The following is a 55,578-nucleotide window of genomic DNA, read 5'->3' on the forward strand; positions in this document are numbered from 1 at the left end:
ACGCTGCAATCTGATCAGCCAGTGCAACTGCCTGCTGGCAGTCACGCCTGGTTGTCGGTGCAGGAGACCGAGCTGAGCGCTATTCGTCACCACTATCGTTTTGCCTGGAATACCCGACAGACAGGTACCTTGCCGGGGCAGTGGTCGCTGACGGTGATCTCCGAGGATGATCTGCCATCAATGGGTGGTCCGGTGCAGGTGGCGGTCTGGGACCAGCAGGTGGCCTTGCTGGAAACTCAATATCAGCCGCAGCAGTCGACGCGCTCTGAGTTGGCGCTGGGTGCATCCGATATGATGACGCTGGCCACCGAAACGCTCGGGTCCAGTGAATGGGAATTAGTGTTGACCAACCGCAACAGCCGCAGCGCAGAAGCGATTCTCGACCTGTCGCACTGGAATAATGACAGCAATGCCGAAGCGGGCTTCAGCATGTCGGTTCCGGCGCAGAGCACGCAACGCTTGCAAGTGCGCTTGAACAACGGCCAGTTGTCGGTACGGCCGTTGTAGTTAAATAACCAGAGATAAATAACAGAGTTAAATGATTGAATAGTTAAATGGGGCGGCGGGTGCCTCCAGGTCGAGCCTGGCGGCAGCCTGCCCAGCCGCCCACTATGGGGGTTTACCCCCAGCACAGGTGAAGTCGGGTGATAGGCCCCAACTTCGAATTCCACCTTAGACCAAGAGGCTGTTCTTGAAAGCGCTTCTTACAAAAAGGCACAGCCGGTTACCCATTGCAAATTGTGGCTACGAACTGCAATGAAGGTGGGAGCCAGGTGAGCAATTATCATCTTTGGGGCAGCATCAGTTCGGTGCTGTTTGCGCTGACGGTTTACGGCCTTTGGATCCAATTAAATAAGATTCGGCAGCGCCGTCGCGAGCGACATTTCCCCGCCACCGATCAATTATCGGTGAATCAATTCTTCTCCAGTTATGTGGCCTTTTACGGCAATTTTTTGTTTGGTCTGGCGGTGCCGGTGCTAAACCACTATCTGGTTTGGACGCGGCTGGCAGCGCTGTTGTTGATTCTGAATATTCTGTTTTGGATCTGGTGGGAGCGGCGCACGCGCTGGTCGTTTGCAGCCTTGATGGTTGGTGAGCTGTTACTGTTGGCCGGATTGTCGGTGTTTCTTATCCGGCCACTACCCGCTCTGCTTAGCTTGGCCAATACGGTGATAGTGGTCATGACGGTGGTGCTGGTACAGGGCACTGTTCAACAGATGGTGGTGGTGGTGCGGGCGCGTTCCGCCGGTGTTTTATCTCGCCGTATGTTGTTGTTCACGCTCACCAAAGATGCTTCCACTCTGGCTTTTGCGCTGACCATGCCACTGTCTCAGAGCTGGCCTTTGCTGATGCTTAATGGTGCCAGCATCGTCACGCGCGGAGCCTTATTTCTGCTGGTGCTGCGCGCCTATCGGATAAAAGGATAACGCCATGCAAGCGTTGCGTACCGAACGCTGCTTGATTACTCCCTACTCAGCGCGCGATCTGGAAGGCCATCGCGCCATCTATCATTCTGCGGCGGTGCGGCGGCATCTGTCCTGGACCGCCGCGCCTGAACTCGACCAATTGCGCGAGCTCTATATCGAGCGAGCCAAGCGCTGGCAGGCACATACCGCAGGATCGGGTGCCTTCAGCGTGCGCTTGCACGGCAGTGATGACTACGTCGGCTTGTTATTGCTCAAAGCCATGCCCTACGGCGACGGTGAGTTTTCCGAGCGCCTGGAGATCGGTTGGCACCTGGCGGAACCTTATTGGGGCAAAGGGCTGGCGACAGAAGCGGCGCAGGCATTGCTGAATTATGGCTTTGAGGTGCTTAAGTTGGAGACCATCTGGGCTGTGGCTGTTCCCGACAACAAGGCATCGCTGGCGGTGATGGAACGGCTCGGCATGCGTTACGTGGAAACCACAGATCGGTATTACGGTGAGCAAGGGATACTTTATTCAATCAGTCGGGCGGCCGACTAGCAGCGGGCCGCCTGACTCAATTTTGGCCGGTATTGCTGTAGTGGTGAGTTACATCGCCAACATGCAGCACCGGTGCTGCATCAATATCAGTGGCTTGCATCAATTCCGCCAGTTTCTGCAGCGATGACAGAATCATCGTCTGCTCCCACTCCGGCAGCGTATCAAAGCGTTCGACGAAGCTTTCCTGCAGCGGGCTCGGCGCATCTTCAACAATTTTCTGACCTTCATCGGTCAGCTTGGCATGCACCCGGCGGCGATCCACATCGCTGCGCACGCGCTGCACCAGACCGCGTTTTTCCAGTCGATCAAGAATGGTAGTGACCGTCGCCTGAGACAGATTCACGTCTTTGGCTACGGTGCCAATGGTGACATCACCGAGCTTGTCGATGGCCATCAGGATCAGCAGCTGCGGCGATGTCAGGCCGCTGTGCTTACTCAACTTCTTAGAATGAATATCGGTGGCGCGAATAATTCGACGCAGCGACACCAGAACCTCATCCACCCGTTTCATTGTCTGATCCTTTACCACTGGGGTGCTGTCCCCCATGAGGGCGAGATTGTATCTCATATGAAAAGGTTCGTCCTCTAATGAAACATTTTAGAAACCTAAATTAGGTTAGCCTCTAGTCTAGTCGGAATTCAAGAAATATTTTAGTGTGCTAAAGAAGTTGATGGCACAATTAGCGCCTGAGCTTGCATTGAGTCCCTAATATTGTGCTAAAATGCTTCGCATACTAAAGATTAGACAAAGAATTAAAGTAACGAGAGGGCCTAATCGGCTCTACAGCGAGGTCTGAAGCAAGGTCATGAACATCACGTTGCGACCAGCAGTATCGGAAGACGGCTCGGCCGTTCACCAATTGGTGGCCAGTAGTCCGCCCCTGGATACCAACTCTATGTACTGCAATCTGTTGCAGGCCAGTCACTTTGGTGAGACAGCGGTGGCGGCAGAGATGGATGGCGAACTGGTCGGCTTTGTTTCCGGCTATATCAAGCCGGGTACCACGGACACCTATTTTTTGTGGCAGGTCGTGGTTGGCAAGGCTGCGCGTGGTCAGGGTCTGGCCAAGCGCATGATCCAGTCGTTGATGGATCGTCCGGCGATGCAGGCGGTGACTTTCCTGGAAACCACCATCACCCCGGACAACGAACCGTCGCAGCGCTTGTTTAAAGCCTTGGCGCGCGATTGGGATGCGGGTCTGGAAGTCGGTGTGCTGTTCGATAAAGAGCGTCATTTTGGCGGCCAGCACGAAAGCGAAGAACTCTATCGGATAGGCCCTATTCGCCACTAAGGCATGGGTCATCTTTAACTGTTTATTACCCCAAGGGGAGAAACCACCATGGAAATTTTCGAACAACTCGAATCTCAGGTCCGTTCATACAGCCGCAGCTTTCCGACCGTGTTCACCACGGCCAAGAATGCGCGTCTGAAAAACCGCGAAGGCACCTCCTATATCGATTTTCTGGCCGGTGCCGGCACGCTGAACTATGGCCACAACAACGATCTGTTGAAGCAGCCGTTGATTGACTACATCCAAGCCGATGGTGTCACCCATGGTCTGGATATGTTCACCGATGCCAAAGAGCGCTTCCTGCAGGCCTTTAACGACATCATCCTGAAACCGCGCGATCTGGACTATAAAGTGCAGTTCACCGGCCCGACCGGTACCAATGCGGTTGAAGTCGCGTTGAAGATTGCCCGTAAGGCGAAGGGTCGCAGCGGTATTGTTTCGTTCACCAACGGTTATCACGGTTGCACCCTGGGTGCTCAGGCCGCGACTGGTAATAAAGGCCAACGTGGCGGTGCCGGTGTGGCACTGACTGACGTCACCCGTATTCCTTACGACGGCTATGGTGAAGACGGCGACGACTTTATGGGTCTGAAACTGCTCGACCAGTTGCTGACCGATCCGGGCAGCGGTGTGGAAACGCCGGCCGGTGTCATCGTCGAGACCGTTCAGGGCGAAGGCGGCTTGAACGCTGCCCGTATGGAATGGTTGAAAGAACTAGAAAGCATCTGCCGCAAACACGACATGCTGCTGATCGTCGATGACATTCAGGCGGGCTGTGGTCGTACCGGTACCTTCTTCAGCTTCGAGCCAGCTGGCATCAAGCCGGACGTGGTAACGCTGTCTAAATCGCTGAGTGGTTATGGTCTGCCGTTTGCCGTCACTTTGATGCGTCCGGAGCTGGACCAATGGAAGCCGGGCGAGCACAACGGTACTTTCCGCGGTAACAACCTGGCGTTCGTCACCGCTCGAGTGGCGTTGGAAGAATACTGGAAGGACAACACTTTCGAGCAGCAGATTGCTGAACGCGCCCAGCTGATTGAGCAACGCTTTAATGGTCTGGCCAAGCGTTTTGGTGAAGGCGTTATTACCGTCAAAGGCCGTGGCATGATGCGCGGCATGGCAGTACCGGATGGCGAAACCGCTGAGCGTATTTGCCGCGAAGCTTTTGCTAACGGCCTGATTGTGGAAACCAGTGGCGCCTATGACGAAGTCGTTAAATGCCTGTGCCCGCTGACCATTCCGCTTGAAGACCTCAAGCGGGGCCTCGATATCCTGGAAAACGCCTTTGCCAAGGTGCTGCCGGAACTGAAAGCCAAGGCCAGCTAAAGCGAATTCAGCACAGGGTGTGCATGTCCCGCTCGATTATGGGCGGGCTTTTTTACACCTCGAATTAGTCGACAAGTTGTTAACAGTTAAAAGAGGAAAGCAAATGATCGTTCGTACTTTGGATGAGTGCAGCAACTCCGAACGCAAGGTCAGTTCCGAAACTTGGAACAGCGTGCGTATGTCACTGAAAGACGATGGCATGGGCTTCTCGTTCCACATCACCACCATCTATGCCAATACCGAAACGCCGATTCATTATAAGAATCATCTGGAGACGGTTTATTGCATCTCGGGTGAAGGTTCGATCCTCGATAAGGCCACTGGCATTGAGCACGACATCAAGCCGGGAACCATCTATATTCTTGATCAAAATGACGACCATATTTTGAAAGCCAAGAGCGAGCTGAAATTGGCCTGTGCCTTTAATCCGCCGTTGAACGGCAAGGAAACGCATGGTCCGGACGGTGCTTATCCGTTGGAAGCTGAAGAAGTGACCGACTGAGCTGGTCAGACGAAGGCTCTGCGCGAGCCTTCGTCGTTCCCGAGAGCGGTTTCGAGCGGTGGGTGATGACAGCCAGCGCCCGAAGCCGGTTTCGGCAAAGCGTTCTTTGCAGTAACAGCAAATCACAATCAAAGCAGGCCCAAGGCCGCGCCGGCTCGCCGCCGGTTGTTGACTTGGAGCCGAAGGAGGTAACACCCCCATGGCGAACCATACGGTCGAAAAAATCGGCGGTACGTCGATGAGTGACTACAAGGCGGTCCGGGACAACATTGTCCAGGTGGACCGCGATCCGGCCGATTTGTATCAGCGCATCTTTGTGGTGTCGGCGTACGGCGGCATCACCAACCATCTGTTGGAACATAAAAAGTCCAAGGAACCGGGCGTTTATGCGCTCTTTGCCAACAACGATTCCGATTGGCAATGGAGCGAACGCCTCACCGACGCCGCCAAGGCGATGCGGGAAGTGAATGCCGAGATGTTTGATCTGCCGCATTCACGCAAGCAGGCCGACCAGTTTATTACCGAGCGCATGGAAGGCATTCGTTCGTGCCTGCTCGACTTGCAGCGGGTCTGTTCTTACGGCCATTTCCAAATTGAAGAACACCTGGCAACGGTGCGTGAAATGCTCGCGGGTGTTGGTGAAGCGCACTCTGCATTTAACACGGCTTTGTTGTTACAGGCGGAAGGCATTAACGCCCGCTTTGTCGATCTGACGGGCTGGCGTGAACCGGACAATCAGATGATGGATGAGAAGATTCATCGCATCTTCAGCAAGTTCGATCTGAGCCAGGAAATGCCGATCGTCACCGGTTACACCCAGTGCAAAGAAGGTTTGATGAAAACCTTCGATCGCGGCTACAGCGAAATCACCTTCTCGAAAATTGCTGAGCTGACGGACGCGCGCGAAGCGGTGATTCATAAGGAATATCACCTGTCCACAGCGGACCCGAAAGTGGTCGGTGCCGACAAGGTGATGCCAATTGGTCGCACCAACTACGATGTGGCCGACCAGCTGTCGTTGATTGGTATGGAAGCGATCCACCCCAAAGCCGCCAAAGGCTTGCGTCAGAAAGGCATCGCGCTGCGCGTGAAAAACACCTTCGAGCCGTACCACGATGGCACCCTGATCACCAACGATTACCGCAGTGAACAACCGGCGGTCGAAATCGTTGCCGGCAAGCCGCACATCTTTGCCATTGATGTGTTCGATCAGGACATCGTCGGCGAGCCGAACCACATTCTGGAAATCCAAAAACTGGTGCAGGATTTCGACGTGCCCTTGTTGGCCAAAGAACATAACGCCAACACCGTTACGCTTTACCTGGACACCGGTTTGAAAGTGGTTAAGCGCATCAAGTCACGACTGGAGCGTTACTACCCGGGTGCCGATATTTCCAGCCGCAAGGTGGCCATGGTGTCGGTGATTGGTAGCGATATGAATGTGCCTGGCATTCTAGCCAAACTGAGCAATGCCTTGGCCGATAATAAAATCAGCGTCCTGGCTATTCACCAGGGAATGCGTCAGGTTGACATCCGCGTGGTCGTGGAAGACGATCAATACGAAGCCGCACTGCGAATTCTGCACGGCTCTTTGATCGAACCCGCGAAACAGGATAATGCCGAATGCGTAGCCTGATTGGGCTGATGCTGGTAATGCTGCTCACCCCAGCCTGGGGTGAGCAGTCTAACAACGCTCCCACCGCCTCTGACCTTTATAGCGACAACGATGTCGCCCAGACCATCGAAAATCTTGATGAGCCGATGTATAACCCCTTTATCGAACGTTATCTGCTCGATGAAGTGCGGTCGTTGCGTCAGGAAATGATGAATTTCCGCGTTGAGTATTCCGACAAGCTCAATGCCAAACAGCTGGAACTGGCGACTCAATCGGTCACCTATTCCATCGACACCATTACCTATTTTTTCTATCTGATCGCCGGTGTGTCATCACTGCTGGTGGTGGTGGGTTACGCCAACATTCGTGATATCAAAGAAAAAGCCCACACCTATGCGGACCGAGAAGTCACCAAGCTGGTGTCGTCTTATGAAAAACGGCTGAAAGCGTTGGAGCAAAACCTCAAGGAAAAAACTCAGGTTATTGAGGAAAACCGCGAGGAAATTGAGAAGACCAACGAGATTCATTCGTTGTGGTTACGCGCCAGTCAGGAAACCAGCGCGCAGAGCAAAATTCAGATCTACGATCAGATTCTGACGCTGCGTCCTTTCGATACTGAAGCGCTGACTTATAAAGCCGATGCGGCTCTGGAACTGGATGAAACCAAATGGGCGATCAGTCTCAGTGAGCAGGCATTGGATATCGATCCGGAACACGCTCATGCTTACTACCAGATGGCGTGCGCTTACGCTCAGCAAAGTGACGTGAAAGTGGCGCTGGAGTATCTGGAGAAAGCCATCGGGCTGGCGCCGTCTTATCGCGACGAAGCGCGAACCGATGCGTCCTTTAAAGGTCTGCGCCGACTGAAAGATTTCAAAGCGCTGACCGAAGTCGACGACGATACTTCAACCAACAGCTAAAGCTCGCCGCACACCTGATTACGACCCGCGTACTTGGCCATCGCCAGACGCTGGTCGGTTTTGAAGATCAACTGTTCCAGCGATAAACCGGGTTCCCAACTCATTACGCCTGCGCTTAACGTTAGTGAGCGTTTGATGCCGTCGACCCGACTTTCGGTAAAGCGTTGGCGCAGACGGTTGATGGTAATGACCGCATCTTCAATATTGGTTTCCGGCAACAACACCATAAATTCTTCTTCGCCATAGCGGGCGGTGATATCGGCGTCACGAAGGTCACCTCGAATTAAATCCGCTAATGAGCACAGCACCCGATCGGCAGCTTGATGACCGTAGGTATCGTTGACGCTCTTGAAGTGATCCAGGTCGATCAACGCCAGTGAAAACGTATTGCCATAGCGCTTAGCCCGGGCGTTGAGGCGGTCGAGTTGTTCGAGTACAAAGCGACGGTTGTGCAAACCGGTCAGAGGGTCACGTACCCGGGCATCATTGAGCGCTGCCTGCTGCGCTTGAACGTCGGCTTCCAGACGTTTTTCGGCACTGATGTCTCTGACGATCACCAACACCTGTCGGCAATCGGCCAGCATCACCGGCAGCAGGGTCAGTCGTACCCAGTGTGCTTCGCCTTCACGCCGTAACCGCCAGACTTGCTGCTGGGTTTGCTGAGTATTGAGTACGCTACGGATGAGTTCGCTGGCATCGGTGGCGCCGTCTTCCAACTCAAATAAATCGCCCGGCTTGGGCATGGATTCGCCCTTGACGGGCTGATGGCCGAGCAGTTTTTCGGTGGTGTCATTCCAGGCGAGCACAGACTGATCGGCGTCGAGCAGCAGATAACCGCTGTCGGTCGCGTCAAATAATTCGGCGTAATGACGTACCAAACCTTCAAAGAAGGCATCGCGTTCGCCGTCAGTGGGCAGCGTTTGGTAGTGGCTGATCCAGGCGTCCATGAAGTGCGATTTTTGTTGGATGTGCCGGGAGTATAGCTGAAGCGTAAATCAGTCCCAATCTCTGTTCGGATTTATGCTTTTCGAAACACAGCTTCGACCGCAACGCGCCATTGCGGCGTCCAGTCGTCGGTAGGTTTGCGGCGGAATTCGCTGCGCACAAATTGATTGATACGTCCTTCCGCCAGCGCCAGCATAAAGTTAGCCGCTTGCGACGCCGTCAGCGTTGACTTCAAACCTTCGCGAATTTCTGCTTCGCGGATGATTTGTTTCAATTGCGTTTCCAGTCGATCAAATACCTGGGCCACGCGCGATCGCAATCGTTCAACTTCACCGGCCAATGCATCACCGATCAGAATACGGCACATGCCCGGATTGCGTTCAGCAAAGGCCAGCAACAGCGTCAGCAAAGCTTCGCACTGCGGAATGGCGTTGCGTTCTTCTTCGAGGATGCGGCTGACGCGGGAAAAAAGGGTGTCTTCAATAAACTCGATCAACCCTTCAAACATCTTCGCCTTGCTCGGGAAATGCCGGTACAACGCCGCTTCGGAAACGCCGACCACCTTGGCCAAGCGCGCTGTGGTGATCGGCTGGCCGGGACTGGTTTCCAACATGTGGGCCAGGGCTTGCAGGATCTGGTCGCGGCGCGACAGTGATTCGGTAGGCAAGGTAGCGGTCATTGGGCGTCCGTCTGGTTGCTGATCAAAGTACCCACGCCGCGATGCGAGAAAATTTCCAGCAAGGTGGCATGGGCGACACGGCCATCGATGATATGCGCACTGGTGACGCCGGCAGCAATGGCGTCGAGCGCGCAACGGATTTTGGGCAACATACCGCCGTGAATGGTGCCATCGGCGATCAGGGCATCGACTTGAGCGGTATCCAGCCCGGTCAGAACCTTGCCTTCTTTGTCCTGAAGACCGGCGATGTTGGTCAATAGAATGAGCTTTTCTGCACCCAGCACTTCGGCCAGTTTGCCCGCGACCAGGTCGGCATTGATGTTGTAAGAAGCACCATCGCTACCGACGCCAATGGGGGCAACGACCGGGATGTAACCGCCATCGGTCATCAGCTGGATCAGGCGAGTATCGACTTTTTCCACTTCACCGACATGACCGATGTCGATGATCTCGGATTTTTGCAGATCGGGCGTGCGGCGAGTGACTTTTAACTGCCGCGCCTGAATGGTATGGCCGTCTTTGCCGGTGATGCCGAACGCCTGGCCGCCCGCCTGGTTGATCAGGTTAACGATCTCTTTATTGACCAGACCGCCAAGCACCATTTCGACCACATCCATGGTTTCGCTGGTGGTGACCCTCATGCCCGACTCAAAGCGGCTTTCTATATTCAGTCGCTGCAGCAGGTCACCGATTTGCGGACCGCCGCCATGCACCACCACCGGGTTAATACCGACGGTTTTCAGCAGCACTATGTCACGCGCAAAGCTGGCTTTTAAGGTCTCGTCGACCATGGCGTTGCCGCCGTATTTGATCACCACCGTCGCTCCCTGGAAGCGCTGCAGATAGGGCAGCGCCTCGTGCAGGACGTTAACGAAATTCAAAGCGGTGGTGCGATCAACAGACATGAATGGGTCCTGGTTGCTAGGGTCAGGGCAGTTGGAGGCGGTGCCAGCAAGGCATAGATGATACGCAATTTAGACGCTGGGGTCGTGCTCTGTCAGCGGACTTTTGAGGTCGATTTTGCGTCGAACCAGAGCGCGCTTTTGACGCTGGCGCCCCCACCAGCCACGACCGACCCGGTAGCTCGCATAGACGGCCAGACCATAAGGCCCGATTGCCCAGCGAGCGGCCGATTTAACGCCCCAATCCAACGCCAGCTGACCGAGAATGGGCGACAAGCGTTGCCGAGCATCGGGTTGGAAATCGCGACCCAGGGTTTTGCGTGTCGCCTCAAGACCCGGGTGCAACAGCCCCAATCCCAGGTCGACCCAATCCATCTGCCGGCTGTGATGGTCGCCGTTGATGGCCCAGTAACAGAAGTGTTCGCAGTTATTGGCGTGGACGTTGTAGCGGTTTTCGCCCAGGCGGCTACGGGCCCGGGCTATTGCCTGTTCGCGCGTGAAATAGCGGTTGCCATGGTCGCGGCGGTGCAGGGTGCGACCGTCGCAGAACTCGGCCAGACTGGTTTCCGCCAAGGGTCCGGCCTGAAATCCATCGACCCAGCCAGCGTAGTGCACAACCAGCCCCTCACCGACATAGAGGCCGTGATGGCTGTAACCGGAGCGACGTACCCATAGGTGATCGCCGGGAAGCAACGTATCTGAATCCGGGTTGATGCGCTGATTGTTGCGTTGGAAGAGGCGTGCCTTGGCCATACTGCTGCCTGTGTTTGTCACTCAATGTCTATCTTGCACATTCACACCGGAAACGCACCTGCCATTTGGTTGTTTTCGGTATTTTGGTTGCGCCATATAGCCTCAGCTTGCTTGGATTTCATTTTTTAGGGGCGGAATCAACGTTTAGGGGTGAAATCAAAACCCCTGAGTGTCGCTGAGTTAGAATCTTCGTTCACAAAAAATGATTAGTGTTATAACTTATTGATTTGAGCACAAAAATATCAATGAGCCGTCTTTTGCTCCGGTCGCCTCAATCTGGGCAGGCGCACTGGAAGACCTTTAGGGACCTTACTAAATTGTCGCTATACAGCCGTATTTAGTGGTTATAACTGGATTAAATGCTAACTTTTGTAACGCTGCTGACAGTTAGCGGGCCTCTTGTTTGGGCTGTTTCTATGGCTGTTCGGAGCAGTCATCAAGCCGTCATCTTCATCTTGCCTTTACCAAATCCTTTTGCCATTCTCATACAGCTCTAAAGGATTTTGAGGCGCTGTGCTGGTTCAAGCATGTGTCGGCGTTACTCAAATCGGTGACCAACATCAACGGTCGTGCCTTGCTTTCAAGGTCGACAGCCCACGGAGGTTAACGAGATGAAAAACACCCCTGCTCTGATCAAGCTGACAGGCGTTGCCCTGGCGACAATGACGACCGCCAGCCTGGCGATGGCTGATACTTGGCGCTATGCCCATGAAGAAAACGAAGGCGATGTTCAGGATGTCTTTGCGTACGATTTCAAGGAGTACATCGAAGACAATTCTGACCACACCATTCAGATTTATCGCTTCGGTGAGTTGGGTGAATCCGACGACATCATGGAGCAGACGCAAAACGGCATTCTGCAATTCGTTAACCAGTCGCCCGGCTTTACCGGCGCGCTGATTCCCGAAGCGCAGATTTTCTTTATTCCCTATCTGTTGCCGACCGACTTCGACACCGTGGTGCAGTTCTTCCGCGACAGCGAAGCCATTAACGAAGACTTCCCCGAGCTCTATGCCGAACAAGGTCTGGAACTGCTGAAGATGTATCCGGAAGGCGAAATGGTGGTCACCGTCGACGAGCCGGTCACCAGTCCAGCTGAATTCGACGGCAAGAAAATCCGCACCATGACCAACCCGCTGTTGTCGGAAACCTATGAAGCCTTTGGTGCTACCCCGACGCCTTTGCCTTGGGGTGAAGTCTACGGTGCCTTACAGACCAATATGATTCAGGGTCAGGAAAACCCCATTTTCTGGATTGAATCCGGCGGCCTCTATGAAGTGTCTCCGAACCTGATTTTCACCAAACACGGCTGGTTCACCACCGCCATGATGGCCAATCAGGACTTCTACGATGATCTGTCCGACGCAGACAAACAACTGGTTCAGGATGCCTCCAACTACGCCTTCAATCAGATCATCGAACACATCGATGGCCTGGCTGAACAATCGTTGGAAAACATCCAGGCGGACAGCGACGAAGTGAACGTAGTTCGTTTGAGTGATGCTCAGATCGAGGCCTTCAAAGAACGTGCGCCTCAGGTTGAAGAAGCCTTTATTGAGATGACCGGTGCCAGCGGTCGCGATCTGCTGGAGCAATTCCAGGAAGATCTTGAAGAAGCTCAGATGTAACTCGGTTTAACCGGCACGCATCGGCGTGCCGGTTGCCTCCTTTCGGGGTGATCATAAGCAGGCATTGCACATTGAGGTGCTGAACAGCCGGATCAGTGTGGTGCCATTGATTGGAGCATTAGCGATGACAGAAAACGCCCCTGAGTCCTACCAGTCTGCCCTGCCGGGTTTGCTGGGTAAGATTGATCTTGCCATCAGTAAGATTGAAGCGGTGATCCTGGCGCTGGGTGTCATCCTGATGGCGGTTAATACCTGCGTGAATGTGATTGCCCGTTTTGTATTTTCCGAAGGGCTGTTTTTTACTGGCGAAATTAATCGCATCCTGATCATTATGATTACCTTTGCCGGCATCGGTTATGCGGCGCGTCACGGTCGTCATATCCGCATGTCAGCCATCTACGATTTGCTGCCACATAAAGGCCGCAAAGTTGTGATGATCATTATCTCCCTCTTTACCGCCGCTGTTATGTTTTTCCTGTGCTATTTCGCCATGATCTACATTCTCGATACCTTCGAGCGCGGCCGGGTGTTACCGGCGTTGCAATTCCCCATCTGGATTATTTATGTCTGGGTGCCGATCGGACTGGCCGTCACCGGCATTCAATATTTCCTCACCGCCATTACCAATATGCGCGCCAAGGACGTCTATTTGTCCACCGGCGTGCTGGACGGCTACGCCGATACCGAATCCGAAGTCTGAGCCAACGACCACTGCGAGAAGGATGACACCATGGCAACCACCCTGATGTTGATAATGGTCGTGCTGCTGTTGCTCGGCTTTCCGATGATGATTCCCTTGACGACTGCGGCGCTGGTCGGCTTCTTTATGATGTTCGATGGCTTCGGCCAGATGGATACCTTTATTCAGCAAATGATGGGCGGCATTCGCCCGGCATCTCTGATCGCGGTGCCGATGTTTATTCTCGCTGCTGACATCATGACGCGAGGCCAGTCGGCCGATCGACTGATCAATATGGTGATGGCCTTTATCGGTCATATTAAAGGGGGTCTTGCCGTCAGTACGGCAGCGTCCTGCACGCTCTTTGGTGCGGTGTCAGGTTCCACTCAGGCGACAGTTGTGGCCGTGGGTTCGCCACTGCGACCGAAGATGCTGAAAGCGGGTTACTCCGACCCCTTTACGCTGGCCCTGATCATCAATTCCAGTGACATCGCTTTTCTGATTCCACCCAGTATCGGCATGATCATTTACGGTGTGATCTCTGAGACTTCCATTGCCGAGCTTTTTATCGCCGGCATTGGTCCGGGGCTGCTGATTCTGCTGATGTTCTCGCTCTATTGTCTGGTCTACGCCTACGTCAACAAGGTGCCGACTGAACCGAAAGCGAGCTGGTCCGAACGCGGCGATGCAGTGGTAAAAGCCATCTGGCCGTTGTTCTTTCCGGTCATTATCGTTGGCGGGATTTACGGCGGAATATTCAGCCCGACCGAGGCGGCTGCGGTCTGTGTGCTCTATGCGTTTTTCCTGGAGTTCGGGGTCTTCCGATCGCTGAAAATGCCGGATATTTATCGCATCGCCAAGTCGACCGGTTTGATCACCGCTGTGGTTTTTATTCTGGTCGGTGTTGGTAATGGGTTTTCCTGGATCATCTCCTTTGCGCAGATTCCGCAGACCATTATGGAAGCGGTTGGCATCAGCGAAATGGGCCCGACTGGCGTGCTGATTTCTATCTGTGTCGCCTTCTTTATCGCCTGTATGTTCGTCGATCCGATCGTCGTTATTCTGGTGCTGACACCCATCTTCGCGCCGTCCATTGCAGCCACCGGATTGGACCCGGTGCACGTCGGTATTTTGATCACGCTGCAGGTTGCCATTGGCTCGGCAACGCCGCCCTTTGGTTGCGATATTTTTACTGCCATTGCCATTTTTAAACGGCCTTACTGGGAGGTCATCCGCGGCACGCCACCCTTTATTTTTATGCTCGTTGCGGCCGCAGGTTTGTTGATTGTCTTTCCAGAGATTGCGCTGTTTCTCAGAGACGTCGCCTTCGCTGATTGATCCTTGGTTCTCAGGCAAAGGAAGTCGCCATGTTTAAAAAAATATTGGTCGCCGTGGATGGTTCCCGAGCGGCCCTGAATGCGCTCGACACCGCCATTGAAATGCAGAGCCTGACCGAGGCCGAAATTTTGTTGTTGTGCGTCTTCAAACATCACAGTTTGTTTGAGGCGTCACTGTCGATGGTGCGGCCGCAGGAAATTCAGATCCCCGATCAGGCGTTGAACGAATACGCCCGTGAAGTGGTCGAGCAAGCCAAGCATCACGCCAAGGAGCGCGGTGCGACTCAGGTGCGTGGTTTTGTGAAAGGCGGGCGGCCGTCCAAGACCATCGTTAATTTTGCGCGCGATAAGGCGGTTGATCTGATCGTACTGGGAACCCACGGTACCCATAGTGATAAAGACGGCATGCTGCTCGGCAGTGTGTCGCACCGCGTGGCCAGTCTGGCGCACTGTCCGACTTTGGTTGTTTAGTGATTGTTATCTAGCGAGCGATAAGGTCGCCGCCGTTCCGTTCTATGGCGATTTTTATATAGGGTTTTCAGGTGGAGGCGCAGCTGATGCAGTCAGCCGCGCCTCTTTTGGTGTAAGACGCTAACGAGGATGCCAATCCATGACGCAGATACCAACGCAAATGAAAGCGGTGCAGTTGGTGGGCCATGGCGGCCTGGATCAATTGCACTATCGCGATGATGTCGCTACGCCGCAACCGGCGGCCGGTGAAGTGCTGATCGAAGTGACGGCCTGCGGCATGAATAACACCGATGTCTGGGTGCGCGAAGGCGCTTATGGCAGCGAGACCGATCCCAATTCGGTATCGACCTGGCGGCGCGGACGATCGACGCTCAGCTTCCCGCGCATTCAGGGAACTGACAGTGTGGGTCGCATTGTCGCTGTCGGTGAAGGCGTGCCGGAGGAGCGCATCGGGCAGCGGGTGATGGTCGATTTCAGCATCTATAACCGACCCGAAGGCGATGACAGCCTGGCCGATATCGACTACATCGGCCACGGTCGTGACGGCGGTTATGCCGAGTATCAAAGCGTGCCCTCGGCCAACGCTTATGAAATCAACGCGCCCTTGAGCGACGCTGAACTCGCCACCTTTTGCTGCGCTTATCTGACCGCTGAGCAGATGCTGGAGCGGGCGCAGTTGAGCCAGGGTGAACGGGTGCTGGTCACCGGTGCTTCTGGCGGCGTCGGATCTGCCATCATCCAATTGGCGCGGGTGCGCGGTGCCATTCCCTATGCCGTTTCCAGTGCTGGCAAAGAGGCAGCATTAAAAGAGATTGGCGCCGAAGCGGTGATTCTGCGCGATACAGCGGATCTGGTTGCCGAGGTCGAATCGGTGGTCGGTGCGCCCATCGATGTGGTCGCCGATCTGGTCGCCGGTCCGATGTTTAACGACCTGCTGCGCATTCTTCGGCCGGAGGGTCGTTACACCACCGCCGGTGCCATCGGCGGGCCAGTGGTTGAACTCGATCTGCGCACTATGTATCTCAAGCAATTGCAGTTGCACGGTTCGTCCCAGGGCACGCGCACGGATTTCCGGCGGCTGGTGCGCTATATCGAAAACGGTCAGATCAAACCGCTGCTCGATCGCACTTTTAAACTGTCGGATTTCCACGAGGCGCAGCGCACCTTTATCAGCAAAACCTACATCGGCAAGCTGGTGGTGGTGCCGGACCAGCATTGGGACACCGAGGGAGCGAAATATGGAAAGTCGTGAACGCACGCTGGAGCTGATTGATACCCAGGCCGGTGGCGATGTCAGTCGCATCGTGTTCTCCGGCGTTGACCCTTTGCCGGGTGCTTCGGTACTGGAAAAAGCGCGCTATCTGCAACGTGAAGGCGATGGCTTGCGCCGCTTATTACTGTCCGAACCCTATGGCGATCCGGCCATGTCGGTCGATCTTATTGTCGAGCCGAGCCATCCTGAGGCTCAGGCCGGTTACATCATTATGGAAGCCATGGGTTATCCGATGTATTCCGGCTCCAACACCCTGTGTACCGCCACTGCCTTGTTGCAAAGCGGCGCCATCGAGATGCGTGAAGGCGACCAGACGGTGGTGCTGGAATCGCCAGCCGGCTTGGCGCGGGTCCAGGCGCGGGTGGTGAACGGCCGGGTGGAATCGGTGACCACTCAGGGCGAGCCAGCTTATGTGGCGCAACAGGGGTTGAGCGTAGAGGTGCCGCATTACGGCACCATCGATTTCGATCTGGTGTGGAGCGGCGCCTACTTTGCGCTCATCAATGCGACCCGATACGGCTTTAACCTCAGTGGCGAAGAAGAGATTGCGCTGACCGCCTTTGGCGATGCTTTTGTGCGCGCTGCCCGGCCAGGTTTGCTGCAGGAACATCCGGATCTGGGCGATGTCGGGCCGCTGCCTTTTGCGCATTTTATGGGGCCAGTGCGGCCCTTGGGTGAAGGTCGCTGGGAATCGCCGTCGGCGACCTATGTGCATCCGGGAGTGATTTGTCGCAGCCCGACGGGTACCGGAACCTCGGCGCGTCTGGCATTGATGGCCAGTCGCGGCGAGATTGCCGAAGGCCAGTCATTGGAGACCATTTCCCCGCGCGGTAATCGCTTTATTGGCACGGTCATGGGCGCAGACAAAGTTGGTTCTTATGCTGCGCTGCATTCCAACATCAGCGGCCGGGCCTGGGTGTTAGCCCACTCGCGCATTGTGGTGGATCTGGATGATCCGCTGGTCGATAGCTCCGATCTGGAACACCTGCTGTCGCCTTAGTGCTCCACTATTAATAGGCGTTCAGCCAGTCGCGCGGCGGCAGGAAGTCGCTGAGCAGGCGTGCTTCCTCGCTGCCGGCTTCGGGTTCGTGGCCGTAGCGCCACTGCACTCGGGGCGGTAGTGACATCAAAATCGATTCGGTGCGGCCATTGGATTGCAGGCCAAAGTGAGTGCCGCGATCGATCACCAGATTGAATTCGGCGTAACGGCCACGACGGATTTCCTGCCAGTCGCGTTGTTGGTCGTTGTAAGGCGTGTCTTTGCGCCGCGCCAGTATGGGTAAGTAGGCATCCAGATAGGAATCGCCGACCGCACGCATCAACCCAAAGCACTGATCGAAACTGCCTTCGTTCAAATCATCGAAAAACAGTCCGCCGATGCCGCGCGCTTCCTGGCGATGTGGAATGTAGAAATAGTCATCGCACCAGCTTTTGTAGCGCCCATAGACGTCATCGCCAAAGGGCGCACAGGCCGCCTGGGCGACGCCATGCCAGTGGCGGCAATCATCGACGAAACCGTAGTAGGGCGTGAGGTCATAACCGCCGCCAAACCACCAGACCGGTTCCATGCCTTCTTTCTCAGCCACGAAAAAGCGCACATTGGCGTGTGAGGTGGGCGCGAACGGATTGCGCGGATGGATAACCAGCGAAACGCCCATCGCCTGCCAATGGCAACCAGCCAGTTCCGGGCGGTTGGCCGTGGCACTGGGTGGCATCTGATCGCCCATCACGTGGCTGAAACCGACGCCGGCTTTTTCCAGCACCGGGCCATCCTGCAACACTCTTGAACGACCGCCGCCACCGGCCGGCCGCTGCCAGTTTTCCTCAGCAAAGGCGGCGCTGCCATCCTCGGCTGCCAAGGCCTGACAAATGCGATCCTGCAGATCGAGTAAATAGTTGCGGACGGGTTCGATGTCGAAGGCTTGGGACATGGCGGGAAGGCCTCGTGAATGCAATTAAGGTCTGAGCGTAGAACCGCTGTTCAGATCGAGGATGCGGCTGCTTTGGCCGGGCGTCTGCACGCGACCGGGGAGGATGGCATCCAGCTCAGCGCCCAGTTGCCAACGCACTTGTCGTTGTTCGGTAATGGCCGCTTGGCCGGATCGGTTAGCGCTGGTCGAAACCAGAGGTTTGCCCAGTCGCTCGCACAAGCGCCGCGCCAATGGATGACCGGAAACCCTCACTGCCAGCGTATCGCGACCGCCGGTCAGCCATACTGGCAAATGACCGTTATGCGGTACCACCCAGGTAACCGGGCCAGGCCAACTGGCTTGAATTTGCTGTTCCTGGTCGGCACTCAGTGGTGCGAGCCATGGGCGCAATTGTTGCCAGTCGGCACCGATCAGAATGAGACCTTTATCCATCGGCCGGTCTTTGATGGCCAGAATGCGGTATACCGCCTGAGCGTTGTCCGGATCACAGCCCAGTCCCCAAACGCCTTCGGTTGGGTAGGCGATAACACCGCCGGCGCGGACGGCATGGCAGGCCTGGCGCAGATGAAAGGCGTGGTGATCGGGCACGGTATGAGTCTCAGGCTGGTCGAGGCCGCAAGGGTACTCAGATGTGCACGCAGTGACAATTGCTGCCGACCACCGCTGCCGCGCTCATTACAAGCGACAATAACCGCCAGGCTGCTGTTGAATCCAGCCCGCCAATTCCAACTCCAGTAAGGGTTCCAATAAAGATTGGGCGCTGCAATGCAGTTGTTGGCTCAGGGTTTCCAGTGCCTGAGGTTCGCTCGATAACAAAACCAGCAGATTTTTTTGCAACTCAGGTAGCTCGGGATCGGGCGGCATGTTCACTGGCGGCGGCTTTGATAGGTAGTTACCGGGCGCCAACACCGACAGCAAATCCTCAGCACTGGACAGCAAACCGGCGCCATCCCGAATCAACTGATGGCAACCGGCGGCATTGGGGTTGCTGATATCGCCGGGCAAGGCATAAACCTCGCGGCCTTGTTCCATGGCGTGCTCGGCGGTGATCAAAGAACCGCTGCGCTGCGCGGCCTCGACTACCACCAGGGCATCACCAAGTCCGCTGATAATGCGGTTGCGCCGTGGAAAATGCCCTGGTTTGGGCTGGGTTCCCAGTGGGTGCTCGGAGACTAAAGCGCCCTTGGCGGCAATTTGCTCAAACAGCGACCGGTGGTTCTTCGGGTAAACCACATCGACGCCGCAACCCAGCACCGCGATGGTCTGCCCGGTCCCGTCCAGCGCGCCTTGATGGGCACAGCCATCAATGCCGGCCGCGCCGCCGGAGGTGATCACCAAGCCACCCAGGCTCAGCTCCCGCCCCAACTGCTGCGCATGCCGCCGTGCCGCCAAAGTGGCATTGCGACTGCCGACAATGCCGACCTGTTGCTGCTGTAATAAGGTCGCATCGCCTTGCACCCAGAGCATCAGCGGCGGGTCGGGAATTTCCAGCAGCAAGGGCGGGTACAGCGGGTCCTGCAAACTGATCAATTGATGCTGTTCCTGCTCCGCCCAGCGCAGTTGTTGCAGCACCTGGCGGTGCACCGGGTGCTGCTCGCCCAGGCGTTTCATCTCCTGCAGCTTCGCGGTCAGCTCAGTGGGCAGCGACCAGCGCTCGGGCTGATCGAATAATTCTTGCGGATGGGTGAGGTGATTCAGCAGTTGGTGGCTGCGGCGTAGCCCCAGGCCGGGTGTCAGTACCCAGCGCAACCACAGCAGACGATCATCGTTCATTCCCTGAACTCCTTGTTGAGAATCCGGCGGGTCCATGCCGGAAGATAAAGCGCTGTAACAAGAGGCAGACATTAAAGCGGGCCGGTTGAATTTCCCCGAGCCCGCTTTCCCGTTACAATCCGCGCCGCGCGTTTGCTGGTGGCCGTCATGGCCAACACTCAGGGAGTCTAACAGTGAAAGAACATTCACCAAGCTGTTGGCAGTGACTTTGACGGGAACTGAGTGACAGATCACAGCGGCCGTATTAGGCAGAACCGACCATAGAGTGGAACTATCAGAAATAGGTAGCTCTACTATTTGAAACCACGAAATCTGTCTACATACTGTACAATATTCATTCTTATCCGGTTGTCAGGAAGCGATTAACACATGGCCTTATTAGAAATTCTCGAATACCCCGATCCGCGGCTGCGCACCAAAGCCAAGCCGGTGGCCGAGGTGGAAGAGCGGCATCGCACGCTGGCGGCGGACATGCTCGAAACCATGTACGACGCCCCGGGCATCGGCCTGGCCGCGAGCCAGGTGAATGTGCATGAGCGCATTATTGTGGTCGACGTCTCTGAAGATCAGTCCGATCCGCACATCCTGATCAACCCCGAATACGACAAGCTGGGTGAGCCGGTGGAAACCCAGGAAGGCTGTCTGTCGGTACCGGGTTACTACGAACGCGTTACCCGCTCCGACAAGATCCGTTGCCGCGCGCTGAATGAGATGGGCGAAGCCATCGAGTTTGAAGCCGAAGATCTGTTTGCCATCTGCATTCAGCACGAGATCGATCATCTGGACGGCAAGTTGTTCGTCGACTATCTGTCCAACCTCAAGCGCACCCGTATTCGCAAGAAGCTGGAGAAGCAGCATAAGCTGACGGCCTCCTGATTGATGAGCCTAAACATTGTCTTTGCCGGCACGCCGGAGTTCGCGGCCGAGCACCTCAAAGCCCTGCTGGGTTCCAATCATCGGGTTGTTGCGGTCTATACCCAGCCGGATCGTCCGGCTGGACGAGGCCGTAAATTGACGCCATCGCCGGTCAAGACGGTGGCGGTCGATGCCGAGATTCCCGTCTACCAGCCCACCTCATTGAAATCAGCTGACGCCCAAGCCGAACTCGCCGCCATTGGCGCCGATATTCTGGTGGTGGTCGCTTATGGCTTGTTGCTGCCACAGGCGGTATTGGATACGCCTCGTCTGGGTTGTATCAATGTTCATGCCTCTTTGTTACCGCGCTGGCGCGGTGCCGCGCCTATCCATCGCGCCTTGCTGGCGGGCGATGCACGCACCGGCGTGACCATTATGCAGATGGATATCGGTCTCGATACTGGCGCCATGCTGCTTAAAGCCGACTGCGCGATCGAGCCGACCGACACCAGTGCGGTGTTGCACGACCGGCTGATTGAACTGGGTCGCCCGGCGCTGATCGAAGCCTTGGATGGTCTGGAAGCCGGCACATTGAGCGGTGAACAGCAGGATGATGCGCTGGCAACCTACGCCACCAAGCTGAGCAAGGCCGAAGGCGAGCTCGACTGGCATCGTTCGGCGGCGGAACTGGATCGTCAGATTCGCGGCCTGACACCCTGGCCGGGCAGCTACACTCGCTGGAACGGCGACACCCTCAAAGTTCAGCAGGCCTGCCTGCTGGACGACACCTCTCAGTCTGAACCCGGTCAAATCCTCGCCATCAGCGATGCGGGTCTGGATGTCGCCTGTGGCGACGGCGTATTACGACTGGAGCGCATTCAATTGCCCGGTAAAAAAGCCATGACCGTTGCCGATGTGCTGCGCGCACGCCGCGCCGATTTTGAAGCGCAACCCAAACTGGGCGAGGCCAACGCATGACCAACAGTCGGGTTTTGGCAGCACAGACCTTGCTGCAACTGGTCGATCAAGGCCGCTCACTGAACGACTTATTACCCTCGCGGCGCGAACAATTGCCCGAAGAAGAGCGTGGCTTTTATCAGCAACTGGTCTACGGCTGCGCGCGTCATTATCTGAGCCTTGATGAGCTGACGCGCAAACTGCTCGATAAGCCGATCCAGCGCAAAGAGCGGGTGATTCATATGTTGCTGGTGGTCGGTGTCTACCAGCTGTGGCAACTCGACCTGCCCGAACACGCGGCGCTTTATGAAACCGTCGATGGCACCAAACCGCTGAAAAAACCCTGGGCCGCCAAGCTACTCAATGCTGCTTTGCGTCGCTTCCAGCGTGAGGGCGACGAACTGGTGGCCGGTTTGCAAAACGCCGCTGGCTATCCCGGCTGGCTGACTCGGCAGTTGCGTCAGGCCTATCCCGACCAGTGGCAGCAAGTACTCGACGCTGGCAACGTTCAGGGGCCAATGACCTTGCGCGTTAACCGTTCGCGCCTCGAACGCGATGCCTGGTTAGCGCAAGCCGATAACGAAGGTTTAGAAGTCAGCGCCTGCGAGCAAACCGCCAGCGCTGTCACTTTGGCGCAGCCGGTTCCGGTCTTGGCCATTCCGGGTTTTAGCGACGGCGAGGTCAGCGTTCAGGACGAAGCCGCTCAGCAATGTGCCTTGTTATTGGCACCGCAGGACGGCGAACGAGTGCTCGATGCCTGCGCCGCGCCCGGTGGCAAAACCGGTCATCTGCTGGAATCCGCCAAGATCGATCTGACGGCCTTGGATATTGATGACAGCCGCTTGCAGCGCGTCACCGAAAACCTCGACCGCCTGGGCTTGAGCGCCAAATTACAGGCCGCCGACGCCGCTGATATCAACGCCTGGTGGGATGGCGAGCCGTTCGATCGCATTCTGCTCGACGCACCTTGCAGCGGCACCGGAGTGATTCGCCGTCATCCTGATATCAAGTTGTTGCGTCGCCCCAAAGACATTGAGTTCCTGATGCAAGTGCAGGATCGTTTGCTGGCGCAGCTGTGGTGCACGCTCAAACCCGGCGGTCGTATGCTGTACGCGACCTGTTCCATCCTGCCGCGTGAAAACAGCGAGCGGATAGCGGCGTTTTTGCAACGTCAGTCCGATGCACAGCTGGTGTCGTTAACGCTGGCGGGTGACGCGCCAGCGGAGTTCGGGGTACAGTGGCTGCCACAGCCCGGTGGGCACGATGGCTTCTATTTCGCGTTGCTGGAAAAGGCCGAATCGACGGCGACGTAAGGAACACACGTGAAAATCATTTTACTCGGCGCCGGCCAGGTCGGCGCCACTCTGGCCGAGAATCTGGCCAGCGAAGACAACGACATCACCATAGTGGATCTCGACGGTGGCCGGCTGCGTGAATTGCAGGACCGACTCGATATCCGCACCGTCCAGGGCCTGGCCTCGTTGCCGAATATTCTGCGTCAGGCCGGTGCCGAAGACGCTGACCTGCTGATCGCTGTCACCCCCAGTGACGAAACCAATATGGTCGCCTGTCAGGTCGCCTACACCCTGTTCCGCACGCCCACCAAGATTGCCCGCATCCGCAGTCCGCAATACACCAAGCACAGTGAAAAACTGTTTGCGCCCGAGGCCATTCCGGTCGACGTCTTGATCAGCCCCGAACAGCTGGTGACCAACTATATTCAGCGCCTGATCGAAACACCGGGCGCGCTGCAGGTGCTCGATTTCGCCGATGGCAAGCTGCAATTAGTTGCGGTCAAGGCCTATCACGGCGGACCGCTGGTCGGCCAGGAACTGCGTTTTCTGAAGCAACATATGCCCTCGGTGCAGACGCGCGTCGCGGCAATTTTCCGCAAAGACCGGCCGATCATTCCCGAAGGCTCGACGGTGATTGAAGCCGAAGACGAAGTCTTTTTCATTGCTGGCAAATCGGACATTCGTGCGGTGATGAGCGAGCTGCGCCGTAAAGAACGCAACTACAAACGCATCATCATCGCCGGTGGCGGCAACATCGGTTTTCGTTTGGCGACGGTGCTTGAAGGTCGTTACTCGGTGAAAATTCTCGAACACAACGAAGAGCGCTGCCGCCTGCTCAGTGAACATCTGAACCAGACCGTGGTGTTGCGCGGCGATGCCTCCGACCAGGAATTGCTGCTCGACGAAAACATCGAAGACACCGATATCTTCCTGGCGCTGACCAACGACGACGAAGCCAACATCATGGCCTCGATGCTCGCCAAGCGACTGGGCGCGCGCAAGGTGATGACGCTGATTAACAACTCGGCCTACGTCGATCTGGTGCAGGGCGGCGAAATTGATGTGGCCATTTCGCCATCGCAGACCACCATCGGCAGTCTGCTGACGCACGTGCGCCGTGGCGATATCGTTAATGTGCATTCACTGCGGCGCGGTGCGGCCGAGGCGATTGAAGCCATTGCCCACGGCGATGCGCGTTCATCGAAAGTGGTCGGTCGTGCCATTGAGGATATCGACCTGCCCGAAGGCTGTACCATCGGTGCCATCGTGCGTAACGACGAGGTGCTGATTGCGCAAAGCGACGAAGTGATTCAGCCGGACGACCACGTCATTCTGTTTTTGATCGACAAGCGCCGCATCAGTGATGTCGAACGCTTGTTCCAGGTTGGGCTCACCTTCTTCTAATTCAGCACGCATCGGCGGACCCCATGCATTTTCGACTGACCCTAAAAGTTCTCGGCTTGTTGTTGATGGTGTTCAGTCTGTCGATGTTGCCGCCGGTGCTGGTGTCCTTTATCTACAGCGACGGCATCCACAACGCCTTCGTACTGGGTTTTCTGCTGACGCTGAGCGTTGGTTTTGTGTTCTGGTTACCGGTGCGCCGACACGAGGCCGAACTGCGTACCCGCGATGGTTTTATCATCACCGTTTTGTTCTGGATCGTGCTGGGCTTTGCCGGTTCCATTCCCATTACCCTGGCGCCCGCAGCGACCACCACCTTCACCGATTCCTTCTTTGAGAGTTTTTCCGGCCTGACGACGACCGGAGCGACGGTGATTACCGGCCTCGATGATCAGCCTAAAAGCCTGTTGTTCTATCGTCAGCAACTGCAGTGGATGGGCGGTTTGGGCATCATCGTTTTGGCGGTAGCGGTGCTGCCGATGCTCGGTATTGGCGGCATGCAGTTGTATCGTGCGGAAACGCCCGGGCCGATGAAGGACAACAAACTCACACCGCGCATTACCGAAACCGCCAAGGCGTTGTGGTATGTCTATCTGGCGCTGACAATTATCTGCGCGCTGGCTTATTGGGCGGCGGGGATGTCGTTGTTCGATGCCATCGGTCACGCCTTTGCCACCGTCGCCATCGGTGGATTTTCCACCCACGATGCCAGCATTGGTTACTTTGACAGCCCCTTGATTGAGTTGATTGCGGTCGCCTTTATGTTGTTGTCGGTCGCCAACTTCGGGCTGCATTTTGTGGCCTGGCGCATGCGCAGTTTACGGCAGTATTTTTTCGATCCGGAATATCGGTTTTTTCTGGTTATTGCCGTCGCTCTGATTGCCGTGACCGTTCTGGTGCTCTGGCTGGCCGGCACCTATGGCCCCGGTGAATCATTACGTTATGGCGTTTTCGAAGCGGTGTCGGTGCTCACCACCACCGGCTTTGGCGTCGCTGACTTCTCCACCTGGCCGCTGTTCTTGCCGTTCATGTTGCTGATGGCGTCTTTTATCGGTGGTTGCGCCGGTTCGACCGCTGGCGGCATCAAGGTGATTCGCGCCTTGTTGCTGATCAAACAGGGCTTGCGTGAAATCCGCCGCCTGGTGCATCCGGCCGGCGTCTTCCCGATCAAAATTGGCAACCGACGCATCGAAGACAGAGTGGTGGAATCGGTCTGGGGTTTCTTCAGTTTCTATGTGATTACCTACGCCGCCTTGCTGTTCGCGCTGCTCGGCACCGGCCTGGATTTTGATACCGCCTGGTCGGCCGTCGGCGCTTCGATCAATAACCTCGGCCCGGGTCTGGGCGACGTTGCGGCTCACTACGCCGACCTACCGGCGCTGGCCAAATGGCTGTTGTGTTTTGCCATGCTGCTCGGCCGGCTGGAAATCTTCACTCTGCTGGTGTTGTTCTCACCGCAATTCTGGCGCAGTTAGCCGTTTCGATGTAAGCGGAGCGGCTTGCCAGCAACCCGCTGTATTAAGCCCTTGGCTTCCAAATCCAACTGCACAGCTTTTAACCACCAACCGGCTTTGGCGCCCGCCGGGAACAAAGCGTCAGGCAGTAGTGGCAACAGTTCCGCCTTGGCTTCAGCGACGCTCAATCCGGGCGGCGTATCGGGCAGAACCGCCAACAGCGCCGCGCGCATGGCTTCGTATTTGGAGCGATCAACGCGCTGAATGTGGTGCGGCGAGGTAATGCTTTCGATGGCTATTTTGTCGTTATCAGCGCTCATCCAGGGCTCCGTTGATGGCGGGCATGGCCGGCGTGCGAAAACCCATGGCCGCCCAGGCAGTCAGCAGTTTGAAAAAGAAGCCCACGGACTGGTAACGATAATTAGGAATGTCCTTTGGCAGCGCAGCGCCTTTGTCCGGCAGATCGCTGACCATGGTGCGCAGTTTCGGGCTGGGTCGTTGCTGTTCTGGCCACAGTTGGCTGTACAGACTGAGCCAGTGACCTTGCGAAAACTCCAGAAACATCGGGGTGTTGCAGCAGGTGGCGATCACACGACGGGTCTTGCGGGTGGGCGTCAGGCGGTGTTCGCGCAGTGTTTCGACGCCGCTGAGGTAACGCACCCGGTCTTTGCGGTAGAGCACAAAAGAGGTGGCGTCGTAGTCATTCAGCACCACCGGCGCGTTGGCTAAAGATTGCAGAACCAGGCCCGCCTGCCGGCAACTGTTGCACAGACATTCAGCGCTGAGAATCGGCTCGCCCTGCACTGTAAGTTGGGTTTTCCCACAGCGGCAACGCAAAGGTGTTTCGGCAGACATGGCCAGATACCTGGGTGATTTTTGTTCTAACTAGACTAGACGGTCTAGTTTGGTTGGTCAATCGCAACTGGCTACACTGGGCTTGAAGAGCAGGGGGATGCTGGATGACAACGGGACCGCAAGTTCGCGCCAGACGCAGTCGTGAGAAAATTCTACAGGCCGCCAAAAGGGTATTTTTCCGGCACGGCTATGTTGGCACCAGCATGGATACGCTGGCGGAACTGGCGGGCGTCTCGAAACAGACCATCTACGCCCACTTCGACTCTAAAGAGGCGCTCTTTGTCGAGCTGGTGGCCAGTCTTACCGGTGGCGGTGCGGCGGCTCATCGGCAACGTGTAGAGGACCCTTATGACGACCAAGACGCCGAGGCTTTTCTGCTGAGCTTTGCGACCGAGCAACTGCGCATCGTGATAACGCCGGAACTATTGGAATTGCGTCGCCTGGTGATTGCCGAGTCGGATCGTTTTCCTGAATTGGGACGCGCTTTGCACGAGCAGGGCCCGGCCTATTCCATCGATCGGCTGACCCGCGCTATCGAGCATTATTGTCAGCAGGGTGAACTCCAGGTTGCCGATGCCAAAGCCGCCGCCAGCCACTTTAATTGGCTGTTGATGGGCGAGCCGACCAACAACGCCATGTTGCTCGGTACCAGTAACCTGCCCGGCGCTGACTGGTTGGATCAACACGCGCGCGAATGCGTGCGTATTTTCCTGTGTGCCTTTCGCGCCGATCAATAATTGTTTTTGCGGCCCTGGCCTGCGGTGACCCACCACGCCCGCCTATGTATAATGCGGCGCTCTGTTTTTGACCAACCATCCAAATTCGAACAAGCACCGGGGCTGACCGCTGTGACTGATACGACTGCCAATAATCGCCTGACCTTCCAAGGTTTGATCCTGACGCTGCAGCAATACTGGGCGGACCAGGGTTGCGTCATTCTGCAACCACTGGATATGGAAGTCGGCGCCGGCACCAGCCACCCGGCAACCTTCTTGCGCGCGCTCGGTCCGGAAACCTGGAACGTAGCTTATGTGCAGCCGTCACGCCGCCCGACCGATGGCCGCTACGGCGAAAATCCCAACCGCCTGCAGCACTATTACCAGTATCAGGTGATCCTCAAGCCGAACCCGAGCAACATTCAGGAACTCTACCTGGGTTCACTGAAAGCCATCGGCATCGATCCATTGGTGCATGACATCCGTTTTGTTGAAGACAACTGGGAAAACCCGACGCTGGGCGCCTGGGGTCTGGGTTGGGAAATCTGGTTGAATGGCATGGAGGTGACTCAGTTCACCTACTTCCAGCAAGTCGGTGGCATCGAATGTTATCCGGTATCGGGCGAGCTGACTTACGGTCTGGAACGACTGGCGATGTACATTCAGGACGTCGATAACGTCTACGACCTGATCTGGACCGTTGGCCCGGATGGCACTGAAGTAACTTACGGCGATGTCTACCTGCAGAACGAAGTCGAGCAATCGACCTATAACTTCGAATACGCCGACGTTGATAACCTCTTCCGCCAGTTCGAATACCACGAAGGCGAAGCCCAAAAGCTGATCGACGCCAACCTGCCGTTGCCCGCCTACGAGCAGATTCTTAAGGCCGGTCACACCTTCAACCTGCTCGACGCCCGTCACGCCATTTCGGTGACTGAACGCCAGCGCTACATTCTGCGCGTGCGGACGCTGTCGCGGGCGGTGGCGCAATCCTATTACGACGCCCGCAAAGCGCTGGGCTTCCCGATGGCGCCGCAGGCGCTGCGTGATGAAATTCTCGGTGCCGACGACGCCGACAGTAAGGATCAAAACGCATGACACAGGCCGATTTTCTGATCGAACTGGGCACCGAAGAGCTGCCCCCCAAAGCATTGAAATCGCTGCAGGACGCCTTTGCCGAAGGTCTGCTGCAACGCCTGGAAAGCGCTGGTCTCAGCCACGGCAACAGCCATCGTTACGGCGCCCCACGTCGCCTGGCGCTGTGGGTAGAAGGTCTGCAACTGGCGCAGCCGGATGAAGCCTTTGAGCGTCGTGGCCCGGCGGTGAAAGCCGCTTTCGATGCCGACGGCAATCCAACCAAGGCCGCCGAAGGCTTCGCCCGTTCCAATGGTGTCAGCGTCGATCAACTGGAACGCATGGACACCGATAAAGGCGAGTGGCTGGTGTATCGCGGCGTCGAACCGGGTAAGCCGGCGTTGCAACTGCTGCCTGAACTGGTGCAGCAAACGCTCGATACCTTGCCGATTCCCAAGCGCATGCGCTGGGGTAACAGTCGCGCTGAATTCGTGCGTCCGGTGCAGTGGCTGGTGATGTTGCTCGGTGACGAGGTGGTACCGGCTGAAGTCTACGGCGTTGAATCCGGTAATGAGAGCCGTGGCCATCGCTTCCATGCCCCCGAGGCGATCGCTTTGAGCAAGCCGGCGGATTACGCCGAGGCGTTGAGAAAAGCCTATGTATTGGCCGACTTTGACGAGCGTCGCGATACCATCAAGCGCGAAGCCGAGCGCGTCGCCCAAGAGGCGGGCGTCCAGGTGGTGATCGATGACGATCTGCTCAACGAAGTGACCGCTCTGAACGAATGGCCGGTGGCGTTGCTCGGTCGCTTTGAACAACGCTTCCTCGATGTTCCGGCCGAAGCGCTGATCTCCTCCATGCAGGAACACCAGAAGTATTTCCCAACCGTCAACGATAAGGGTGAACTGGCGCCGAGCTTTGTGTTTATCGCCAACCTGGAAAGCCGCGATCCGGCTCAGGTGATTGCCGGTAACGAGAAAGTGATTCGTCCACGCCTGGCCGATGCCGCCTTCTTCTGGGATACCGACCGCAAAACACCGCTGGTTGATCGGGTGGAAAAACTCAAAGCCGTTACCTTCCAGCAGCAACTGGGCACGCTTTATGGAAAGGCTGAGCGCCTGAAAGCCATCGCTGCCGAGATCGCCCGTCGCTTGGGTGATGATGTCGACAGCGCCGAGCGCGCTGCCTGGTTGGCCAAGGCCGATCTGGTCACCGACATGGTGTTTGAATTCGACGACATGCAAGGCATTGCCGGTTACTACTACGCTTTGAACGACGGCGAGAAGCCGGACGTCGCCCAGGCCATTGCCGAGCAATATCTGCCCGCCGGTGCTGGCGATGAACTGCCCAAAATGCGCGCTGGTATGGCCGTCGCTCTGGCGGATCGACTGGATAATCTGGCCGGACTGTTCGGCATCGGCCAGCCACCGACCGGTACCAAGGATCCGTTTGCATTGCGTCGGGCAGCCTTGGGTGTGCTGCGTATTCTGGTCGAACGTGAGTTGGATTTGGACTTGCGTGAGCTGGTGGCATACGCCGCCGATCAACACGCCGACTTGCCGCAGCGCGATTCTGTCGTGGAGCAGGTGGTCAGCTATGCGCTGGATCGTTTTAGTGCGCTGTACAGCGATGCCGGTATTCGTCCGGACGTCTTCCAGGCGGTGCGTGCGCTGGAATTGAGTCGTCCGCTGGATATCGATCGTCGCGTCAAAGCCGTTGCCAACTTCTCGGTACTGGATCAGGCCGAAGCCTTGGCGGCAGCGAATAAACGAGTCTCGAACCTGCTCAGCAAGGCGGGCGATGAGGTGGCGGCTGAGGTGGATACCAAGCTGTTCAGTGAAGCGCCGGAAGGCCAGTTGTGGAGCGCTATTCAAGCGGCCGAGGCGGAGGTATCGCCGTTGCTGGCGACGAGCGATTACCAAGCTACCTTGCAACGTCTTGCCGGTTTGCGTGACAGCGTCGACGCCTACTTCGACGGCGTGATGGTAATGGCCGACGATGCCGCCGTGCGCGCCAATCGTCTGGCCGTGCTGTCATGCCTGCGTCAGTTGTTCCTGCAGGTGGCCGATATTTCGCTGTTGCAGTAATAACAGCAGTAATAATGAACCCGCGCTGCCGATGGCGGCGCTCTTCTTTCCGCCCGGGAAAGGATCAATTCACTTTTTCGACACCGCAGTTTGGCAGATTGCCGTTAAACTGCATGTTCGTGTTGAATTTGGGCGAGAACCGGCGCTATGTGGCTGGCTTATCTGCGAACTTTTATTTTCTATGCCTGTTTTTATGGCCCCTTCACTATTTGCTGGGCCAGTTTCTGCGGCTTTTTTGCCTTCCTATTACCCTATCGGCTGCGTTATCACTTCGTGATTGGCACCTGGGCCAAGGTGGCTGTCTGGGGTACGCGTTGGATTCTGGGCATCAAATACCGGGTCACGGGTCTGGAGCATCTGGATGGCACCGCCGCCGTGATTGTCTCCAACCATCAGAGCGCCTGGGAAACCTTTTTCCTGCAGCGCCTGTTCCGGCCGCAAACTCAAGTGGTGAAAAAGAGCCTGCTGCGCATTCCGTTTTTTGGCTGGACCTTCTCATTGCTGCGTCCGATTGCCATTGACCGTGCTGACCGCAAAGCCTCGATGACGCAAATTATGGAGCAGGGTGTACCCAAGTTGCAGGATGGCATCTTCGTGCTGATCTTCCCCGAAGGTACTCGCGCTCCTGCCCATGCCATGCTGCCGTTTCGCCGTGGCGGAGCTGTGCTGGCCAAGGCGGCTGAGGCGCCCATCATCCCGGTCACGCACAATTCCGGCGACTACTGGCTGAATAAGCGCTTTGTTAAATTGCCCGGCACCATTGATGTGATTATTCATCCGCCGATCTATGTTGGCGATATGGCGGCCAGTGAAGCGATGAAAGAAGCGGAGCGCTGCATTGGTGAAGGCCTGGCGCGAATTCACGGTGAGCGAGCATCGGTAAGTCCCGATAACTCGGCAGCCGCGGTGTCCTGATGTTGCGCGGGCCATGTTCGCACCGATAAAAAAACCCGGCCAATGCCGGGTTTTTTTTATGCCGAGGGTTTGATCAACTCAGCTGGCTTCGTCGATTGCCGCCTGGATGGTGGCTTGTGGATAAGCACCTTTCAGTAACTGGCCACCGATCACAAAGGTTGGTGTACCGCTGACGCCAAGATCGCGAGCCATCTGGCGATTTTGAGCCAGTGTCTGCTGTACCCAATCGGCCTGACTTTCCTCTCGTACCGCCGCTACATCGACATCGTCCATGCTGGCAACGGTATCCCAGACTGCGTCGTCGGATGGCAGTGAACGACGGCCTAACAGGCTGCGATGGAAATCTTCAAACTGCTCGGGGTAGAGGTGATGGAAGGCCAGTGACGCCTTGGCTGCGGTCACCGAAGTTTCCGCCAGAATGGGAAACTCTTTATAGACCACACGCAAATCCGGGTTGGCTTCGATCAGCGCCTGAACGGTTGGATCGGCACGCTTGCAGTAGCCGCAGTTGTAATCGTAAAACTCAACCAGTGTCAGGCTGCCGTCGGGATTGCCGATGACGGGATCGTTGGCGCCGGATTCCAGTTGCTCGGTCATGCCTGCCAATCGTTCTTGTTCGGCAGCCTGGCGCGCCGCGGCCTGTTGTTGCTCATAACGATCCAAAGATTGTTGGATCACTTCCGGGTGTTCCAACAGATAGTCGTGTACCAACTGCTCGATTTGAGCTTGGGTCAGGTTGTCTGCCATGGCGAAGCTGCTCAATAGCAGACTGGGCAGCAGTGACAGTAAGGTTAAGCGTAACCGTTTCATCTTGGTGTCTCCATTTACCGGCTAGTCCGGTTTGCTTAGACCTGGAGTGGCTCCAGGAGTTTCAAGGTTATTGCCCGAAGCGGGCAGCATCACCAGCGAGGTAGCCCATCTCCTCGGCTGTCGATGTTCGGTTCAGCACTGCATTGCGGTGCGGGTAGCGACCGAAACGAACGATGATATCGCGGTGTTCGATCGCGGATTCGCGCAGGCTTTCAAGGAAATCCAGCTGTTGCGGGAAGTCTTTGCATAGCTGCTCTATGGTTTTTGCCAGACGGTCGTGCAACGCCAGATCCTCAGCGTGCATCAGCGGCATCAAACAGAACATCCGGCCGCTGGCGGCCAGACTTTGGTAATGCTCTTCGTCCAGTGCTTCCAACGTCCATTGCTGGGCCAGATGATCCCAGCTAAAAGCTTCGGCGCGACCACGATACAGATTACGGCTGAACTGGTCGATCAGCAGGATCATCGCCAGCCGGCCGTGCGGGTGCAGCAGCCAGGCGTCAAGTTCCCCCTCGACAGCGCGCTGATGTAACTCGCCAAAGCGTTCGGCAATTTGTTGATCAACCTCGGCGCCGCCACTGAACCAGCGTTTGCGGAACGCCGGCTCCGGTGGTTCCTGATCGCCAAACCAAAAATCGAGAATGGGTTGCCAGGGTGTCATCGGACGTCCTCGGGTGGCCTGCCAGCGGGCAGCGCAGGAGGCAGAGTTTAACAGACCGTTGCCGAACCAGGTCCAGCGGATTTGCAGTCTGCTGACCGGTCAACACAGTGTTTGACCGCTAGTCATCAATTTGCCATATATTGACCCTAGCGTGTCGGGGTCGAATTCAAACGTCTTTTAATCTGCACTGGAAGCTGAGGAAAGCACTATGAATACACTGCACCGCTTAGGGCTGGGTTTACTGGCTACGACCTGGTTTATGACGTCCGCTCAGGCTGACGAACTGCGTTTGCTTACCTGGGGTGGCTACGCTCCGGATGCCGTCGTTGCCCAGTTTGAAGAAGAGACTGGCATCGACGTTCAAATCACGCTGTCGAATAACGAAGATATGATTTCCAAGCTGCGCGCCACCGGCGGTGCCGGTTTCGATCTGGCGCAGCCAAGTCAGGACCGCATTATTGGCGTCCAGCGTCAGTTCAATATTTATCAGCCGCTGGATATGAGCCGCATCGAGACCGGACTGTTTCAGACCTCCATGTTGAGCGCCACACGCCAATCCACCTCGTTGAGCGGCAATCAATATGGTGTGCCGGCGGTCTGGGGCACCAGCGGTTTGATCGTCGCCAATTCGGTCGCCGCTGACGTCACTGACTACACCGATCTGTGTTCCGACGCGGTCGCCGGTCGCGTGTCTTACCGCCTGAAACGCCCAACGCTGATCGGTTTCGCTTTTGCTATGGGTGAAGATCCGTTCGCGGCTTACGACAATGAAAGCGAGTACCGCGCCATTTTGGAAAAAGTCGAAGCCGAACTGATCGACTGCAAAGAGAACGTTAAAACCTACTGGAGCGGTGGCGATCAATTACTGGCTCTGCTGCGCACTGGTGAAGTCACCGCCGCCATGGCCTGGGATGCCGGTGGCTGGACTTTGCACGCCGAAGATCCGTCAATCAATTTCGTCGCTCCGGAATCCGGTGCCTTGGGTTGGATCGATACCTTTGCGCTGCCGCGTCGCGCCGAGAACGTCGATGCGGCTTACCAGTGGATCAATTTTGTGATGCGTCCGGAAATTGCCGCCCAGATCACTAACCAGTCCGGTAACTTCACCGCTTCTGTGGGTGCCGATGCTTTTGTGCGGGCTGAGTTGCGCGATGCCTACCGCGCCAGCTTCGATCAGGACGCCCTGGATAATATCAACTGGTATCCGCCAGTGCCGCCGGGTCTGGAAGCCATCGAAGGTCAGGTGCTCGATCGCATTCAGGCGGCGAACTAAACGCTGATGAGTTCCGATCTCTATTGCACCGACCTGGTCCGCCGCTTCGGTGAACAACGGGCGGTGGATCAGGTGTCGCTGGACGTTCCGGCCGGTTCGTTTTTCTCGATTCTCGGTCCATCTGGTTGCGGTAAAACCACCTTGTTGCGTCTGTTGGCCGGCTTTGATCGACCCGATTCCGGCGACATCTTTATTCGCGATCAACGCATGAACACCGTGCCGCCGAACAAGCGGCCGGTGAACATGGTGTTTCAGCATCTGGCTTTGTTCCCGACCATGAACGTTGCCGACAACATCGGTTATGGCCTGAAGCGCCGCAAGGTCGCTGCCGCTGAGCGTCGCCGCAAAACCGAGCGGGTGTTGGAGCAGGTCGGCCTGCCGGGTCTGGGCGATCGCATGCCGCAGCAGTTGAGCGGCGGCCAGCGTCAGCGTGTCGCTTTGGCACGCTGTCTGGTGTTGGAACCGACCTTGTTGTTGCTCGATGAACCGCTGGGCGCGCTCGATCTGAAACTGCGCGAGCAGATGAAAGTCGAGCTCAAGCATTTGCAGAAAGCCTTCGGCACCACCTTTGTTTATATCACCCACGATCAGTCCGAAGCGTTGGTGATGTCCGATCGGGTGGCGGTGATGCGCAAGGGTCGGTTTGATCAGGTCGCGGCACCGGATGTGTTGTATCGCGAACCGGCCACGCCTTTCGTGGCGAGTTTTGTCGGGGACAACAATCGCCTCGATGGCGAGGTGCTCAGTGTCGATACCGAGCGAGTCCGTTTGCGACTCGACAACGGCACCGAAGTCAGTGGGCGCCCCTCATCGTCATTAACCGTCGGGCAGCGCGCTTCACTCTTTATCCGTCCGGAATCGATGCTGATTGGCGCCGATTTACCCGCCGCCTTCAGTCGCATCGATACCCAGTTGAGTACCACCCTGTTCGATGGCGCCAACAGCCGCATCGAAACCCGCCTGGGTGAGCACGAGCTCTTTGCGCGTTTGCCACAGGATGGTTCGGTCGGTGATTTGCCGCCAGGCGCTCAGGTTTCGCTGGGCTGGGAACCGAGCCGGGCGACGGTGTTTGCCGAGGCGAAGCTGTGAACCGGACGGCGGGCAAATTATCACTGCTGCTGTTGCTGACGCCTTTCGCGCTGTGGATCGTGCTGTTGGTGGTCTTGCCGCATATTCAGATGTTGCGCATCTCTTTCCAGGTGCGCGAAAGCTGGGACACCCTTAACTGGGGCGTTACTCAATACAGCAACTTCTTCGCTGAATCCTATTATTGGCGCACCTTTATTCGCACCGGTGTGATGTCGTTGCTGACCACGGCGCTGACCTTGCTGATTGGTTTTCCCATCGCCTGGTACATCGCCAAACTGGCGCGCGGCCGCGCACGTGGCTTACTGTTTCTGGCCTGTCTGATTCCGTTCTGGGCGAGCGAATTGGTGCGTACTTACGGCTGGATGATACTGCTGCGCGAAAGCGGTTTGTTCAGTAGTTGGTTGCAGACGCTGGGCTGGGTCGATGGTCCGGTGGAATTGCTCTACAACGATGCGGCGGTGATTGTGGGCCTGGTCTACAACGCTCTGCTGTTTATGGTGGTGCCGCTGGTGACCACCCTCGACGGTCTCGACGACAACCTGGTCGAGGCCGGTTATGACCTCGGCGGCAACCACTGGCATGTGCTGCGTGACGTGGTCATTCCCTGGGCGATGCCCGGTGTTGTTTCCGGCTGCATCGTCGTCTTTATGCTGACCTTGGGTTCTTACCTGACGCCAACGCTGATGGGTGGTAAAGACAGCGCCTGGTTTACTCAGCAGATTTTTACCCAGTTTATTACCCGTTTTAATTGGGAACAGGGCGCTGCCCTGGGTGTGCTGTTGCTGGTGTTATCGTCTTTACTGGTTTGGCTGGGCTTGCGCTTAACTGGCCAGAACTTGCGCAAGGTGTTGGGATGATTCGCTCGGTACCGCGTTCGCGCCTCTTTAACGGCTTGTACCTGCTGTACCTGTTGGCGTTCTTTCTGTATCTCGCCTTGCCGTTGTTGGTGACGGCGGTGTTCGCCTTTAACGATTCCAATTTCCCGTCGCTGCCCTGGCAGGGTTTTACCCTCGATTGGTATTTCGCCGACGCCGCCGAAAGCGGCAACCGCACTGGCCTGTTTCACGACCAAGGGTTGCTGAGCGCGCTATGGGTCAGTGTGCTGGTGGCGTTCTGGGTGACGGTTATTTCGGTGGCGCTCGGTTGTGTGAATGCTGTGCTGTTCGAGCGGATTGAGTTTCGCGGCAAGGAGTTGCTCTACCTGGTGATGTTGCTGCCGTTGGTTATTCCCGGTGTGATTCTGGGCGTGTCGATTCTGGTGTTTTACAGCGGCATGGCAAACGATGTTTCCATGCGCTGGGGCATCGAGCTGGATCTGTTCCGGCCGGGTCTGCCGCTGGTGATTGCCGGTCAGGTGGCCTTTATTACCACCCTGTCGACGCTGATCATTGCCGCGCGCTTGCGCAAGTTCGATCCACAGTTGGAAGAAGCCGCCTTGAACCTCGGCGCCACTCCGATAGTCGCCTGGTTTACCGTCACCTTGCCCTGGTTATTGCCCGCCATTCTTGGCGCGGCGGCCATGGCGTTTTTGATGTCGTTCGAGAACTTTAACACCACCGTCATGCTCACTGGCAGCGACACACCTTTAACAGTTGCGTTGTTTAACCGGCTGCGCGAGGGATCGACCCCGGTGTTGAATGCAGTGGCCTTGTTACTGATGGCGGTATCGGCGCTGTTGGCGATGGCGACCTTGCGCCGGTCTCAGTGACCGAGCATCTGCAGAATCCGCGCTTTAATCATTTCGATGGCGACGCGGTTTTTACCGCCGCGCGGCACGATGATGTCGGCGAATTGTTTGGTCGGTTCGATAAACTCCAGAAACATCGGTCGTACCGTGCGCTTGTACTGCTCAATGACCGATTCCACGGTGCGGCCGCGTTCGGCGATGTCGCGTTGCAGGCGGCGCACCAGACAGATATCCAGCGGTGTTTCCATATAGACCTTGGCATCCAGGCGTTTGCGGATGGCCTTGTCGTGCAGAATCAAAATGCCTTCGATGATGATGATGCGCACCGGTTTCAGCGGAAAGGTTTCCGCTGAGCGGTTGTGGATGGTGAAGTCGTAGATGGGGATTTCGACGTCCTGGCCGGCCGATAGCTGGTCCAGGTGTTCGATCAGCAGGTCATGATCGAAGGCGTTGGGGTGGTCGTAGTTGATGGCTTCGCGTTCTTCGAACGTCAGTTCGCTGCGGTCGCGGTAGTAGCTGTCTTCTTTGATGATGGCGAGGGCGTCTTCGCCCAGTTCACGGCGCAATTCGTCGTAGACGGTGCCGGCTAACAGGCTTTTACCGGACGCGGACGCGCCAGCGATGCCGATAAAAATAGGGGCGGTATTCATCGAAAATCCAGCTTCTAAGTGGGTGGGCAAGCTGGGTGCGCAGTGTAACAAAGGTCCGGGATTCTGTCTGCGCGGTCGCCAAAATGTAGGAAAATTACAAAGCGGGTGATTCGAGCCGCCTCAAGGTCTACAATGGCTGCCCTTACATTTTTCGCCGAAAGGAACCGCCATGTCTGTGATCAAGATGTCCGACCTCGATCTTGCTGGAAAACGCGTACTGATTCGTCAGGATCTGAACGTCCCGCTGGACGACAACGGCCAAGTGACCTCGGACAAGCGCATCCGCGCCTCCTTGCCCACTATTGAACTTGCACTTAAGCAAGGCGCTCAGGTGATGATCATGTCGCACCTGGGTCGTCCGGAAGAAGGCCAATACGATGCCAAAGCGTCCCTGGCGCCGGTTGCTGAATACATGAGTAAGTTGCTGGGCCGTGATATTCCATTGATCAAAGACTGGGTCGATGGTGTCGACAGCGATGCGCCGGTGGTCATGCTGGAAAACGTCCGCTTTAACGTCGGCGAGAAGAAAAACGAAGACGGCCTGTCACAAAAAATGGCGGCGCTGTGCGACGTCTATGTGATGGATGCCTTCGGTACCGCTCACCGTGCTCAAGCTTCAACCCACGGTGTCGCCAAGTTCGCACCCATCGCCTGTGCCGGCCCCTTGTTGGCCGCTGAGCTGGAAGCGCTCGGTGCGGTGATGGACAACCCGCAACGGCCTATGGTCGCTGTCGTCGGTGGTGCCAAGGTGTCGACCAAGCTGACCGTGCTGGAAAGCCTGTCCAAGATCTGTGATCGGCTGATTGTTGGCGGCGGTATCTCCAACACCTTCGTCGCCGCGCGCGGCTATAACGTCGGTCAGTCACTGCACGAAAAAGACCTGATTCCCGATGCCAAAGCGCTGATGGAAAAGCTCGACATTCCTGAGCCGGTCGACGTCCGCGTTGGCACCGAATTCAGCGCCAGCGCCAAGGCCACCATCAAGCCGGTCGACCAGGTTGAAGACAACGAAGAGATCATGGATCTGGGTCCGGAAACCGCCGCCAAGTACGCAGAAATTCTGAAAGGCGCCAAGACCATCTTGTGGAACGGCCCGTGCGGCGTGTTTGAATTCGACAACTTCGCTGAGGGCACCAAAGCCGTCGCCGAAGCCATTGCCGACAGCGGCGCGTTCTCTGTTCTGGGCGGCGGCGATGTGATCGCGGCGGTGCAGAAGTTCGATATGGAAGACCGCTTCTCCTATATCTCCACCGGCGGTGGCGCTTTCCTGGAATTTGTCGAAGGTAAAAAGCTGCCCGCTGTTGAAATTCTCGAGCAACGCGCCCAAGACTAAAATAACACCGATGGGCGGCTTGGCCGCCCCAGCAAGAGGGTTCCAGCTATGACCAAAGTACTCGATGTCGTCAAACCCGGTGTCGCCGTTGGCGACGATGTACAGAAGATTTTTGAAGTCGCCAAAGCCGAAGGCTTCGCGCTGCCGGCGGTTAACTGCGTTAACACCGATACCATCAACGCTACTCTGGAAGCGGCCGCGCGTGTCGGCTCGCCAGTGATCATTCAGTTCTCCAACGGTGGTGCTGGCTTTTTGGCCGGTAAAGGTCTGAAACTCGAGGGTCAGGGCAACGCCATTTTGGGCGCCCTGGCCGGTGCCCGCCATGTGCATGCAGTGGCCGAATCCTACGGCGTGCCGGTCATTCTGCACACCGACCACGCTGCCCGTAAGTTGCTGCCCTGGATTGATGGCCTGCTCGATGCCGGTGAAAAACACTTCGCCGAAACCGGCAAGCCGCTGTTCTCTTCGCATATGATCGATTTGTCGGAAGACAGCCTGGAAGACAACGTCGACACCTGCGCCCAGTACCTTACGCGTATGAGCAAAATGGGTATGACGCTGGAAATCGAACTGGGTGTCACCGGTGGTGAAGAAGACGGTGTCGATAACAGCGACGTCGATGAATCGAACCTCTACACCAAGCCTGAAGATGTGGCTTACGCTTATAAAGTGCTGAACGCCATCAGCCCGCGCTTCACCATCGCTGCTTCATTCGGCAACGTGCACGGTGTTTATAAGCCGGGCAACGTCAAACTGAAGCCGACTATTTTGCGCGATTCCCAAGCGCACTGCGCCGAGGTTTTCGGCCTGGAGAACAACGCTCTGAACTTTGTCTTCCACGGCGGCTCTGGTTCTACCGAAGCGGAAATCAAGGAAGCGATCAGCTACGGCGTCATCAAGATGAACATCGACACCGATACGCAATGGGCCAACTGGGATGGTATTCGCGCCTACTACCAGGAAAACGAAGCCTATCTGCAAAGCCAGATCGGTAACCCTGAAGGCGACGACAAGCCGAACAAGAAGTTCTACGACCCGCGCGTTTGGTTGCGCAAAGGCGAAGAAAGCATGGTCAAGCGACTGGAAAAAACCTTTGCTGACCTGAACGCTGTCGGTCGTAACTGAGACTGACACAAGCCGGTCTGACCAACGCCACCGGTGTGCTTTGCTCCGGTGGCGTTTTCCGTTTTGGGAAGGCTACAGCCAGTTGGCCTCCAATCTCAGCATCTGCCCGGGCAGATTCGCTTCCATCCATTCTTCCAGTGCCCGCACCTCCGTTTCGATCTGACCTTTATCGGTGCCAATGATCACCAGCGCGGCTTCACCGCGATCGGTTTCTGAAAAAGGTGCCAGCGTTAACGCCCGGTTTGCTTGTTCGCGACAATAGCGTTTTAACGGACCGAAGGCGCGCTGCAGGTCGGCATCATTAGTGACATCAGGCAGGTAGCGTTCGAGTTCAATCAGGCGAATGTGCAACGTCATGGTGCAAAAAATTTCCGTTTTAAGCTGGGTTTTATGGAACTGCGACAGGCACGCCGCTTGCTAGTTGATTGCGGTTACCATTGGCGTAACCTAGGCTCAGTACAAAAATTGTACGCCCGAACATTCACTCTTACATACGCTCAAGGATGCTCGATGTTTGAACACTTGAATTCCGTCGGTGTCACCGACACCGACAAGATCGAAAAGTATACCCTTCGCACCGAAGGCTACGACGATATTCTGAAGATCTATTACAAGCGCGAAAAGGGCGATCTGTTTGCCCGCAGCGAGAAATTTAAGTACCCGCGTCAGCAAAAGCGCGTCAAGATCGACAGCGGCACCAGCAGCTATCTCGATACCACTGAAATTTCTCCGGCGCTGCGCCAGTTGGTTGATGAGCTGGATTCCATTGCCCGTCGCGTGCATGTAGAAACGGATCTGAAGAAGAAAATTCTCGACGATCTGCACCACCTGGAAAAGGTGGTTCAGAACAAAATCGAAGAGATCGAGGCCGACATCAAGCGCCTCAAGTAAGACCTCAAAAGCCCCGGTCGTGGCCGCTGCGTTGCTGGCCCCGACCGGATCGGCTCTCTATACTGGGCGTCCGTTTTTGTGGACGTCTCCCCCTTGCTGTCACTGCTGCTGTTTTCGCTTCAGGTTACCGGCCCCATCGCCCTAGTGGTTGTTCTCGGCGTCGTTTTTCGCCGTTTGGACTGGATCAATGACGCCTTTGTTCAAGGCGGCTCCAAGCTGGTTTTCAACGTCGCCCTGCCCAGTTTGTTGTTTCTGAATATCGTCACTGCCCGGCCGACCAGTATTCCGGGTGACGGCATTATTCTGTTGGCATTGCTGTTTAACCTGGCCTGGTTTTTAGTGCTGTCGGTGGTGACGCTATTTTTGGTGCCGCATCACGACGAACGGGGCGTCTTCGTACAGAGCAGCTTTCGCGGCAACATGGGCATTATCGGGTTGGCGTTTTGTCTCAATGCCTTTGGTCAGGAAGCGGCGCTGCTGGCTTCGGTTTATCTGGCGTTCAATACCCTGCTTTATAACGTCTTGTCGGTGATTACGCTGAGTCGCTGGTCGCCGCGTGCGAGCCATCTGCATCCGGTGGTGGCGGCTTCGCGCGATATCGTGCGCAATCCCTTAATCATTGCCATCCTGCTGGCGGCGGTTATCGTCCTGCTCAAGATTCCGGTGCCGGTCTGGGTGCTTGATACCGGTAATTATTTTGCCCGCATGACCTTGCCACTGGCGCTGATCTGCGTCGGTGCGAGTTTGTCCTGGCGTGGTTTTGTTGAAGCCGGCCGGGTAACGGCCTGGGCCTCGGCGTTTAAGCTGATATTTATTCCGGTCTCTGCTGTGCTGGTCGCTTATTGGCTGGGTTTTGGCGGGCTGGAACTGGGCGTATTTTACCTGATGGCAGCTGCGCCGACGGCCGCTGCCAGTTACGTAATGGTGCGCGCCATGGGCGGTAACGCCAATTTGGCGGCGTCCATTATCGCAACGTCAACGGTGCTCAGCCTGGTGACCACCAGCGTCGGGCTGGTGGCGTTGCGGGCTTTTGGTTGGGTATAAGTAAGGTTAGCTTTTCTCAGACTTGATAGTAGTCGCGATACCAGGCCACGAACTGATCGACACCCGTTTGAATCGGTGTTGAGGGTTTAAAGCCGACCGCCGTTTCCAGCGCCGACACATCGGCAAAGGTCGAAGGCACATCGCCATCCTGCATCGGCATCAGATTACGCTGCGCTTTTTTACCGGCCGCTGTTTCGATGGCATCGACAAAATCGAGCAGCTTCACCGGGGTGTTATTGCCAATGTTGTACAGCCGGTAGGGCGCGAAGCTGGTGTCCGGTCGTGGCGCTTTGCCGTTCCAGTCCGGGTCGGGCTGGGCGATGTGATCGGTAGTGCGCACCACGCCTTCGATGATGTCGTCGATGTAGGTGAAATCGCGCACCATATCGCCGCCGTTATAGAGGTCGATCGGTGTACCGTCGAGAATGCCGCGGGTGAATTTGAACAACGCCATATCCGGACGACCCCAAGGGCCATAGACGGTAAAAAAGCGCAGCCCGGTGCACGGCAGGCCATACAAATTGGCGTAACTGTGCGCCATCATCTCGTTGGATTTTTTCGAGGCGGCATAGAGCGACACCGGATGATCCACCGCATGCTGTTCGCTGAACGGCTGCAATTCATTGGCGCCGTATACCGAGCTTGATGATGCATAGACCAGATGTTCAACCTGCTGGTGGCGACAGCCTTCGAGGATATTCAGAAAGCCGACCAGATTCGCCTGCACATAGGCGTGCGGGTTCTCAATTGAATAACGCACTCCGGCCTGAGCCGCCAGATGCACCACCCGGTCAAAACGATGCTTGGCAAACAGCGCTTCCATGCCTGATCGATCTGCCACGTCCAGACGCTCGAACTGAAAACCACTTTGTCCATCCAGCTGTGCCAAACGGGCTTGCTTCAGGCTGACTTCGTAGTAGTCGTTCAGGTTGTCGATACCGACGACGCTATCACCGCGGGCCAGCAGCGCTTTGCTCAGGTGATAGCCAATAAAGCCGGCGGCGCCGGTGACCAATATATGCATCGTCTTGTCCTTGCTTAAACAGTGGCGGCATTATCGCTGATGCACCCGGTCAGGTACACCGGCCTTTCTTTTCGTTTCGTCAAAAAAATCCTGACTAAAGCTGGGTTGTGTCATCTTGCTTTGGCTCTACAATGCAGTCCATTCACCGATTTATGCATGGAGTCGACGCATGGACGTCAATGTAGTTGTTTTAGCGGCAGGCCAGGGATCGAGAATGAAATCGAGCCTGCCCAAAGTATTGCATCCGCTGGCCGGCCGGCCGCTGGTGCAGCATGTTGTCGATACCGCTCGTCAATTTGCGTCTGACATTACGCTGGTGGTGGGTCACGGCAGCGAAGCCGTCAAAGCGCATTTTGCCGACCAGCCAGTACGCTTCGCGCTGCAAAGCGAACAACTCGGCACCGGTCATGCGGTGGCCCAGGCGCTGCCCAATCTGCCAGAAAGTGGCACCGTGCTGGTGTTGTACGGCGACGTTCCTTTAACTCGCGTCGAAACCCTGAACCAGCTGATCAGCCAGGTCGATGACCAGGCCATCGCCTTGCTAACCGTTACCCTGGACGACCCATCGGGCTATGGCCGCATCGTGCGCAATGCCGCGGGTGACGTGCAGGCCATCGTTGAAGAAAAAGACGCCAGCGCCGAGCAGAAAACCATCACCGAGGTGAATTCCGGCATTCTCGCCATGCCCGCCTGGGTACTGCATCAGTGGTTGCCGCGTCTGGGTAACGACAACGCTCAGGGCGAATATTACCTGACCGATTTGATCGCCATGGCGGTCAGCGAAAAGGTGGCTGTGCGCACCGCTCAGCCGGCGGATGAAGAAGAGACTTTGGGTGTGAATAACCGCGTGCAACTGGCCGATCTGGAACGTCGTTTTCAACGGCGTCAGGCCGAGCAGCTAATGCTTGCCGGTTGTTCGCTGGCCGACCCGGCGCGTGTCGATGTGCGCGGCTCGGTCACCGTGGGTGCGGATTGTTTTATCGACATTAATGCCGTCTTTGAAGGCGAGGTTGTGCTGGGCGCCGGTGTGCGCATCGGCCCTAATTGTGTGATCCGTAATGCGCGTTTGGGCGATGGTGCGGTAGTCGAGGCCAATACTGTTATTGATCAGGCTGACCTCGGTGCCAAGGTCAATGTCGGGCCTTTTGCGCGCATTCGTCCGGGCACAACGCTGGGCGATGGTGCCAAGGTGGGTAACTTCGTCGAAACCAAGAACGCTCAGGTTGAAGCCGGCGCCAAGATTAACCATCTCAGCTACGTCGGCGATGCCCGTGTTGGTGCCAACGCCAACATCGGCGCCGGCACTATTACCTGCAATTACGATGGCGCTAATAAATTCCGCACCGATATCGGTGCCGGTGTGTTTGTCGGTTCTAATTCCACCTTGGTCGCGCCGGTGACTCTGGAAGACGGTGCCTTTATTGGCGCCGGTTCGGTGATCACCAAAACCGCTCCGGCCGATCAGTTAAGCATTGGCCGCGCGCGGCAGGTCAGCATCAGTAAGTGGCAGCGACCGACTAAAAATTAATCCGTATTTCTTGAATTTTCTGACTCGCTATTTAGAGCGGGTATAACGCCTAAAAGGAGCCTCCTATGTGTGGCATTGTTGGTGCCGTCGCTCAGCGCGATGTGGCGGAAATTTTGATTGAAGGTCTGCGTCGTCTCGAATATCGCGGCTACGATTCGGCCGGTATTGCGATCATTAATGACGACACTCTCAGCCGTGTGCGCCGTGTCGGTAAAGTGGCGGAACTGGCGCAGGCGCTGGAACAAAATCCTCTGTCTGGCGGTACCGGCATTGCTCACACCCGTTGGGCGACTCACGGTGAGCCGAACGAAGTGAATGCCCACCCGCATGTCTCAGGTGACAGCCTGGCGGTGGTCCACAACGGCATTATCGAAAACTACGAAGTGCTGCGCGAAGAACTGAAAGAACAGGGTTATCAGTTTGCGTCCCAGACCGATACCGAGGTGATCGCCCATTTGGTTGAGCGTGAATTGCGCGCTACCGGTAGTCTGCTCGAAGCCGTAAAAAAAGCGCGCATTTTGATGGTCGGTGCTTATGGTATGGCGGTAGTCGATCGTCGCGATCCGGAACGTTTAGTTGTCGCCCGTTCTGGATCGCCTTTGGTCATCGGCCTGGGCATTGGCGAAAATTTTGTCGCCTCCGACCAGCTTGCTCTGTTGCCAGTTACGCGTGATTTTATCTATCTCGAAGAAGGCGATGTCGCTGAAGTGAGTCGGCGCAGCGTCACCATCATCGATGTCAACGACCGGCCTGTTGAACGTCAGATGCAGCAAAGCGATGTTCAACACGACGCTGGCGATAAAGGCTCATACAAACATTTTATGCTCAAGGAAATTTTTGAGCAGCCGCACGCCATCGAACAAACGCTGGATGGCCGCTTGGGCGCCAAGGATGTCGTCACCGAAGCCTTCGGTGTGAACGCCAATGAGTTGTTGGCGGGCATCGATTTTGTGCAGATCATTGCCTGCGGCACCTCTTATCACGCTGGCATGGTGGCGCGTTATTGGTTCGAACAGATTGCCGGCGTTCCCTGCCAGGTAGAGATCGCCTCGGAGTTTCGTTATCGCCAGTCGGTGGTTCCGAAGAACGCCTTGTTCGTTACCATTTCCCAGTCCGGTGAAACCGCCGATACGCTGGCCGCGCTGCGCGTCGCCAAAGAGCGTGGTTACAAAGCCACGCTGACACTGTGCAACGTGCCGGGTTCGTCGCTGGTGCGTGAAAGCGATCTGTCGTACATGATGCGCGCCGGCGCTGAAATTGGTGTCGCTTCCACCAAGGCGTTTACTGTCCAGTTGGTGGGTTTGATGTTGCTGGTGCTGAGTATGGCTCGCCATCAAGGTGTCGCCGCTAGCGAGATTGAGCGCTTAGTAAAAGGATTGCGCGCGCTGCCCAAACTGATCGACCAGACACTGACGCTGAACGACACCATCGCCGATCTGGCCGAAGATTTTGCTGATAAACATCATGCGCTGTTCTTAGGTCGTGGCAGTCAGTATCCGATCGCTATGGAAGGCGCACTGAAGCTGAAAGAGATCAGCTACATTCACGCCGAAGCCTATGCCGCGGGTGAACTCAAGCACGGACCTTTGGCGCTGATCGATGGCGATATGCCGGTGATTGTCGTGGCACCCAACAACGAACTGTTGGAAAAACTGCGCTCGAACATGGAAGAAGTTCGCGCCCGTGGCGGCCAGCTCTATGTGTTCGCCGACCGCGCTGCTGGCTTGGCCAAAGCCGGCGCTACTGGACTGATCGAACTGGAGCATATCGAAGACGAACTGGCGCCGATTCTCTACACCGTACCGCTGCAATTACTCAGCTATCACGTTGCCATTATCAAGGGCACCGACGTTGACCAGCCGAGGAATCTGGCCAAGTCGGTGACGGTTGAATAAGTCGGTGACGGTGGAATAACGATCCCGGGTGCCGCCTTTACAGCTGAGCACCCGGCACGTTGTAACCGCTCGATGTGCTAAGCCCGTTGCGCAGAATGATTGAGTTCCTGGCGCAGTCGGTCGAGCTTAGCACCCGCCCATTCGAGTGCGTCGGCACCAAAGACGAAACGCTCGGGAGTGTCTTCCTCGCTGATCAGTTCGATAAGCCGGGCCGCAAGCTGCGCCGGATCTCCCGGCTGGGCGTGATTGGCGCTGTCGATAAAGGCGCTAAACTGGGCGACAGCTTCGGCGTAGTCGGCAATATCGAGCTGGCCCTGGCGCATGGAACTTTGATCCAGAAAATCGGTTTTCATCATCCCCGGTTCGACAATCAAGGACCCTATGCCTAAGGGTGCAACTTCTTGAGCCAAGCCTTCCATCCAGCCTTCCAGCGCAAATTTGGTGGCCGAATAAACCGATCCGCCGGCATTGGCAACCAGACCATTAACCGATGAAATGGTCACCAGCAGCCCGGAGCGCTGCTGGCGCATAACTGGCAGCACAGCGCGAGTCACCGCCATGGCGCCCATGACATTGATGTCGAAGTTGCGGCGAACCTCAGCAGGCTCAATGGTTTCGAACCAACCCAGCTGCGCTTGGGCGGCATTGTTCACCAGGACGTCAATGCGCCCGAAATGCTCGATGGCCTGTTGCACGCTTGCGTTAATCGTCGCTTCGTCACAGACGTCCAGAGCCAGGGTGAGCAGGGCATCATTATCCTTACCCAAAGCCTCAGACAGAGCGCTTGATGAGCGGGCCGTTGCGACAACGCTATCGCCAGCGCGCAGCGCTGCCCGCGCGATTTCCAGACCCAGCCCGCGGGCTGTACCGGTGATCAGCCAAACCTTCTTCATGATTCGTTCCTTTCCTCATTCACAGTGCCGCTAGATTAATAGGGCTAATGAAATAAGATTAGCTACTTATTGGTACTGGACTCTATTAGAGATGCTACTCAATGCGTTCTGAGCTCTTGGCCGACTTGGCAAATTTTCAGCTGGTGGCGTCGCAGCGCAGCTTTACTCAGGCCGCTGTCAAAGCCGGGGTGACGCAATCGGCGCTGAGTCAGGCGATTAAGCGGCTTGAAGCCAGGCTGGGTGTCAAGCTGTTAGCACGCACCACACGCAGTGTTTCGCCAACCCAGGCCGGTGAGCGGCTGTTGGCTACACTGGCACCGGCATTAGCCGACATCATGACCGAAGTGGATGCCTTGGCCGACTACCGTGACCGACCAGCGGGCAGGATTCGAGTAACGGCGGGCAAGCACGCGGCACAGACGGTTTTGTGGCCTGCCGCTGTACAACTCATGCATGAGTTCCCCGATATTCAGGTCGATATCTCCATTACCTCGGCGTATCAGGACATCGTGGCCGAAGGCTTTGATGCCGGTATTCGCCTGGGTGAACAGGTCGAAAAAGACATGGTGGCCATTCCGGTGGGGCCTCAGTTGCGCTCTGCGGTGGTGGCGTCGCCGACCTATTTGGAGGCGCAGGGGCGGCCACAAACGCCGGATGAGTTGATGACCCATCGCTGCATCTGTTTTCGCAATGCTGCCGGCGGTATCTACGACTGGGAATTTGAGCGAGACGGGCGGCCATTGAGTGTCAGGGTCGGTCGGGGACTGGTGCTGAACGATGGTGATTTGATGGTATCGGCAGCGCTGGAAGGCTTTGGCTTGGCACATCTTATGGCAGATATGGTGGCTGACGAAGTCGCCGCCGGTCGGCTGGAATCCGTGCTGCAGGACTGGTGTGAGCCCTTTATCGGCTATTACCTCTATTACCCCAGTCGCAAACAACCCACACAAGCCTTTCGCCTGTTTCTGGATGCACTGCGCCGGAACCGACAGTGAGGCGCTGAAGCCAGGCATGTTATCCATTTAGGGTGGCGTTTTTATTCGCTTGGCTTGTCTTTGACTAATTCATGTAATAATCTAAGTTACATGAAAAGAGACAGCCGCTTGTCGGGCGTTCTGCACGTCCTATTACACATGGCCGAAGCCGGTTCTCCGCAAACCTCGGATGCGCTGGCGACCATGATGCAGACCAACCCGGTGGTTATCCGTCGCATCCTTGGTGGCTTGCGCGACCAGGGTTTGGTGCGTTCAGAAAAAGGCCATGGCGGCGGTTGGCGCCTGATCTGTGATCTGGAAAAAACCACCTTTTACGACATTTACGTCGCTCTGGGAGAGCCGGTGTTGCTGGCCATTGGCCACCGCACCGAGATGCCGGGTTGTCTGGTCGAACAGGCCGTCAACTCCGCCCTGGGTGATGCCTTCGCCAGCGCTGAACAGCAACTTTTGGAACGCTTTAAGGGCGTCACTCTGGCGCAACTCAGTAACGACTTTCATCACGGTATGCGCCGTCGAAGCGCCGCTGCCGATCAGGAGAATCAGTGATGACTACAACTTACGATGCCGTCATTGTCGGCGGCAGTTATGCGGGCATGGCTGCCGCCATGATGTTGGCACGAGGCTACCGCCAGGTGCTGGTCATCGATGGTGGCCAGCGTCGCAACCGCTTTGCCAGTCACGCCCATGGCGTGATCGGTCAGGATGGCAAACCGCCGGGTCAGATTGCCGATGAAGCCCGCGTTCAGTTGCTCAAATATCCGAACGTGACCTGGGTGAAGGGTCAGGCCGACAGCGTTGCTGCGCGTGATGGTGTATTTAAATTAACGCTCGAAAACGGCGAACACTATCAAGGGCTCTATCTGATATTGGCAACCGGCGTGCGCGATGTTTTGCCGCCGATCGCTGGCCTGAATGAGCGCTGGGGTCAGAGTGTGTTTCATTGTCCTTATTGCCACGGCTATGAATTGAATCGCGGTGCTTTAGGCGTGCTGGCGAGCAGTGAAGAATCGGCCCATCAGGCCTTTATGATTCCGGACTGGGGCCCGACGACTTTTTTCCTCAACGGCGTCTTTGAACCCTCAGCCGATCAACTGAGTGAACTGTCGGCCCGGGGCGTGACCATTGAGCGCGCAAAGGTCACCGAAGTCAGCGGCGATAACCAGGCCATCGTACATCTGGCCGACGGTCGTCAGGTTCAATTGGCCGGTTTGTTTGTCGCTCCGAAAATGGAAATGACCAATACCCTGGCCAGCCAATTGGGGTGCGCGATGACAGAAGGTCCCATGGGCGCTTATATCGAAACCGATATGATGCAAGCCACCTCGGTACCCGGCGTTTTTGCTTGCGGCGATGCCGCACGCGCGGCCGGCAATGTCACTATGGCGATGGCTGGCGGTACCATGGCGGGCACCGCAGTGCATCGCTCCTTGATGCATCATTCCATACTGCAGCAAGCCGGTTAACGCCATGCAGCCAGAGCAACTGACGGCTATTTTTGATCAGCAAGCGGCAGGCTACGACCGCCAGGCTCAGCGTCGCGAGCCGATCGAAAACGCCCTGCGTTTTTTGCTGGAAGCGGTGTTTGCCGACCTACCGACGAACGCTCATTTACTCTCTGTCGGTTCAGGTACCGGCACCGAAGTGATTGCTCTGGCACAACGTTTTCCGCATTGGCATTTCACCTTGGTGGAGCCATCGGCGGGCATGGTTGAGGTGTGTCGACAGAATCTGATCGAGGCGGGCGTCGCCGAGCGTTGTTTCGTGGAGCATGGTTATCTGGAAAGCGTGTCTCCCGCCAAACAGTTTGATGCGGCGACTTGTTTTTTGGTGTCGCAGTTTCTGGTCGAACCGGAAAAGCGCAAAGTATTTTTCCGGCAAATTGCACAGCGCTTGAAACCGCAAGCGCCGCTGGCCAGTTCCGACTTAATGTTTGATACCCGGTTGCCGATGTTCGAGGCCAGCTTGGCGTTGTGGCAGCGCATCACCACTGGTTCGCCAGCGACCATAGAACAGATTGAGCGCTTAAAAACCGCTTATACAAGAGACGTCGGCGTCTTGCCTTTTAATGCGGTTGCCCATCTGGTTAAGGAGGCTGGTTTCGACGAACCCTTGCCCTTTTTCCAGGCGGGCCTGGTGCAGGCCTGGGTAGCACGACGCGCTGCAAATTAATGAATTAATCAGGGCGGGTTCTGACCTGATTTTCCGTTAGTCTCTTTGTTTTGTCTGTTACGCCAAAGCGAGGGTTCTAATGAAGTTTGCATCCACACGTTTAATTGCCGCCGATCTGCCTGCCATGGTGGCCTTTTATGAAAACATCACCGGGCAAAAAGCCGATTGGTTGGCGCCTGTTTTTGCCGAACTGATCGTACCACCCGGCGTTCTGGCTATTGGTGCTGAAGAAACAGTCGCTTTGTTTGAACCAGGCAGTGCCAAACCTGCCGCTAACCAGACCGCTATTTTGGAATTCCAGGTCGCGGATGTGGACGCTGAATACGAGCGATTAAAAGACCAGGTGGATTGGGTGCACGGCCCTAAAGTGTTGCCCTGGGGAAATCGGACCGTACAGTTTCGCGATCCGGAAGGTAACTTGGTGGCCTTGTTTATGCCGCAAACCGAAGCCGCCAAGCAGCGTTTTGGACAGCGCTGAACCTTTGTTATAAGCGGGTGAAAAATATTTCCTGTTTTCGGTGCGGACCGTCGTTGCCATCGAGTTCGGTTTTTGCCAATCCCGATTTTCCAGCGAGCGCACCGACTAACTGACGATTAAATAAACTCTGTCGTTCGTCGGCAACAAATTCATCGATACAAAGCCACATCGCTTCGGCAATTTCGTCCGTGTCCTGAATGGCGATCTTGGTGTCCAGTGGCGTTAATTTGCAGACGAAATAGGCGTTACTTTTACCGAATCGATAAGGATGTTTGGTGGCAAAACCGAGCACCGATTCGAAGCGGGTATTGATGCCGGTTTCTTCCCAGACTTCGCGTTGCACTGCCGCTTCAATCGACTCACCGACTTCAACGTGACCGCCGGGTAATTTAAAGCTGGTCATGCCCTGTTCACGAATTGCCAGAAAATTGCCTTGGCCGTCTTCAACCAAACCGCCCGCGCCCAGCGTATGCGAAGGCACAAAGGGCACAAAGGCATCAACTCGTAAGCGCTTAATCAGCGTGAGCTCCGCTTCCAGACAATTATGAAATACAAAACCCAATTCGGTGGCGATGCCGGTTAAGTGAGCGCGTTCAATGGGCAAGGTGAGCCAGACTAACTGCTTGCCATCAGCTTCACTTTGCGCCAATAAGGCCGCCAGTTTTTCCGCAAAGATGGCGGCATCTTCGGGCAGATTGTGCGGCGAAATAATAACGCCATTAAAGGCATCGGCCTGGGTGTGCATTATTCGCCTGCGCTGAGTTGATCAAGTAAGCCGGGTGGCATGAAAGGCCGGCCGCGTTCGTTCATTGCGGTCCAAATAAATACCGCCTGCAAACACAGCACGCCATCGCTGCGCACGATGCGTTGATCAAAGGCTGCGCGGATCCGGTCTACTAACCGCAAGCTGCTCTCAGTATGAAAGTAATCGCCACTGGTCAGCGGTTTTTTGTAATCGATTTCGGCACGAACGATGACCAGGTCAACGCCTTGTTTCGATTGCTCGGCAAAATTCACGCCTTTAGACAGCAGGAACTCGTGGCGCGCGTGTTCGAGATAATTCTGATAGACGGCATTGTTCACAATGCCCTGCAAATCGCATTCGTAATCGCGGACTTTGAATTCCAACCTCATGCTCATGCACGACCCTCAAAGCCTTCCAATACATTGACCGCATTTACGCCGATGGCATCGACATCGTAACCGCCTTCCATTGTGAACAGGGTCGGCTTGCCAAGCTTGGCGATGCGCTCGCCCATGCGTAAATAATCGGCGCTGGTCAGTTTGAAAAACGAAATCGGGTCGCCTTCAAAGGTATCGACGCCCAGCGCTACAACCAGAAAATCCGGATTGTAGGCCTCGATCTGATGACAGGCATCTTCCAAACCGTCTTTCCAGATTTCAAAAGGCGTACCCGGCGGATAACGACGGTTCCAGTTATAGCCTTCGCCTTTACCCGCGCCGGTTTCGTCTTCAAAGCCGAGGAAGTGCGGGAAGACCAAATCCGGATCGCCATGAATGCTCAGCGTGAACACATCGGAACGTTCGTAGAAGATCGACTGGGTGCCGTTGCCGTGGTGGAAATCGACATCGAGAATTGCCACGCGCTGGGCACCGCTATCGCGAAACGCCTGGGCGGCGATGGCGGCATTGTTAAAGAAGCAATAACCGCCGTACAGATCGGCCGCGGCGTGATGGCCCGGTGGCCGGCACAAGGCAAAGGCGGCGCGGTCACCGTTCTGAATCTGCTGTTGCGCCGTTAGCGCCACATCGACCGATGCCCGCGCCGCTTCCCAGGTGCCGTCGGTAATGGAAGTTTCGGCGGCGAAACTGTAATAGCCCAGGCGGCCGTCGATGTCTTTCGGCGCCCGGTGGCGCATACCGCGGCCCGCCCAGACAGCCGGAATCGCTTCGCCCGGTTTGCCGGCGGCTTTCCAGTCGGCCCAGCAATGTTCCAGAAAGTCGATGTAGTCGTCGGTGTGGATGGCGCGAATTGGTTCCAGGCCATGTTCGACCGGTGCCAATACCTCGCCCAATTGACGATCTTTCACCCGCGCCAGAATGGTCTCGGCGCGGTTGGGGTTTTCATAAGGCGGCACCAGAATGCCGCCATCGAGTTCAGAGGTGGCAGTGCGACGGTGATGCAAAGGGGAATAGACGGTTTTCATCGGAAGGGTTCAGCGGCCGTGGAATATGGCCGCTAATGTCGCACAGTCGGGCGGATTTTTCATCGCCGCCGATGTGGAAGGTCACAGCGATTGCAGTTGGTACTCCAGCGATAAACCAATGTATTGAACGTCTTCGGCAATGTGCGTCCAGTCGGCCACCAGACTAAGGCTGGGCGACAGATGAACAGCCGCGCCCGCGCCATAACTCAGGTCGGTATCGGAACCTTCGAAACTGGTGCAGTTACCACTGATACAGCGCTCCACTTCAGACTGCGCACTGAGCACACCCACCCGGCCATGCACGGAAAAACGCGACCCCAAGGGTTGTTCAAACTGGCCGTACAGCGCAAAGGTCGTCAGCCAGGCCGAGGCAAAGCCCACCGAATTGCCAAAGCTGTTGACCACCTCGCCTTCGACTTCGCTGACCGTCGCGCTGACTTCCGACTGCAGCGAGAACTGTGGCAAAAGCGCATAGGCATAACGGGCGGCGATACCGACACCCGGGTCGTCGTAATCGGTAATGGTTTGGTATTGCAGACCCACACCGAACGACTGATCGGCACTGACCGAAGCGGCGCTGAACAGCACCAATAATGAAATAAACAGACGAATGTGCACGCGGTTCTCCTTCTTATCGTGACTCACACAGAGTGGTCACAGCATAAGAAGGCGTTTGAAAACAGGCGTGGCGGATTGAATCGAAAAAGTGGCCGATTGACGCAAGTTGAATGGTTTAGTCAGCGGCTTGTGTATTGGATGCTTGGAGTTGGCGTGGGGAATAACCAAACTGCTTCTTAAAGGCGAAAGAGAAATGCGACAGATCTTCAAAACCCAGTTCCAGGTAGATGTCGGAGGCCGTGGTGGCCTGGTGGGTTAATAGAAAGTGCGCTTCCTCTAAGCGTCGCCGGACCAACCAGGCAGCCGGCGAGCTATTAAAGATGGCTTTAAAATCGCGCTTGAACGCCGAGAGGCTGCGGCCGGTCAGAAAGGCAAAGCGCTCCAGGCTGACGTTGAATTTGTAGTGTGTCGCCATAAACGATTCCAAATCCAAACGACCCGGACGGCGGAAGTCGAACAGTATGGCCGCCAGCTCAGGCTGTTGTTGCAGCAGTAGTAACAGCAGTTCTTCGCGCTTGACCTCAGCAAAGGCCGGGTCCAGTTGCCCACCGCCTAAATAGTAGGGGCGCAACGATTGAACAAAGGCGGCCAGGCGATCGGTACTTTGTAAGTGAACAAAGGTGTCGGTCGCAGCCCCGGTCGCTAGTGGTTTCGGGTGGCGTTCTAAAAAACGCCGTAACAGCGCTTCGTCAAACCGAACCGCCATCTTTTCATAACGGCCGGGTTGGCGATGTTTGCGGTAGTGCACCAGGCGGTTTTTACGGACCAAAACCGCCGACCCTGCCTCTAATCGCAAGTACTGCTGGCCGTCGAAGCCTTCCATCTCGCCTTCAATAACGAAGATAAACAGATGCTCAGCGACAAATTGCTCGGGTGAAATGTCCGGGCCTAAGTAGCAGGCGGATGCGTCGGTGAGGTTGTTCATTGGCCCAACAATCCAAAGTGTTCCAGGCTCAGTGCGGCATCGAGAATGGCCGTCTCGTTAGAGCGAGGTTGCCAACCGAGCAGCGTGCGCGCTTTGGCGTTGGAGGCATTGCGACGGATACCCAGCATAGGGGTCAGCTCCCGGGCTTTCGGATTAAACAGCGCAACCAATCGTACCAACCAGTCGGGCAGTGCTTTGGGGTCGGGGTTGGCCACCAGCTTGGGGTAATGCTGCGCCACCAGATGGGCGATGTCGATCAAACTCAGCTCGCCGCCCGCAAACGCCAAAAACCGTTCACCAGCGGCCTGTGGATGCGTCATCGCCAGTAAATGTAAAGCGGCAACATCACGCACGTCGACAATGCCCAGGCGAATAGACGGCAGCCGTTTCATAGAGCCATCCAACACCGCCTTTAACAGGCTTGGGCCGCTCGACAAATTAGCGTTGAGCTGAGGCCCAAAAATACCCATGGGATTAATCACGCTCAGTTCCAGCGAGCCACCGTCACGCTCGATAAAATCCCAGGCGGCTCGCTCGGCCAGAACCTTCGATTTGTTGTAGGGCGATAAACCGGGTTGATGCGGGTCGGTCCAGTCGGCCTCGGTGATGGGTTGATTGGGGTCTTTATGGCTGTAGCCAACGGCGCCGAAATTAGAAGTCATCACCACGCGCTTAACACCTCCATCGCGTGCGGCTTTCAATACCCGCCGGGTGCCTTG

60 protein-coding genes (2 of these 60 only partly in view) are annotated in these 55,578 nt (G+C 56.4%); 38 read left to right on the forward strand and 22 right to left on the reverse strand.

What is annotated here, in order from left to right:
- The 3 genes from ABMA60_RS01725 to ABMA60_RS01735 all read left to right on the forward strand — a co-directional run.
- Positions 1-507 carry the 3' end of a hypothetical protein gene (locus ABMA60_RS01725; protein WP_392797776.1) on the forward strand. The gene continues 723 nt to the left of window position 1, outside the view, so the window shows 507 of its 1,230 coding nt (coding positions 724-1,230); its start codon lies beyond the left edge, outside the window; its stop codon occupies positions 505-507.
- 266 nt (positions 508-773) lie between these two features.
- Positions 774-1,427: a hypothetical protein gene (locus ABMA60_RS01730; RefSeq protein WP_392797778.1), complete on the forward strand. Its 654-nt coding sequence runs from the start codon at positions 774-776 to the stop codon at positions 1,425-1,427.
- A gap of 4 nt (positions 1,428-1,431) precedes the next feature.
- A complete protein-coding gene (locus ABMA60_RS01735) occupies positions 1,432-1,965 on the forward strand; it encodes a GNAT family N-acetyltransferase (protein WP_392797781.1) in 534 nt (177 codons plus the stop codon).
- A 16-nt stretch (positions 1,966-1,981) separates the two neighbouring features.
- On the opposite strand, the gene ABMA60_RS01740 is transcribed toward ABMA60_RS01735, so the two are convergent.
- The gene (locus tag ABMA60_RS01740; RefSeq protein ID WP_392797784.1) at positions 1,982-2,476 is read right to left on the reverse strand and encodes a MarR family winged helix-turn-helix transcriptional regulator; all 495 of its coding nucleotides are present in this window, start codon (positions 2,474-2,476) and stop codon (positions 1,982-1,984) included.
- A gap of 295 nt (positions 2,477-2,771) precedes the next feature.
- On the opposite strand from ABMA60_RS01740, the gene ectA reads away from it, so the two are divergent.
- The 5 genes from ectA (at position 2,772) to ABMA60_RS01765 (ending at position 7,620) form a co-directional block, all read left to right on the forward strand.
- On the forward strand, positions 2,772-3,257 hold the full coding sequence (gene ectA / locus ABMA60_RS01745) for a diaminobutyrate acetyltransferase (RefSeq protein ID WP_392797787.1): 486 nt from the start codon (positions 2,772-2,774) through the stop codon (positions 3,255-3,257).
- Positions 3,258-3,305: 48 nt separating this feature from the next.
- Positions 3,306-4,583 (forward strand): diaminobutyrate--2-oxoglutarate transaminase, encoded by a 1,278-nt coding sequence (ectB, locus tag ABMA60_RS01750; protein WP_392797789.1) that lies wholly within the window; start codon positions 3,306-3,308, stop codon positions 4,581-4,583.
- A gap of 103 nt (positions 4,584-4,686) precedes the next feature.
- On the forward strand, positions 4,687-5,085 hold the full coding sequence (locus tag ABMA60_RS01755; protein WP_392797792.1) for an ectoine synthase: 399 nt from the start codon (positions 4,687-4,689) through the stop codon (positions 5,083-5,085).
- Positions 5,086-5,284: 199 nt separating this feature from the next.
- Positions 5,285-6,721 (forward strand): aspartate kinase, encoded by a 1,437-nt coding sequence (locus tag ABMA60_RS01760; protein ID WP_392797794.1) that lies wholly within the window; start codon positions 5,285-5,287, stop codon positions 6,719-6,721.
- A complete protein-coding gene (locus tag ABMA60_RS01765; RefSeq protein WP_392797797.1) occupies positions 6,709-7,620 on the forward strand; it encodes a TPR end-of-group domain-containing protein in 912 nt (303 codons plus the stop codon). Before ABMA60_RS01760 ends, ABMA60_RS01765 begins: the two co-directional genes overlap by 13 nt.
- Here the strand turns inward: ABMA60_RS01765 and ABMA60_RS01770 are convergent.
- From ABMA60_RS01770 to ABMA60_RS01785, 4 genes are all read right to left on the reverse strand, one after another.
- A complete protein-coding gene (locus ABMA60_RS01770; protein ID WP_392797800.1) occupies positions 7,617-8,567 on the reverse strand; it encodes a diguanylate cyclase in 951 nt (316 codons plus the stop codon). The genes ABMA60_RS01765 and ABMA60_RS01770 overlap by 4 nt on opposite strands.
- A gap of 71 nt (positions 8,568-8,638) precedes the next feature.
- Positions 8,639-9,244 carry a nucleoid occlusion factor SlmA gene (gene slmA / locus ABMA60_RS01775; protein ID WP_392797802.1) on the reverse strand — a complete coding sequence of 202 codons (606 nt, stop codon included), beginning with the start codon at positions 9,242-9,244 and terminating at the stop codon, positions 8,639-8,641.
- On the reverse strand, positions 9,241-10,149 hold the full coding sequence (argB, locus tag ABMA60_RS01780; protein ID WP_392797805.1) for an acetylglutamate kinase: 909 nt from the start codon (positions 10,147-10,149) through the stop codon (positions 9,241-9,243). Before argB ends, slmA begins: the two co-directional genes overlap by 4 nt.
- Positions 10,150-10,218: 69 nt before the next feature.
- On the reverse strand, positions 10,219-10,899 hold the full coding sequence (locus ABMA60_RS01785) for a lecithin retinol acyltransferase family protein (protein ID WP_392797809.1): 681 nt from the start codon (positions 10,897-10,899) through the stop codon (positions 10,219-10,221).
- 662 nt (positions 10,900-11,561) lie between these two features.
- Here ABMA60_RS01785 and dctP point away from each other — a divergent pair.
- The 6 genes from dctP to ABMA60_RS01815 all read left to right on the forward strand — a co-directional run bounded on the left by dctP (position 11,562) and on the right by ABMA60_RS01815 (position 17,287).
- Positions 11,562-12,527 (forward strand): TRAP transporter substrate-binding protein DctP, encoded by a 966-nt coding sequence (gene dctP / locus ABMA60_RS01790; protein ID WP_392800398.1) that lies wholly within the window; start codon positions 11,562-11,564, stop codon positions 12,525-12,527.
- Positions 12,528-12,651: 124 nt separating this feature from the next.
- Complete coding sequence (locus ABMA60_RS01795) at positions 12,652-13,227, forward strand: TRAP transporter small permease (RefSeq protein WP_392797812.1); 576 nt, start codon at positions 12,652-12,654, stop codon at positions 13,225-13,227.
- Between the two features lie 30 nt (positions 13,228-13,257).
- Positions 13,258-14,544 (forward strand): TRAP transporter large permease, encoded by a 1,287-nt coding sequence (locus ABMA60_RS01800; protein ID WP_392797814.1) that lies wholly within the window; start codon positions 13,258-13,260, stop codon positions 14,542-14,544.
- Between the two features lie 29 nt (positions 14,545-14,573).
- Complete coding sequence (locus ABMA60_RS01805) at positions 14,574-15,014, forward strand: universal stress protein (protein ID WP_392797817.1); 441 nt, start codon at positions 14,574-14,576, stop codon at positions 15,012-15,014.
- 139 nt (positions 15,015-15,153) lie between these two features.
- Positions 15,154-16,266: an alcohol dehydrogenase family protein gene (locus ABMA60_RS01810; RefSeq protein ID WP_392797820.1), complete on the forward strand. Its 1,113-nt coding sequence runs from the start codon at positions 15,154-15,156 to the stop codon at positions 16,264-16,266.
- Positions 16,253-17,287 carry a proline racemase family protein gene (locus ABMA60_RS01815; RefSeq protein WP_392797823.1) on the forward strand — a complete coding sequence of 345 codons (1,035 nt, stop codon included), beginning with the start codon at positions 16,253-16,255 and terminating at the stop codon, positions 17,285-17,287. The genes ABMA60_RS01810 and ABMA60_RS01815 overlap by 14 nt, the downstream gene beginning before the upstream one ends.
- Positions 17,288-17,297: 10 nt before the next feature.
- Here the strand turns inward: ABMA60_RS01815 and hemF are convergent, their stop codons facing one another.
- The 3 genes from hemF to dprA form a co-directional block, all read right to left on the reverse strand.
- A complete protein-coding gene (hemF, locus tag ABMA60_RS01820) occupies positions 17,298-18,218 on the reverse strand; it encodes an oxygen-dependent coproporphyrinogen oxidase (RefSeq protein ID WP_392797827.1) in 921 nt (306 codons plus the stop codon).
- Between the two features lie 24 nt (positions 18,219-18,242).
- On the reverse strand, positions 18,243-18,806 hold the full coding sequence (locus tag ABMA60_RS01825; RefSeq protein ID WP_392797830.1) for an L-threonylcarbamoyladenylate synthase: 564 nt from the start codon (positions 18,804-18,806) through the stop codon (positions 18,243-18,245).
- An 87-nt stretch (positions 18,807-18,893) separates the two neighbouring features.
- Complete coding sequence (dprA, locus tag ABMA60_RS01830) at positions 18,894-19,991, reverse strand: DNA-processing protein DprA (RefSeq protein ID WP_392797833.1); 1,098 nt, start codon at positions 19,989-19,991, stop codon at positions 18,894-18,896.
- Between the two features lie 369 nt (positions 19,992-20,360).
- Between dprA and def the strand changes: the two genes are divergently transcribed.
- Genes def through ABMA60_RS01855 form a run of 5 tightly spaced genes read left to right on the forward strand, consistent with a single transcriptional unit; the run spans position 20,361 to position 25,974 of the window.
- Positions 20,361-20,867 (forward strand): peptide deformylase, encoded by a 507-nt coding sequence (gene def / locus ABMA60_RS01835; protein ID WP_392797836.1) that lies wholly within the window; start codon positions 20,361-20,363, stop codon positions 20,865-20,867.
- A gap of 3 nt (positions 20,868-20,870) precedes the next feature.
- Positions 20,871-21,824: a methionyl-tRNA formyltransferase gene (fmt, locus tag ABMA60_RS01840; protein WP_392797838.1), complete on the forward strand. Its 954-nt coding sequence runs from the start codon at positions 20,871-20,873 to the stop codon at positions 21,822-21,824.
- Entirely contained in the window at positions 21,821-23,116 is a 1,296-nt protein-coding gene (gene rsmB, locus ABMA60_RS01845; protein ID WP_392797841.1) for a 16S rRNA (cytosine(967)-C(5))-methyltransferase RsmB, read from the forward strand. Before fmt ends, rsmB begins: the two co-directional genes overlap by 4 nt.
- A 9-nt stretch (positions 23,117-23,125) precedes the next feature.
- Entirely contained in the window at positions 23,126-24,502 is a 1,377-nt protein-coding gene (trkA, locus tag ABMA60_RS01850) for a Trk system potassium transporter TrkA (protein WP_392797843.1), read from the forward strand.
- A 23-nt stretch (positions 24,503-24,525) separates the two neighbouring features.
- A complete protein-coding gene (locus ABMA60_RS01855; protein ID WP_392797845.1) occupies positions 24,526-25,974 on the forward strand; it encodes a TrkH family potassium uptake protein in 1,449 nt (482 codons plus the stop codon).
- Here ABMA60_RS01855 and ABMA60_RS01860 read toward each other — a convergent pair.
- Together ABMA60_RS01860 and ABMA60_RS01865 are read right to left on the reverse strand one after the other, a co-directional pair.
- The gene (locus tag ABMA60_RS01860; protein WP_392797847.1) at positions 25,971-26,273 is read right to left on the reverse strand and encodes a DUF6958 family protein; all 303 of its coding nucleotides are present in this window, start codon (positions 26,271-26,273) and stop codon (positions 25,971-25,973) included. The two genes, ABMA60_RS01855 and ABMA60_RS01860, sit on opposite strands and share 4 nt — an antisense overlap.
- Complete coding sequence (locus ABMA60_RS01865) at positions 26,263-26,808, reverse strand: GFA family protein (RefSeq protein ID WP_392797850.1); 546 nt, start codon at positions 26,806-26,808, stop codon at positions 26,263-26,265. Before ABMA60_RS01865 ends, ABMA60_RS01860 begins: the two co-directional genes overlap by 11 nt.
- A gap of 104 nt (positions 26,809-26,912) precedes the next feature.
- On the opposite strand from ABMA60_RS01865, the gene ABMA60_RS01870 reads away from it, so the two are divergent.
- From ABMA60_RS01870 to ABMA60_RS01885, 4 genes are all read left to right on the forward strand, one after another.
- Entirely contained in the window at positions 26,913-27,545 is a 633-nt protein-coding gene (locus ABMA60_RS01870; RefSeq protein ID WP_392797853.1) for a TetR/AcrR family transcriptional regulator, read from the forward strand.
- A 111-nt stretch (positions 27,546-27,656) separates the two neighbouring features.
- On the forward strand, positions 27,657-28,625 hold the full coding sequence (glyQ, locus tag ABMA60_RS01875; RefSeq protein ID WP_392797856.1) for a glycine--tRNA ligase subunit alpha: 969 nt from the start codon (positions 27,657-27,659) through the stop codon (positions 28,623-28,625).
- Positions 28,622-30,688: a glycine--tRNA ligase subunit beta gene (gene glyS, locus ABMA60_RS01880; RefSeq protein WP_392797859.1), complete on the forward strand. Its 2,067-nt coding sequence runs from the start codon at positions 28,622-28,624 to the stop codon at positions 30,686-30,688. Before glyQ ends, glyS begins: the two co-directional genes overlap by 4 nt.
- A 147-nt stretch (positions 30,689-30,835) precedes the next feature.
- On the forward strand, positions 30,836-31,603 hold the full coding sequence (locus ABMA60_RS01885; RefSeq protein ID WP_392797861.1) for a lysophospholipid acyltransferase family protein: 768 nt from the start codon (positions 30,836-30,838) through the stop codon (positions 31,601-31,603).
- Between the two features lie 78 nt (positions 31,604-31,681).
- Here the strand turns inward: ABMA60_RS01885 and ABMA60_RS01890 are convergent, their stop codons facing one another.
- Together ABMA60_RS01890 and ABMA60_RS01895 are read right to left on the reverse strand one after the other, a co-directional pair.
- Positions 31,682-32,413: a DsbA family protein gene (locus ABMA60_RS01890; RefSeq protein WP_392797863.1), complete on the reverse strand. Its 732-nt coding sequence runs from the start codon at positions 32,411-32,413 to the stop codon at positions 31,682-31,684.
- Positions 32,414-32,480: 67 nt separating this feature from the next.
- Positions 32,481-33,074: a DUF924 family protein gene (locus ABMA60_RS01895; protein ID WP_392797866.1), complete on the reverse strand. Its 594-nt coding sequence runs from the start codon at positions 33,072-33,074 to the stop codon at positions 32,481-32,483.
- Between the two features lie 208 nt (positions 33,075-33,282).
- Between ABMA60_RS01895 and ABMA60_RS01900 the strand changes: the two genes are divergently transcribed.
- From ABMA60_RS01900 to ABMA60_RS01915, 4 genes are read left to right on the forward strand one after another with little or no spacing between them, the layout of a single operon-like run.
- On the forward strand, positions 33,283-34,347 hold the full coding sequence (locus ABMA60_RS01900; protein ID WP_392797868.1) for an extracellular solute-binding protein: 1,065 nt from the start codon (positions 33,283-33,285) through the stop codon (positions 34,345-34,347).
- A 6-nt stretch (positions 34,348-34,353) separates the two neighbouring features.
- The gene (locus ABMA60_RS01905) at positions 34,354-35,436 is read left to right on the forward strand and encodes an ABC transporter ATP-binding protein (RefSeq protein ID WP_392797871.1); all 1,083 of its coding nucleotides are present in this window, start codon (positions 34,354-34,356) and stop codon (positions 35,434-35,436) included.
- Positions 35,433-36,293, forward strand: coding sequence for an ABC transporter permease (locus ABMA60_RS01910; protein WP_392797873.1), 861 nt, complete (start codon positions 35,433-35,435; stop codon positions 36,291-36,293). The genes ABMA60_RS01905 and ABMA60_RS01910 overlap by 4 nt, the downstream gene beginning before the upstream one ends.
- Entirely contained in the window at positions 36,290-37,144 is an 855-nt protein-coding gene (locus tag ABMA60_RS01915; protein ID WP_392797875.1) for an ABC transporter permease, read from the forward strand. Before ABMA60_RS01910 ends, ABMA60_RS01915 begins: the two co-directional genes overlap by 4 nt.
- Here the strand turns inward: ABMA60_RS01915 and udk are convergent.
- A complete protein-coding gene (udk, locus tag ABMA60_RS01920) occupies positions 37,138-37,773 on the reverse strand; it encodes a uridine kinase (protein ID WP_392797878.1) in 636 nt (211 codons plus the stop codon). The genes ABMA60_RS01915 and udk overlap by 7 nt on opposite strands.
- Positions 37,774-37,942: 169 nt before the next feature.
- On the opposite strand from udk, the gene ABMA60_RS01925 reads away from it, so the two are divergent.
- Positions 37,943-39,106 (forward strand): phosphoglycerate kinase, encoded by a 1,164-nt coding sequence (locus tag ABMA60_RS01925; RefSeq protein WP_392797881.1) that lies wholly within the window; start codon positions 37,943-37,945, stop codon positions 39,104-39,106.
- A gap of 48 nt (positions 39,107-39,154) precedes the next feature.
- Positions 39,155-40,231 carry a class II fructose-bisphosphate aldolase gene (gene fbaA, locus ABMA60_RS01930; RefSeq protein WP_392797884.1) on the forward strand — a complete coding sequence of 359 codons (1,077 nt, stop codon included), beginning with the start codon at positions 39,155-39,157 and terminating at the stop codon, positions 40,229-40,231.
- A 72-nt stretch (positions 40,232-40,303) separates the two neighbouring features.
- Here fbaA and ABMA60_RS01935 read toward each other — a convergent pair whose 3' ends face one another.
- Positions 40,304-40,588 (reverse strand): hypothetical protein, encoded by a 285-nt coding sequence (locus tag ABMA60_RS01935; RefSeq protein ID WP_392797887.1) that lies wholly within the window; start codon positions 40,586-40,588, stop codon positions 40,304-40,306.
- 153 nt (positions 40,589-40,741) lie between these two features.
- Here ABMA60_RS01935 and ABMA60_RS01940 point away from each other — a divergent pair, with 153 nt between their 5' ends.
- Entirely contained in the window at positions 40,742-41,122 is a 381-nt protein-coding gene (locus tag ABMA60_RS01940; protein WP_392797890.1) for a DUF3461 family protein, read from the forward strand.
- Positions 41,123-41,200: 78 nt separating this feature from the next.
- The gene (locus ABMA60_RS01945; RefSeq protein ID WP_392797893.1) at positions 41,201-42,166 is read left to right on the forward strand and encodes an AEC family transporter; all 966 of its coding nucleotides are present in this window, start codon (positions 41,201-41,203) and stop codon (positions 42,164-42,166) included.
- Positions 42,167-42,182: 16 nt separating this feature from the next.
- Here the strand turns inward: ABMA60_RS01945 and ABMA60_RS01950 are convergent, their stop codons facing one another.
- Positions 42,183-43,190, reverse strand: coding sequence for an NAD-dependent epimerase (locus ABMA60_RS01950; RefSeq protein WP_392797896.1), 1,008 nt, complete (start codon positions 43,188-43,190; stop codon positions 42,183-42,185).
- Between the two features lie 169 nt (positions 43,191-43,359).
- Here ABMA60_RS01950 and glmU point away from each other — a divergent pair, with 169 nt between their 5' ends.
- Both glmU and glmS read left to right on the forward strand, forming a co-directional pair.
- Positions 43,360-44,718, forward strand: a complete 1,359-nt coding sequence (glmU, locus tag ABMA60_RS01955; protein WP_392797899.1) for a bifunctional UDP-N-acetylglucosamine diphosphorylase/glucosamine-1-phosphate N-acetyltransferase GlmU — start codon at positions 43,360-43,362, stop codon at positions 44,716-44,718.
- A 65-nt stretch (positions 44,719-44,783) separates the two neighbouring features.
- The gene (gene glmS, locus ABMA60_RS01960) at positions 44,784-46,613 is read left to right on the forward strand and encodes a glutamine--fructose-6-phosphate transaminase (isomerizing) (protein WP_392797902.1); all 1,830 of its coding nucleotides are present in this window, start codon (positions 44,784-44,786) and stop codon (positions 46,611-46,613) included.
- 77 nt (positions 46,614-46,690) lie between these two features.
- Here glmS and ABMA60_RS01965 read toward each other — a convergent pair whose 3' ends face one another.
- A complete protein-coding gene (locus ABMA60_RS01965; protein ID WP_392797905.1) occupies positions 46,691-47,506 on the reverse strand; it encodes an SDR family NAD(P)-dependent oxidoreductase in 816 nt (271 codons plus the stop codon).
- A gap of 101 nt (positions 47,507-47,607) precedes the next feature.
- On the opposite strand from ABMA60_RS01965, the gene ABMA60_RS01970 reads away from it, so the two are divergent.
- The 5 genes from ABMA60_RS01970 to ABMA60_RS01990 all read left to right on the forward strand — a co-directional run bounded on the left by ABMA60_RS01970 (position 47,608) and on the right by ABMA60_RS01990 (position 51,148).
- Positions 47,608-48,501 carry a LysR family transcriptional regulator gene (locus ABMA60_RS01970; RefSeq protein ID WP_392797908.1) on the forward strand — a complete coding sequence of 298 codons (894 nt, stop codon included), beginning with the start codon at positions 47,608-47,610 and terminating at the stop codon, positions 48,499-48,501.
- Positions 48,502-48,609: 108 nt separating this feature from the next.
- Complete coding sequence (locus ABMA60_RS01975; protein ID WP_392797911.1) at positions 48,610-49,047, forward strand: Rrf2 family transcriptional regulator; 438 nt, start codon at positions 48,610-48,612, stop codon at positions 49,045-49,047.
- Complete coding sequence (locus ABMA60_RS01980; protein ID WP_392797914.1) at positions 49,047-49,964, forward strand: NAD(P)/FAD-dependent oxidoreductase; 918 nt, start codon at positions 49,047-49,049, stop codon at positions 49,962-49,964. Before ABMA60_RS01975 ends, ABMA60_RS01980 begins: the two co-directional genes overlap by 1 nt.
- Before the next feature lie 4 nt (positions 49,965-49,968).
- Entirely contained in the window at positions 49,969-50,670 is a 702-nt protein-coding gene (locus ABMA60_RS01985; protein WP_392797917.1) for a class I SAM-dependent methyltransferase, read from the forward strand.
- 79 nt (positions 50,671-50,749) lie between these two features.
- Positions 50,750-51,148: a VOC family protein gene (locus ABMA60_RS01990; RefSeq protein ID WP_392797920.1), complete on the forward strand. Its 399-nt coding sequence runs from the start codon at positions 50,750-50,752 to the stop codon at positions 51,146-51,148.
- A 7-nt stretch (positions 51,149-51,155) separates the two neighbouring features.
- Here ABMA60_RS01990 and ABMA60_RS01995 read toward each other — a convergent pair whose 3' ends face one another.
- The 6 genes from ABMA60_RS01995 to ABMA60_RS02020 form a co-directional block, all read right to left on the reverse strand.
- Positions 51,156-51,893, reverse strand: coding sequence for an NUDIX domain-containing protein (locus ABMA60_RS01995; protein ID WP_392797923.1), 738 nt, complete (start codon positions 51,891-51,893; stop codon positions 51,156-51,158).
- Positions 51,893-52,288, reverse strand: a complete 396-nt coding sequence (locus tag ABMA60_RS02000; RefSeq protein WP_392797926.1) for an acyl-CoA thioesterase — start codon at positions 52,286-52,288, stop codon at positions 51,893-51,895. Before ABMA60_RS02000 ends, ABMA60_RS01995 begins: the two co-directional genes overlap by 1 nt.
- Positions 52,285-53,316: a histone deacetylase family protein gene (locus tag ABMA60_RS02005; RefSeq protein WP_392797929.1), complete on the reverse strand. Its 1,032-nt coding sequence runs from the start codon at positions 53,314-53,316 to the stop codon at positions 52,285-52,287. The genes ABMA60_RS02000 and ABMA60_RS02005 overlap by 4 nt, the downstream gene beginning before the upstream one ends.
- 81 nt (positions 53,317-53,397) lie before the next feature.
- Complete coding sequence (locus ABMA60_RS02010) at positions 53,398-53,934, reverse strand: porin family protein (RefSeq protein WP_392797933.1); 537 nt, start codon at positions 53,932-53,934, stop codon at positions 53,398-53,400.
- 115 nt (positions 53,935-54,049) lie between these two features.
- Entirely contained in the window at positions 54,050-54,859 is an 810-nt protein-coding gene (locus ABMA60_RS02015; RefSeq protein ID WP_392797936.1) for a helix-turn-helix domain-containing protein, read from the reverse strand.
- On the reverse strand, positions 54,856-55,578 hold the 3' portion of the coding sequence (locus ABMA60_RS02020; RefSeq protein WP_392797939.1) for an SDR family oxidoreductase. It continues 324 nt past the right edge of the window; the window shows 723 of its 1,047 coding nt (coding positions 325-1,047); its start codon lies beyond the right edge, outside the window — the gene reads right to left on this strand; its stop codon occupies positions 54,856-54,858. Before ABMA60_RS02020 ends, ABMA60_RS02015 begins: the two co-directional genes overlap by 4 nt.

It is taken from the genome of Saccharospirillum sp. HFRX-2 (assembly GCF_043196805.1).
Lineage (GTDB): Bacteria > Pseudomonadota > Gammaproteobacteria > Pseudomonadales > Natronospirillaceae > Saccharospirillum.

Coding starts and splice junctions, on each gene's coding strand:
- ABMA60_RS01735 (WP_392797781.1), top strand. CDS start 1,432: ATGCAAGCGTTGCGTACCGAACGCTGCTTGATTACTCCCTACTCAGCG.
- ABMA60_RS01740 (WP_392797784.1), bottom strand. CDS start 2,476: ATGAAACGGGTGGATGAGGTTCTGGTGTCGCTGCGTCGAATTATTCGC.
- ectA (WP_392797787.1), top strand. CDS start 2,772: ATGAACATCACGTTGCGACCAGCAGTATCGGAAGACGGCTCGGCCGTT.
- ectB (WP_392797789.1), top strand. CDS start 3,306: ATGGAAATTTTCGAACAACTCGAATCTCAGGTCCGTTCATACAGCCGC.
- ABMA60_RS01755 (WP_392797792.1), top strand. CDS start 4,687: ATGATCGTTCGTACTTTGGATGAGTGCAGCAACTCCGAACGCAAGGTC.
- ABMA60_RS01760 (WP_392797794.1), top strand. CDS start 5,285: ATGGCGAACCATACGGTCGAAAAAATCGGCGGTACGTCGATGAGTGAC.
- ABMA60_RS01765 (WP_392797797.1), top strand. CDS start 6,709: ATGCGTAGCCTGATTGGGCTGATGCTGGTAATGCTGCTCACCCCAGCC.
- ABMA60_RS01770 (WP_392797800.1), bottom strand. CDS start 8,567: ATGGACGCCTGGATCAGCCACTACCAAACGCTGCCCACTGACGGCGAA.
- slmA (WP_392797802.1), bottom strand. CDS start 9,244: ATGACCGCTACCTTGCCTACCGAATCACTGTCGCGCCGCGACCAGATC.
- argB (WP_392797805.1), bottom strand. CDS start 10,149: ATGTCTGTTGATCGCACCACCGCTTTGAATTTCGTTAACGTCCTGCAC.
- ABMA60_RS01785 (WP_392797809.1), bottom strand. CDS start 10,899: ATGGCCAAGGCACGCCTCTTCCAACGCAACAATCAGCGCATCAACCCG.
- dctP (WP_392800398.1), top strand. CDS start 11,562: ATGACGACCGCCAGCCTGGCGATGGCTGATACTTGGCGCTATGCCCAT.
- ABMA60_RS01795 (WP_392797812.1), top strand. CDS start 12,652: ATGACAGAAAACGCCCCTGAGTCCTACCAGTCTGCCCTGCCGGGTTTG.
- ABMA60_RS01800 (WP_392797814.1), top strand. CDS start 13,258: ATGGCAACCACCCTGATGTTGATAATGGTCGTGCTGCTGTTGCTCGGC.
- ABMA60_RS01805 (WP_392797817.1), top strand. CDS start 14,574: ATGTTTAAAAAAATATTGGTCGCCGTGGATGGTTCCCGAGCGGCCCTG.
- ABMA60_RS01810 (WP_392797820.1), top strand. CDS start 15,154: ATGACGCAGATACCAACGCAAATGAAAGCGGTGCAGTTGGTGGGCCAT.
- ABMA60_RS01815 (WP_392797823.1), top strand. CDS start 16,253: ATGGAAAGTCGTGAACGCACGCTGGAGCTGATTGATACCCAGGCCGGT.
- hemF (WP_392797827.1), bottom strand. CDS start 18,218: ATGTCCCAAGCCTTCGACATCGAACCCGTCCGCAACTATTTACTCGAT.
- dprA (WP_392797833.1), bottom strand. CDS start 19,991: ATGAACGATGATCGTCTGCTGTGGTTGCGCTGGGTACTGACACCCGGC.
- def (WP_392797836.1), top strand. CDS start 20,361: ATGGCCTTATTAGAAATTCTCGAATACCCCGATCCGCGGCTGCGCACC.
- fmt (WP_392797838.1), top strand. CDS start 20,871: ATGAGCCTAAACATTGTCTTTGCCGGCACGCCGGAGTTCGCGGCCGAG.
- rsmB (WP_392797841.1), top strand. CDS start 21,821: ATGACCAACAGTCGGGTTTTGGCAGCACAGACCTTGCTGCAACTGGTC.
- ABMA60_RS01855 (WP_392797845.1), top strand. CDS start 24,526: ATGCATTTTCGACTGACCCTAAAAGTTCTCGGCTTGTTGTTGATGGTG.
- ABMA60_RS01860 (WP_392797847.1), bottom strand. CDS start 26,273: ATGAGCGCTGATAACGACAAAATAGCCATCGAAAGCATTACCTCGCCG.
- ABMA60_RS01865 (WP_392797850.1), bottom strand. CDS start 26,808: ATGTCTGCCGAAACACCTTTGCGTTGCCGCTGTGGGAAAACCCAACTT.
- ABMA60_RS01870 (WP_392797853.1), top strand. CDS start 26,913: ATGACAACGGGACCGCAAGTTCGCGCCAGACGCAGTCGTGAGAAAATT.
- glyS (WP_392797859.1), top strand. CDS start 28,622: ATGACACAGGCCGATTTTCTGATCGAACTGGGCACCGAAGAGCTGCCC.
- ABMA60_RS01885 (WP_392797861.1), top strand. CDS start 30,836: ATGTGGCTGGCTTATCTGCGAACTTTTATTTTCTATGCCTGTTTTTAT.
- ABMA60_RS01890 (WP_392797863.1), bottom strand. CDS start 32,413: ATGAAACGGTTACGCTTAACCTTACTGTCACTGCTGCCCAGTCTGCTA.
- ABMA60_RS01895 (WP_392797866.1), bottom strand. CDS start 33,074: ATGACACCCTGGCAACCCATTCTCGATTTTTGGTTTGGCGATCAGGAA.
- ABMA60_RS01900 (WP_392797868.1), top strand. CDS start 33,283: ATGAATACACTGCACCGCTTAGGGCTGGGTTTACTGGCTACGACCTGG.
- ABMA60_RS01905 (WP_392797871.1), top strand. CDS start 34,354: ATGAGTTCCGATCTCTATTGCACCGACCTGGTCCGCCGCTTCGGTGAA.
- ABMA60_RS01915 (WP_392797875.1), top strand. CDS start 36,290: ATGATTCGCTCGGTACCGCGTTCGCGCCTCTTTAACGGCTTGTACCTG.
- udk (WP_392797878.1), bottom strand. CDS start 37,773: ATGAATACCGCCCCTATTTTTATCGGCATCGCTGGCGCGTCCGCGTCC.
- ABMA60_RS01925 (WP_392797881.1), top strand. CDS start 37,943: ATGTCTGTGATCAAGATGTCCGACCTCGATCTTGCTGGAAAACGCGTA.
- fbaA (WP_392797884.1), top strand. CDS start 39,155: ATGACCAAAGTACTCGATGTCGTCAAACCCGGTGTCGCCGTTGGCGAC.
- ABMA60_RS01935 (WP_392797887.1), bottom strand. CDS start 40,588: ATGACGTTGCACATTCGCCTGATTGAACTCGAACGCTACCTGCCTGAT.
- ABMA60_RS01940 (WP_392797890.1), top strand. CDS start 40,742: ATGTTTGAACACTTGAATTCCGTCGGTGTCACCGACACCGACAAGATC.
- ABMA60_RS01950 (WP_392797896.1), bottom strand. CDS start 43,190: ATGCATATATTGGTCACCGGCGCCGCCGGCTTTATTGGCTATCACCTG.
- glmU (WP_392797899.1), top strand. CDS start 43,360: ATGGACGTCAATGTAGTTGTTTTAGCGGCAGGCCAGGGATCGAGAATG.
- glmS (WP_392797902.1), top strand. CDS start 44,784: ATGTGTGGCATTGTTGGTGCCGTCGCTCAGCGCGATGTGGCGGAAATT.
- ABMA60_RS01965 (WP_392797905.1), bottom strand. CDS start 47,506: ATGAAGAAGGTTTGGCTGATCACCGGTACAGCCCGCGGGCTGGGTCTG.
- ABMA60_RS01970 (WP_392797908.1), top strand. CDS start 47,608: ATGCGTTCTGAGCTCTTGGCCGACTTGGCAAATTTTCAGCTGGTGGCG.
- ABMA60_RS01980 (WP_392797914.1), top strand. CDS start 49,047: ATGACTACAACTTACGATGCCGTCATTGTCGGCGGCAGTTATGCGGGC.
- ABMA60_RS01985 (WP_392797917.1), top strand. CDS start 49,969: ATGCAGCCAGAGCAACTGACGGCTATTTTTGATCAGCAAGCGGCAGGC.
- ABMA60_RS01990 (WP_392797920.1), top strand. CDS start 50,750: ATGAAGTTTGCATCCACACGTTTAATTGCCGCCGATCTGCCTGCCATG.
- ABMA60_RS01995 (WP_392797923.1), bottom strand. CDS start 51,893: ATGCACACCCAGGCCGATGCCTTTAATGGCGTTATTATTTCGCCGCAC.
- ABMA60_RS02000 (WP_392797926.1), bottom strand. CDS start 52,288: ATGAGCATGAGGTTGGAATTCAAAGTCCGCGATTACGAATGCGATTTG.
- ABMA60_RS02005 (WP_392797929.1), bottom strand. CDS start 53,316: ATGAAAACCGTCTATTCCCCTTTGCATCACCGTCGCACTGCCACCTCT.
- ABMA60_RS02015 (WP_392797936.1), bottom strand. CDS start 54,859: ATGAACAACCTCACCGACGCATCCGCCTGCTACTTAGGCCCGGACATT.